The sequence below is a fragment of the Micromonospora sp. DT43 genome, assembly GCF_049841645.1.
In the GTDB taxonomy this organism is placed as follows: Bacteria; Actinomycetota; Actinomycetes; order Mycobacteriales; family Micromonosporaceae; genus Micromonospora.
The window spans coordinates 454,157-505,814 of record NZ_JBNCKR010000003.1; the positions used below are offsets into that span (position 1 = coordinate 454,157).

At 72.1% G+C, this 51,658-nt stretch carries 46 protein-coding genes and 1 tRNA gene (1 of these 47 only partly in view); 25 read left to right on the forward strand and 22 right to left on the reverse strand.

Going from position 1 to position 51,658, the window contains the following annotated elements:
* The 3 genes from ACLQ26_RS09855 to ACLQ26_RS09865 all read right to left on the reverse strand — a co-directional run.
* On the reverse strand, window positions 1-875 hold the 5' portion of the coding sequence (locus tag ACLQ26_RS09855) for a metallophosphoesterase (RefSeq protein ID WP_425744141.1). It extends 697 nt beyond the left edge of the window; the window shows 875 of its 1,572 coding nt (coding positions 1-875); it begins with the start codon at window positions 873-875; the stop codon falls past the left edge of the window.
* A gap of 61 nt (window positions 876-936) precedes the next feature.
* Window positions 937-2,109 carry a PQQ-dependent sugar dehydrogenase gene (locus ACLQ26_RS09860; protein ID WP_425744142.1) on the reverse strand — a complete coding sequence of 391 codons (1,173 nt, stop codon included), beginning with the start codon at window positions 2,107-2,109 and terminating at the stop codon, window positions 937-939.
* Window positions 2,110-2,180: 71 nt separating this feature from the next.
* Window positions 2,181-3,998 carry a SpoIIE family protein phosphatase gene (locus ACLQ26_RS09865; protein WP_425744143.1) on the reverse strand — a complete coding sequence of 606 codons (1,818 nt, stop codon included), beginning with the start codon at window positions 3,996-3,998 and terminating at the stop codon, window positions 2,181-2,183.
* Between the two features lie 187 nt (window positions 3,999-4,185).
* On the opposite strand from ACLQ26_RS09865, the gene ACLQ26_RS09870 reads away from it, so the two are divergent.
* Window positions 4,186-5,112: a 2-hydroxyacid dehydrogenase gene (locus ACLQ26_RS09870; protein WP_425744144.1), complete on the forward strand. Its 927-nt coding sequence runs from the start codon at window positions 4,186-4,188 to the stop codon at window positions 5,110-5,112.
* Here the strand turns inward: ACLQ26_RS09870 and ACLQ26_RS09875 are convergent.
* Window positions 5,106-5,498, reverse strand: a complete 393-nt coding sequence (locus tag ACLQ26_RS09875; protein WP_425744145.1) for a PH domain-containing protein — start codon at window positions 5,496-5,498, stop codon at window positions 5,106-5,108. The two genes, ACLQ26_RS09870 and ACLQ26_RS09875, sit on opposite strands and share 7 nt — an antisense overlap.
* A 214-nt stretch (window positions 5,499-5,712) precedes the next feature.
* On the opposite strand from ACLQ26_RS09875, the gene ACLQ26_RS09880 reads away from it, so the two are divergent.
* On the forward strand, window positions 5,713-8,157 hold the full coding sequence (locus ACLQ26_RS09880; RefSeq protein ID WP_425744146.1) for a putative bifunctional diguanylate cyclase/phosphodiesterase: 2,445 nt from the start codon (window positions 5,713-5,715) through the stop codon (window positions 8,155-8,157).
* 6 nt (window positions 8,158-8,163) lie between these two features.
* Here the strand turns inward: ACLQ26_RS09880 and ACLQ26_RS09885 are convergent, their stop codons facing one another.
* A complete protein-coding gene (locus ACLQ26_RS09885) occupies window positions 8,164-9,183 on the reverse strand; it encodes a LacI family DNA-binding transcriptional regulator (RefSeq protein WP_425744147.1) in 1,020 nt (339 codons plus the stop codon).
* Window positions 9,184-9,338: 155 nt separating this feature from the next.
* On the opposite strand from ACLQ26_RS09885, the gene ACLQ26_RS09890 reads away from it, so the two are divergent.
* Window positions 9,339-11,738, forward strand: a complete 2,400-nt coding sequence (locus ACLQ26_RS09890; protein ID WP_425744399.1) for a glycoside hydrolase family 2 protein — start codon at window positions 9,339-9,341, stop codon at window positions 11,736-11,738.
* A 342-nt stretch (window positions 11,739-12,080) separates the two neighbouring features.
* On the opposite strand, the gene ACLQ26_RS09895 is transcribed toward ACLQ26_RS09890, so the two are convergent.
* The 7 genes from ACLQ26_RS09895 to ACLQ26_RS09925 form a co-directional block, all read right to left on the reverse strand.
* Complete coding sequence (locus ACLQ26_RS09895; protein WP_425744148.1) at window positions 12,081-13,478, reverse strand: stress response protein; 1,398 nt, start codon at window positions 13,476-13,478, stop codon at window positions 12,081-12,083.
* A gap of 275 nt (window positions 13,479-13,753) precedes the next feature.
* Complete coding sequence (locus tag ACLQ26_RS09900) at window positions 13,754-14,044, reverse strand: hypothetical protein (protein WP_425744149.1); 291 nt, start codon at window positions 14,042-14,044, stop codon at window positions 13,754-13,756.
* 66 nt (window positions 14,045-14,110) lie between these two features.
* Complete coding sequence (locus ACLQ26_RS09905; RefSeq protein WP_425744150.1) at window positions 14,111-14,503, reverse strand: hypothetical protein; 393 nt, start codon at window positions 14,501-14,503, stop codon at window positions 14,111-14,113.
* Window positions 14,490-15,200: a hypothetical protein gene (locus ACLQ26_RS09910; RefSeq protein ID WP_425744151.1), complete on the reverse strand. Its 711-nt coding sequence runs from the start codon at window positions 15,198-15,200 to the stop codon at window positions 14,490-14,492. Before ACLQ26_RS09910 ends, ACLQ26_RS09905 begins: the two co-directional genes overlap by 14 nt.
* The gene (locus ACLQ26_RS09915) at window positions 15,197-15,457 is read right to left on the reverse strand and encodes a hypothetical protein (protein ID WP_425744152.1); all 261 of its coding nucleotides are present in this window, start codon (window positions 15,455-15,457) and stop codon (window positions 15,197-15,199) included. The genes ACLQ26_RS09910 and ACLQ26_RS09915 overlap by 4 nt, the downstream gene beginning before the upstream one ends.
* Window positions 15,458-15,543: 86 nt before the next feature.
* The gene (locus ACLQ26_RS09920) at window positions 15,544-15,738 is read right to left on the reverse strand and encodes a DUF397 domain-containing protein (protein ID WP_425744153.1); all 195 of its coding nucleotides are present in this window, start codon (window positions 15,736-15,738) and stop codon (window positions 15,544-15,546) included.
* Window positions 15,731-16,615 carry a helix-turn-helix domain-containing protein gene (locus tag ACLQ26_RS09925; protein ID WP_425744154.1) on the reverse strand — a complete coding sequence of 295 codons (885 nt, stop codon included), beginning with the start codon at window positions 16,613-16,615 and terminating at the stop codon, window positions 15,731-15,733. Before ACLQ26_RS09925 ends, ACLQ26_RS09920 begins: the two co-directional genes overlap by 8 nt.
* Window positions 16,616-16,857: 242 nt before the next feature.
* Between ACLQ26_RS09925 and ACLQ26_RS09930 the strand changes: the two genes are divergently transcribed.
* Complete coding sequence (locus tag ACLQ26_RS09930) at window positions 16,858-17,109, forward strand: hypothetical protein (RefSeq protein ID WP_425744155.1); 252 nt, start codon at window positions 16,858-16,860, stop codon at window positions 17,107-17,109.
* On the forward strand, window positions 17,100-19,133 hold the full coding sequence (locus tag ACLQ26_RS09935; protein ID WP_425744156.1) for a hypothetical protein: 2,034 nt from the start codon (window positions 17,100-17,102) through the stop codon (window positions 19,131-19,133). Before ACLQ26_RS09930 ends, ACLQ26_RS09935 begins: the two co-directional genes overlap by 10 nt.
* 117 nt (window positions 19,134-19,250) lie before the next feature.
* On the opposite strand, the gene ilvD is transcribed toward ACLQ26_RS09935, so the two are convergent.
* Window positions 19,251-21,098 carry a dihydroxy-acid dehydratase gene (gene ilvD, locus ACLQ26_RS09940; protein ID WP_425744157.1) on the reverse strand — a complete coding sequence of 616 codons (1,848 nt, stop codon included), beginning with the start codon at window positions 21,096-21,098 and terminating at the stop codon, window positions 19,251-19,253.
* 129 nt (window positions 21,099-21,227) lie between these two features.
* Between ilvD and ACLQ26_RS09945 the strand changes: the two genes are divergently transcribed.
* From ACLQ26_RS09945 to ilvC, 4 genes are all read left to right on the forward strand, one after another.
* Window positions 21,228-23,582: a putative bifunctional diguanylate cyclase/phosphodiesterase gene (locus ACLQ26_RS09945; protein ID WP_425744400.1), complete on the forward strand. Its 2,355-nt coding sequence runs from the start codon at window positions 21,228-21,230 to the stop codon at window positions 23,580-23,582.
* Window positions 23,583-23,770: 188 nt separating this feature from the next.
* Window positions 23,771-25,654 (forward strand): acetolactate synthase large subunit, encoded by a 1,884-nt coding sequence (locus tag ACLQ26_RS09950; protein ID WP_425744158.1) that lies wholly within the window; start codon window positions 23,771-23,773, stop codon window positions 25,652-25,654.
* A 58-nt stretch (window positions 25,655-25,712) separates the two neighbouring features.
* Entirely contained in the window at window positions 25,713-26,228 is a 516-nt protein-coding gene (gene ilvN / locus ACLQ26_RS09955) for an acetolactate synthase small subunit (RefSeq protein WP_007456364.1), read from the forward strand.
* 56 nt (window positions 26,229-26,284) lie between these two features.
* Window positions 26,285-27,298 carry a ketol-acid reductoisomerase gene (gene ilvC, locus ACLQ26_RS09960; protein ID WP_425744159.1) on the forward strand — a complete coding sequence of 338 codons (1,014 nt, stop codon included), beginning with the start codon at window positions 26,285-26,287 and terminating at the stop codon, window positions 27,296-27,298.
* 89 nt (window positions 27,299-27,387) lie between these two features.
* Here the strand turns inward: ilvC and ACLQ26_RS09965 are convergent, their stop codons facing one another.
* Window positions 27,388-28,377 carry a hypothetical protein gene (locus ACLQ26_RS09965; RefSeq protein ID WP_425744160.1) on the reverse strand — a complete coding sequence of 330 codons (990 nt, stop codon included), beginning with the start codon at window positions 28,375-28,377 and terminating at the stop codon, window positions 27,388-27,390.
* A 267-nt stretch (window positions 28,378-28,644) separates the two neighbouring features.
* On the opposite strand from ACLQ26_RS09965, the gene serA reads away from it, so the two are divergent.
* Window positions 28,645-30,243 (forward strand): phosphoglycerate dehydrogenase, encoded by a 1,599-nt coding sequence (serA, locus tag ACLQ26_RS09970; protein ID WP_425744161.1) that lies wholly within the window; start codon window positions 28,645-28,647, stop codon window positions 30,241-30,243.
* Window positions 30,244-30,364: 121 nt separating this feature from the next.
* On the opposite strand, the gene ACLQ26_RS09975 is transcribed toward serA, so the two are convergent.
* Window positions 30,365-30,721 (reverse strand): hypothetical protein, encoded by a 357-nt coding sequence (locus ACLQ26_RS09975; RefSeq protein ID WP_425744162.1) that lies wholly within the window; start codon window positions 30,719-30,721, stop codon window positions 30,365-30,367.
* 561 nt (window positions 30,722-31,282) lie between these two features.
* Here ACLQ26_RS09975 and ACLQ26_RS09980 point away from each other — a divergent pair.
* The gene (locus ACLQ26_RS09980; protein WP_425744163.1) at window positions 31,283-32,137 is read left to right on the forward strand and encodes a hypothetical protein; all 855 of its coding nucleotides are present in this window, start codon (window positions 31,283-31,285) and stop codon (window positions 32,135-32,137) included.
* 11 nt (window positions 32,138-32,148) lie between these two features.
* On the opposite strand, the gene ACLQ26_RS09985 is transcribed toward ACLQ26_RS09980, so the two are convergent.
* On the reverse strand, window positions 32,149-32,991 hold the full coding sequence (locus tag ACLQ26_RS09985) for an FAD:protein FMN transferase (RefSeq protein ID WP_425744164.1): 843 nt from the start codon (window positions 32,989-32,991) through the stop codon (window positions 32,149-32,151).
* A gap of 224 nt (window positions 32,992-33,215) precedes the next feature.
* On the opposite strand from ACLQ26_RS09985, the gene ACLQ26_RS09990 reads away from it, so the two are divergent.
* Together ACLQ26_RS09990 and ACLQ26_RS09995 are read left to right on the forward strand one after the other, a co-directional pair.
* Window positions 33,216-34,247, forward strand: coding sequence for a 3-isopropylmalate dehydrogenase (locus tag ACLQ26_RS09990; protein ID WP_363679309.1), 1,032 nt, complete (start codon window positions 33,216-33,218; stop codon window positions 34,245-34,247).
* Between the two features lie 162 nt (window positions 34,248-34,409).
* Entirely contained in the window at window positions 34,410-35,507 is a 1,098-nt protein-coding gene (locus ACLQ26_RS09995; protein ID WP_425744165.1) for a branched-chain amino acid aminotransferase, read from the forward strand.
* 46 nt (window positions 35,508-35,553) lie between these two features.
* On the opposite strand, the gene ACLQ26_RS10000 is transcribed toward ACLQ26_RS09995, so the two are convergent.
* The 3 genes from ACLQ26_RS10000 to ACLQ26_RS10010 form a co-directional block, all read right to left on the reverse strand.
* Window positions 35,554-36,336 carry a tyrosine-protein phosphatase gene (locus ACLQ26_RS10000; RefSeq protein ID WP_425744166.1) on the reverse strand — a complete coding sequence of 261 codons (783 nt, stop codon included), beginning with the start codon at window positions 36,334-36,336 and terminating at the stop codon, window positions 35,554-35,556.
* Window positions 36,337-36,357: 21 nt separating this feature from the next.
* Window positions 36,358-36,816: a PRC-barrel domain-containing protein gene (locus ACLQ26_RS10005; protein WP_425744167.1), complete on the reverse strand. Its 459-nt coding sequence runs from the start codon at window positions 36,814-36,816 to the stop codon at window positions 36,358-36,360.
* Window positions 36,817-36,951: 135 nt separating this feature from the next.
* Complete coding sequence (locus tag ACLQ26_RS10010) at window positions 36,952-37,482, reverse strand: carboxymuconolactone decarboxylase family protein (RefSeq protein WP_425744168.1); 531 nt, start codon at window positions 37,480-37,482, stop codon at window positions 36,952-36,954.
* A 232-nt stretch (window positions 37,483-37,714) separates the two neighbouring features.
* On the opposite strand from ACLQ26_RS10010, the gene cimA reads away from it, so the two are divergent.
* Window positions 37,715-39,313: a citramalate synthase gene (gene cimA / locus ACLQ26_RS10015; protein WP_425744169.1), complete on the forward strand. Its 1,599-nt coding sequence runs from the start codon at window positions 37,715-37,717 to the stop codon at window positions 39,311-39,313.
* A 46-nt stretch (window positions 39,314-39,359) separates the two neighbouring features.
* On the opposite strand, the gene ACLQ26_RS10020 is transcribed toward cimA, so the two are convergent.
* Entirely contained in the window at window positions 39,360-40,352 is a 993-nt protein-coding gene (locus tag ACLQ26_RS10020) for an endonuclease/exonuclease/phosphatase family protein (protein WP_425744170.1), read from the reverse strand.
* Between the two features lie 337 nt (window positions 40,353-40,689).
* Between ACLQ26_RS10020 and ACLQ26_RS10025 the strand changes: the two genes are divergently transcribed.
* From ACLQ26_RS10025 to ACLQ26_RS10065, 9 genes are all read left to right on the forward strand, one after another.
* Window positions 40,690-41,199, forward strand: a complete 510-nt coding sequence (locus tag ACLQ26_RS10025) for a hypothetical protein (protein WP_425744171.1) — start codon at window positions 40,690-40,692, stop codon at window positions 41,197-41,199.
* 212 nt (window positions 41,200-41,411) lie between these two features.
* A complete protein-coding gene (locus ACLQ26_RS10030; protein WP_425744172.1) occupies window positions 41,412-42,461 on the forward strand; it encodes an AAA family ATPase in 1,050 nt (349 codons plus the stop codon).
* A complete protein-coding gene (locus ACLQ26_RS10035) occupies window positions 42,458-43,489 on the forward strand; it encodes a DUF58 domain-containing protein (RefSeq protein WP_425744173.1) in 1,032 nt (343 codons plus the stop codon). The genes ACLQ26_RS10030 and ACLQ26_RS10035 overlap by 4 nt, the downstream gene beginning before the upstream one ends.
* The gene (locus tag ACLQ26_RS10040) at window positions 43,486-44,445 is read left to right on the forward strand and encodes a VWA domain-containing protein (protein WP_425744174.1); all 960 of its coding nucleotides are present in this window, start codon (window positions 43,486-43,488) and stop codon (window positions 44,443-44,445) included. Before ACLQ26_RS10035 ends, ACLQ26_RS10040 begins: the two co-directional genes overlap by 4 nt.
* A gap of 34 nt (window positions 44,446-44,479) precedes the next feature.
* Complete coding sequence (locus ACLQ26_RS10045) at window positions 44,480-45,340, forward strand: S1C family serine protease (protein ID WP_425744175.1); 861 nt, start codon at window positions 44,480-44,482, stop codon at window positions 45,338-45,340.
* Between the two features lie 99 nt (window positions 45,341-45,439).
* The gene (locus tag ACLQ26_RS10050) at window positions 45,440-45,736 is read left to right on the forward strand and encodes a hypothetical protein (RefSeq protein WP_425744176.1); all 297 of its coding nucleotides are present in this window, start codon (window positions 45,440-45,442) and stop codon (window positions 45,734-45,736) included.
* 34 nt (window positions 45,737-45,770) lie between these two features.
* Window positions 45,771-46,196: an alternative ribosome rescue aminoacyl-tRNA hydrolase ArfB gene (arfB, locus tag ACLQ26_RS10055; protein ID WP_425744177.1), complete on the forward strand. Its 426-nt coding sequence runs from the start codon at window positions 45,771-45,773 to the stop codon at window positions 46,194-46,196.
* A 114-nt stretch (window positions 46,197-46,310) separates the two neighbouring features.
* Window positions 46,311-47,309: an aldo/keto reductase gene (locus ACLQ26_RS10060; RefSeq protein ID WP_425744178.1), complete on the forward strand. Its 999-nt coding sequence runs from the start codon at window positions 46,311-46,313 to the stop codon at window positions 47,307-47,309.
* 73 nt (window positions 47,310-47,382) lie between these two features.
* Window positions 47,383-47,979: a TetR family transcriptional regulator gene (locus ACLQ26_RS10065; protein ID WP_425744179.1), complete on the forward strand. Its 597-nt coding sequence runs from the start codon at window positions 47,383-47,385 to the stop codon at window positions 47,977-47,979.
* A 17-nt stretch (window positions 47,980-47,996) separates the two neighbouring features.
* Here ACLQ26_RS10065 and ACLQ26_RS10070 read toward each other — a convergent pair whose 3' ends face one another.
* Both ACLQ26_RS10070 and ACLQ26_RS10075 read right to left on the reverse strand, forming a co-directional pair.
* Complete coding sequence (locus ACLQ26_RS10070) at window positions 47,997-48,863, reverse strand: 3-methyladenine DNA glycosylase (protein ID WP_425744180.1); 867 nt, start codon at window positions 48,861-48,863, stop codon at window positions 47,997-47,999.
* Between the two features lie 34 nt (window positions 48,864-48,897).
* Window positions 48,898-50,367, reverse strand: a complete 1,470-nt coding sequence (locus ACLQ26_RS10075) for a hypothetical protein (RefSeq protein ID WP_425744181.1) — start codon at window positions 50,365-50,367, stop codon at window positions 48,898-48,900.
* Window positions 50,368-50,541: 174 nt separating this feature from the next.
* On the opposite strand from ACLQ26_RS10075, the gene ACLQ26_RS10080 reads away from it, so the two are divergent.
* Together ACLQ26_RS10080 and ACLQ26_RS10085 are read left to right on the forward strand one after the other, a co-directional pair.
* On the forward strand, window positions 50,542-51,345 hold the full coding sequence (locus ACLQ26_RS10080; protein WP_234591312.1) for a fumarylacetoacetate hydrolase family protein: 804 nt from the start codon (window positions 50,542-50,544) through the stop codon (window positions 51,343-51,345).
* A gap of 108 nt (window positions 51,346-51,453) precedes the next feature.
* A tRNA-Gln gene (locus tag ACLQ26_RS10085) sits at window positions 51,454-51,525 on the forward strand.
* Window positions 51,526-51,658: the final 133 nt, after the last annotated feature.

A 51,658-nucleotide genomic window follows, 5' to 3' on the forward strand; every position in this document is an offset into this window, starting at 1 on the left:
ATGACGACGTCGATGCCGAACTGCTCGACCACCGTGCGGATCAGCTGCCAGCCGGTCGGGTTGAGGTGCATGTCGGAGACGTGCAGGACCCGGGTGGTGCCGGGCGCCGGCTCCAGCACCGGCAGCGCCGACACAGTCGTGTAGAGCTGGCTGACGTTGCCGACGATGCGTTGCAGCTGCTCGGCGTACTTGGTGTAGTCGTTGGCTATGCGGCGGGCGTCGCCGACGATGGCGGGCGCGTTGACAAGCAGACCCTCGTAGCGCGGCTCCTCGATCGCCTGCGGGCGCAGGGTGGCCGCGGCCGTGCCGAGGCTGCCGGCGGTGACCAGCAACGCCAGCCCGCCCGCCCAGGCGGTACGACGCACGTTGCGGAAGATCAATCCGGCCAGGATGAGGGTGACCAGGACCGCCGATCCGAGGGTGCGCAGGCCCAGTCGCATCACCCCGGAGCGGACGTCCTCCACGGCGCTCTGGCTGGCGCGGCTGATGCTCGCCGGGTCGTCGAGCAGCGCCTCGGTGCGTCCCTGGTCCAACGCGCCCAGCCGCACGGTGAGGTGGGTCGGCCCGCTGTGGCTGTCGAGCAGCAGCGCGCCGAGTGGCGGCACGTCGATCGTCGTCCCGCCCTCGCTGGCCGGAGAGAGGGTGAGGCTGGCCCGGAACGGCCCGATGTCGGTGTTCACCCGACCACCGGCCAGCACCCCGAGCACCGCCCCGGCCAGAGCCACCACGAGCACGGCGAGGACGACACCTGTGCGGCGCACCGGTCCACCGGGCCGGCCGATCCGCCGGCCTGCCGGGCGCGACGGCTCGCCGCCGGTCACCGGGTCGCCCCGGCCCTCGGCGTCGTCGTGCTGCTCGTCGCGTTGCCCGTCCATGCTGAGATTCTGACCTGCCCGTCGGAAGATCTTGGCAAACCTGCGCGGAAGGTGACGCCTGTCAGCTGCGACCGCCGTCGCCGCCGGCGAAGACCACCCGCAGGAGGCGGTCGTCGTCGGCCACCGGGTCACCCCGCCCGTCGTGGTTGGAGGTGCTCACCCAGAGCGACCCGTCCGGCGCGGCGGCCACCGCACGCAGCCGGCCGTAGCGGTTGGTGAGCAGCTCGCTGGGCTGCCCGAGCAGCGTCCCGGTGTCGGTCAGCTCCATCACCCAGAGCCGCTTGCCACGCAGGCACCCGGTCACCAGCAGCCGATCCGTCGCGGCCAGCCCGGAGCAGGACGCGTCCGAGGTCGCCCACTGCGTGATCGGGTCGGTGTACCGCTTGTCGCCGGCCCGCCCCTCGACCTCCGGCCAGCCGTAGTTGCCGCCCTTGGTGATCTGGTTGATCTCGTCCCAGGTGTTCTGGCCGAACTCCACGGCGTACATCCGCTTGGCGCCGTCCCAGGCGAAGCCCTGCACGTTGCGGTGACCCAGCGACCACACCGGGGAGCCCGGGTACGGATTGCCCGGCGCGGGCTTGCCGTCGGCGGTGATCCGCAGGATCTTGCCGCCGAGGCTCTTCGCGTTCTGCGCGTTGGGGCGCTCGCCCGCGTCGCCGGTGCTGACGTAGAGCTGCCCGTCCGGGCCGAAGCCCAACCCGCCGCCGTTGTGCACGTTCGCCTTCGGGATGCCGGTGAGGATCGCTGTGGGTTGCCCGCCGAGTTGCAGGCGGGCGACCCGGTTGTCCTGCTCGGCCGTGTAGTAGACGAAGACCGTCCGGTCCTGGGCGTAGCCGGGGGAGACGGCGATGCCGAGCAGCCCGCCCTCGCCCGCCGCCGCCACGTCGCTGATCGTCTGCACGACCCGGACCCGCAGCCCGTTCGGGCCGGACTCCGGGCCGACCTGGAGTATCCGACCGCTGTCCCGTTCGGTGACAAGCGCGCCGCCGTCGGGTAGGAACGCGATGGCCCACGGCACCCGCAGCCCCTTGGCCAGGACGGTCGCCACCGCCTGCTGGCCGGCACCGCCGGGGCTCGCCGACGCCGACGGGGTCGGCAGGTTCGGCGGCTCACCCGCCGGGTCGGGCTCCGGCTCGCCGAAACTGCAACCCGAGGCGAGCAGCAGCGCCGCGCAGGACGCCGCGAGGACCACCCGGAGGCGGCGGACGCGAGGGTACGGGAGACGGGCTCTCACCCGGCCCAGCGTAGCCCGCCGGACGGCCCGGCCGGGCCCGACAGATGGGCCACGGCTCGCGCCGGAACCGTTCAGCGGACCCGGACGGCCAGCAGCGCCGTGTCGTCCTCGCGGTGCTGGATCGAGGCGAGCAGCAGGTCACACAGGTCGTCGAGGGGCACCGTGTCGGTGCCGGTCAACCGGTGCACCAACTCGGCGAGCCCGTCGTCGATGGACCGGTCCCGGCGCTCGATCAGCCCGTCGGTGTAGAGCAGCAGCGTGTCGCCGGTGGCCAGGCTTGTCGACCGGCTGGTGCGTACCGACGGTCGGGCCAGGCCGAGCAGCGGCTCCGGCGTCGCCTCGAGGACCTCCACCGCACCGCCCGCCCGGACCACCAGGGCCGGCGGGTGCCCGGCGTTGCACCAGGTCACCTCGCGGACGCCGGAGCGTTCGCCACAGATGCGCACAAGTGTCGCGGTGGCCGCGATGGGCAGTCGCAGGCCACGGATGGCGCTGTCCAGGTGGGTCATCAGCGCCCCGACCGCGTCCGGCCGGCCGAACGCGTTGCCGCGTACCAGGTTGCGCAGCTGGCCCATGGTCGCCGCCGCCTCGATGTCGTGCCCGGCCACGTCCCCGATCGCCGCGATCAGGTCACCGTCGGGCTGCACGAAGGCGTCGTACCAGTCGCCGCCCACCTCCACCCGGTCGGCCGCCGGCTGGTAGCGGGCCGTCAGCTCCAGCTCCGGCACCAACGGCAGCCGCGGCAGCATGCTGTGTTGCAGGACCTCGGCGACGTGCCGCTGCTCCCCGTACATCGAGCTGTTGCCGACGGCCTGACCGGCCCGGCGGCCGATGTCCACGGCGGTGAGCAGGTCACGGTCGTCGAACTGCTGACGGTCGGAGGCGTTGACCAGGGTGATCGCGCCCAGCACGGTGCCCCCGACGGCCCGCACCGGCACGCTGAGATAGGAGGCGATGCCCAGCCGCTCGGCGATCGCCGACATCTCCGGATCGGTGGTACCCCGGGCCACGTCGGCCAACGACGCCACGCCACCGAGGCGCGGCTGGCCGGTCCGCAGCACCGCCCGGATGATCGACTCCTGACTCAGCCCGGTACGCAGCAGTTGGGCGAAGCGGTCGACGTCCGCCGTTCGGGTCGGGTCGCGGTGCACCGCGACCACCTCCCGGGGCTGCCCGGACGGCCCGACCAGGGTGAGCAGGCACCAGTCGGCGAGCAGCGGCACCATGGCGGCGGCGAGCCGGCGCAGCGACGTGCCGACGTCGAGCGTGCCGGCGAGCGTCTCGCTCACACCGGCCAGCAGCTCCAGCCGCTGGTGCGCGCGGACGATCCGACGACGCGCCTCCTGCGCGCCGTCCAGCGCGATCCGCAGTCGCAGCTCCGACGAGCAGGCGGCGGCGAGGTCGGCAAGCGTCCGTAGCTGCCCGGCGGTCCACGCCCGGGGTTTGTTGTCGATGGCGCACAGTGAGCCGAGCACCCGGCCGGAGAGGTCGGTCAACGGCATCCCGGCGTACGCGACGACGCCGAGGTCGTCGATGGCCAGGTTGTCGCGGACGCGGGGGTAGAGCCGGGCGTCCGGCAACACCATCGGCGCCTCGGTGTCCACCACGTGCTGGCAGAACGAGTGGCTCAGCGGAGTCTGCCGCCGCTGCGACCACGGCTCCGGCAGACCCACCGCCCCGGGAAAGAACTGCCGGTCGGCGGAGACCAGGGAGACCAGCGCGACCGGCACCTCCAGCAGGTCGCTGACCAGTCGGGCGAAGCGGTCGAACGCCTCGTCCGGGGTGGCGTCCAGACCCGTGTCGGCGAGCGCACGCAGTCGCGCCGCGTCACCGAGCGCCGGAGGTGGGGCGATCGAACGTCGCGCGCTGGCGGGGGAGCCGTCGGTCATCGAGCACCTGTCTGCCGGGTCGGAGGCCCGACCGGCCCTCCGACCCTTGGTTATACCTCGTCGTGGCCGGGACCGAACATCGGTGTGCCGAGTCTCGCCCGCCCCACTGCCGTCCGCCATCCCCCGTGACGCCGGTTCGCCGCCGTGCCCGCACCGGCCGTCGCGCGGACGGCTATCGTCGGCGGACGTGAAGGTATGGATTCCGCATCAGGCAGGCCTGAACCTCGTCGGCGAGCTGCCTCCGGGCGTGACTGTGGAGGTCGCCGAACACGCCGACCGGTTGCCGTCCGCCCCGGCTGACGTCCGCTTCTGGGTACCGCCGTTCCTGAGCGGGTCGGACGCGACCGCGTTGCTGGGCGAGCTGCCCGAGCTGGAGGTGGTGCAGCTGCTCTCCGCCGGTGCGGACGCCTGGGTCGGCCGGATGCCGGACGGGGTCACGCTCTGCGACGCCCGGGGCGTGCACGACCCGTCCACCGCCGAGTGGGTGGTCACCGCGATCCTGGCCCAGCTGCGCGCCTTCGGAGCCTTCGCCCGCGCGCAGGCCGAGCGGCGGTGGGCGTACGACGGCCACGCGCCCACCGACGAGCTGACCGGCAAGCGGGTGCTGATCGTCGGGGCCGGCTCGATCGGCACGGCGGTACGGGACCGGCTCGCCCCCTTCGAGGTGAGCTTCACCCTGGTCGCCCGGACGGCCCGAGCGGAGCAGGGGGTGCACGGGGTGGCGGAGCTGCCCCGGCTGCTGCCCGACGCCGACGTGGTGGTGGTGCTGGTGCCGCTCACCGACCAGACCCGTGGCCTGATCGACAAGGACTTCCTGGCCGCGATGCCCGACGGGGCGCTTCTCGTCAACGCGTCCCGTGGTCCGGTGGCCCGCACCGAGGCGCTCGTCGCCGAACTGGCCACCGGCCGGATCTCGGCCGCGTTGGACGTCACCGACCCGGAGCCGCTTCCCGCCGAATCACCGCTGTGGACGATGCCGAACGTGCTGCTCACCCCGCACGTGGCCGGGTCGGTGCGCGGGCTGCTGCCGCGGGCGTACCGGCTGGTGGGCGATCAGGTCAGGCGGTTCGCCTCCGGTCAGCCGCTGATCAACACGGTGGTCGACGGCTACTGACCGGGTGTCTCGGCGGCCTCGTCCGGCAGTGTCTGGCCGGTGGCCGAGACCAGTCGGGGCAGGTCGGTGCCGCGTACCGCCGGAAGGCCGACCTGTTGGCCGTCGTCGAGGCGGGCCACCGCCCGCCCGCGCGCGTCGGTGGCCAGCTCGGCGACCCGGTCCCAGCCGATCCGGCGTTGCCCGAACAGCGCCCGCAGGCGCAGCTCCCGGGAGTCGGCGTCGGTGCCGGCCCGCCAGGCCCACACCCCGACGGCGAGGGGGACGAGCAGCACCGGCAGCAGGTACGCCCGGGCGTTGGCCAGCGGCAGGGCGCCGATGAAGGCGATGACGGCGGCGGCCAGGATGGCTTGGTTGTACCGGAAGCGGACGGTGTCGGGCGTACTCACCAGGCGATGATCCCACCCCTGGTCGACGAGGGTCGCGGCGGGCGGCGCCACGGAGCCCCGACGCCGTACAGTGATACGGGTCACTGCTTCGTTTGGGTGACCGACGCGTAACCAATCTGGTCGCCGGTCGTTTTCTCCTGTTGGGCAGTGGACCAGCACCGTCCCCCGCCCGCACCGCCGCACCGCCCCGTGCCCCCTCACGAAGGCGACCGCCGTGCTCCTCGCGTACCCGTTCCGTGTTCTCATCCCCCGCCGGGCGGCCCCGGAGGTCGCCGTGTCCACGGCCGTGGCGCTGCTCGTCGTCGCCGGGGCCGCCGATCTGGCCCCGACGCCGGTGATCATCGCGTTGTCCGGCGGGGCGGGCGCCACCCTCGCCGGCGTACGACTCTCCCGACTGACCGGCCGCCGAGCCAGCGACCCGGCGTCGGACGACCCGTCGTGGCGGACGGCGGCCGTGCTGCTCGACGCGGCGGTGGTGGCGGCCGGCTGTGTGGCCGCCGCTCTGCCGCTCGTCGACGCCGGGCACCGCGCCGCCGCGCTGCTCGGTTCGTTGACAGTGGCGGTCCTGTCCGTGGCCGGGCTGCGTCGGCTCCCGATTCGGCCGCCTCGGACGGCACGACTGCGAGGGCTGGTCGAGGCGACCGGCCCCACTGTCGGTCTGGCCCTCGCCGGCTGGTTGCTGCTCCCGCCCGACGCCCTGCCTCCGTCGGCCCGGCTGGTCGCGGCGCTGGCGCTCGCAGGGCTGGGCATGGCCGCGCTCAGCGCGTTCACCGGGGCCGGGCGGCGCTCGGGCGACGCGATCTGCCGGGGCGGCGTGCTGCTCACACTTGTCGGGCTGGCGCTGCTGACGATCCTGCCGCCCGCGCCGACGGGCCGGGCGGCGCTGCTGGCGGTGCCGCCGCTGGTGCTCGGGATGCTGTTGACCGCACGGGGGGCGACGGCGGCGGTGACGACGGCCGGTGCGCAACCGGCTGCCGGCCCGCCCGCCGCGACCTGGCCACGGGTGGTGCTCCCGGCGTCGGTGCTGCTGCTCGCGGCGGGTCTGCACCTGGGAGCGGGCCGCACTCCGGACCGGACGAGCGTGCTGCTCGCCCTGGCGGCGGTGCCACCGCTGGTCCTGCGGGAGTTGCTGCGCGGCGGTGACGCGGGCGTACCGGAGCGGCACGCCGCGCACCGCCGACGCGCCGGCCGCGCGGTGCGGCGTCGACGCACGGCACAACCACCGCGGTCCGACGCGACCTCCGTGTCGCCCCCACCGGGCCTGAGCCCGGTCGTCGCGCCGTGGCCCCCCGACGCCTGCGGAACCGCCACCAGCGGCGTCGACGGTCTCTGGCCTCCGACCGGCGGCATCGGCGCCACGACCGCTGTCGACGCGGCCTGGCCCGACGCGGGCGTCGCCTGGTCGACTGTCGACCACCGCTCCGGTTCGGTAGGGGACCGGGCGGCGCTGCTGGACGCTCTCGCCGCCATCGGCGACGTCCCGGCGCCGGCCGGTTCGCTGCTGCTGGTGGAGCTGCACGGCGCGGACGGGCTGGGCCCGGTGGCGCGGGAGGACGTGCTGGCCGAGGCGGTCCTGCGGGTCCGCGCGGCCGTCGGGCCCCACGACCTGGTGACCGGCTGCACCGGCACCGGCTTCGCGGTGGTCACCAGCGCCGGGCCGGTGGTGGCGTACGCGTTGGGCACCCGGCTGCTGACCGCGCTCACTCCGCCGTACCAGCTGGCCGGGTCGGTGCTGCGCGTGCAGGTGAGCATCGGGCTCGCCGAGGTGAGTGGCGCCGGGCCCGCCGACGTGCTCCGTCAGGCCGAGCTGGCCCGGCGGCGGGCGGTGCAACTGGGCCGGGACCGGGTCGAGTGGTACGACGCGTTCCTGGAGGAGCAGTTGGTACGCCGCCTCGACCTGGAACGTGAGTTGCCCGGTGCGGTGGCGCGTGGCGAGCTGGACCTGGTCTACCAGCCGGTGCTCGACCTGACCGACAGGCAGCCGGTGGGCGTCGAGGCGCTGTTGCGCTGGCGCAGCCCCGTGCTCGGCACTGTGCTTCCGGCCGAGTTGCTGCCGGTCGCCGAGGATCTGGATCTGGTCGGCGAGTTGGAGTGGTGGGTACTGGACCGGGCCTGCCGGCAGTTGGCCGGCTGGTCGGAGGGCCCCCGTGAGCTGTGGATGGCGGTGAACGTCACCACCCGGGAGCTGACCACCCCCGACTTCGTGCAACGCACCGCGGCGGTGCTGGCCGCGTACGGGGTGTCGCCGGAGCGGCTGGTGGTGGAGGTGGCCGAGCCGAGGATCGCCGCCGACCTGTCGACAGTGGTGGCCCGGCTGGCGGGGCTCCGGTCGCTGGGTGTCCGCACCGCGCTTGACGACTTCCGGGCCGAGCACGCCTCGCTGGCCCAGCTCCGCCGCCTGCCGATCGACCTGCTGAAGGTGGGCCCCGAGCTGGTGGGGGCGCAGTCGGCGGGGCAGCCGCCGCTTATCGACGTGGTGGTAAACGTGGGCGAGCGGTTGGGTGTGGAGATCGTCGCCGAGGAGTTGGAGTCGGCGACCCAGGTCGAGGTGGCGCGTCGGGCCGGCTGCCGCTACGGGCAGGGCTTCGCGCTGGCCCGTCCGGCCACCGCCGAGCGGGTCGAGGCGTACTTCGAGGAGTTCCCCTCGGCGTCGCGCTGAACCGGTTCACTTCCCGCGCGGCGGTGCCGTGCTGCCGCGCGGGGTCAGCTGCGGGCTCTCGTCCTGCACCCGCGTCGCCGGCTGCCCGGCGATGACGGCGAGCAGGTGGCGGGCGGCGTGCGCGCCGTACGCGGGGATGTCGCGGCCCAGCGCCGTCAGGGGCGGGTGCACCAGCCGGCACAGCGGGGAGTCGTCCCAGGCCACGATGGACAGGTCGTCCGGCACGGTGAGGCCCATCTCCTGGGCGACCGAGAGCCCGGCGACGGCCATCACGTCGTTGTCGTAGATGACGGCGGTGGGCCTCGTGGCGGAGCTGAGCAGGCGGCGGGTGGCCCGCCCACCCTCCTCGCCGCTGTAGTCGGAGAAGACGGTCACCGCGTCGGCCAGGCCGAGTCGCCGGCACAGCCCCGCGAAGGCGTCGGTACGGATCTCGGTGTGCAGCAGGTCCGGCAGGCCGCCGACCCGGGCGATGCGGCGGTGGCCCAGCGCCACCAGGTACTCCACAGCCTCGGTCAGCGCCGCCGCGTCGTCGGACCAGAGGCTGGCCAGCTCGCCGGTGCCGCCCGGTCCGCCGATCACCACGGCCGGCAGTTGGAGCTGGTGCAGGGCGGGGATGCGGCTGTCGTCGGTGCGCAGGTCGCAGACGAGCACCCCGTCGACCCGGCGCTCGCCCCACCAGCGCCGGTACACAGCGATCTCGGCGTCGTGGTCGGCCACCACCTGGAGGGTCAGCGCGTACGAGCGGGCCGAGAGTTCGGCCTCCACGCCGCTGATCAGCGCCATGAAGAACGGCTCGACGCCAAGTGTCCGGGCGGGCCGGCACAGGGCCAGACCGACCGCGCCGGCCGTGGCGGCGGAGAGCGCCCGTGCGGCGCTGCTCGGGCTGAACCCGATCTCGGTGGCGATGGCGAGGATGCGCTCCCTGGTGGCCGCCGAGACGCCGGGCTGCCCGTTCAGCGCGTACGACACGGCGCCCTTGGACACGCCCGCGCGACGCGCGACGTCCGCGATTGTCGGCCGCTTCACCGGCGTGCTCCTCGGTCTCTGGTGCCGTTGACAGTCCCGAAATCCGAACCGTACGGTGGCTCAGCTTATCCGGTTCAGTAGGCATCTTTCGATGCAGAAGGTGCGGTGACATCGTGAGCCGACAGGGACTCTACGACGGCTGGACCGTGCGGGCGATGCCCGCAGCGCAGGTGCCGGCGGAGGTCGCCGGTCGGTCCGTGCCGGCGACCGTGCCCGGCTGCGTACACACCGACCTGCTCGACGCCGGGCTGATCCCCGATCCGTACCTCGACGACAACGAGCTGTCCCTGGCCTGGATCGGGCGCACCGACTGGCACTACCGAACGACGTTCCCCGCCCCGGCCGGTGACCACGACCGGGTCGACCTGGTCTGCGCCGGCCTGGACACCGTCGCCACCATCAGCGTCAACGGGGTCGAGGTCGGCCGTACCGAGAACATGCACCGCTCCTACCGGTTCGACGTCGGGGCGCTGCTGCGCGACGGCGACAACGACCTGGCCGTAGCGTTCGACTCCGCCTACCGCTATGCCGAGGCACAGCAGGAGCGGCTGGGCGACCGGCCGAACGCCTACCCGGAGCCGTTCCACTTCATCCGCAAGATGGCCTGCAACTTCGGCTGGGACTGGGGGCCCACGCTCGTCACCGCCGGCATCTGGCAGGACATCGCCCTGCACGCCTGGTCCACGGCCCGGCTGGCAGACGTCCGCCCGCTTGTCACAGTGGACGGTCGCGACGGCCGGGTCGAGGTGCACGTCGAGGTCGAGCGAGTCGCGGACGTCCCGCTTACCGTGCGCGCCACAGTCGCCGACGCCCACGCCGAGGTCGTCGTCCCGGCCGGGCAGCGCACGGCCGTGCTGACACTCACCGTCCGCGAGCCCGCGCTCTGGTGGCCCCGGGGGTACGGCGAGCAGGCGCTCCATCCGCTGGACGTGACCCTGCACGCCCCGGACGACGACACCCTGGACACCTGGTCGCGGCGGGTCGGCTTCCGCTCGGTACGGCTGGACACCACACCCGACGAGCACGGCACCCCCTTCGTGCTGTCGGTAAACGACGTTCCGGTCTTCGTACGGGGCGTCAACTGGATCCCCGACGACGTGTTCCCCACCCGGATCACCAGGGACCGGCTCGCCGGCCGGTTCGACCAGGCGATCGGGGCCAACGTCAACCTGCTGCGCGTCTGGGGCGGCGGCCGGTACGAGTCGGAGGACTTCTACGACCTCGCCGACGAACGAGGGCTGCTCGTCCAGCAGGACTTCCTCTTCGCCTGCGCCGCGTACCCGGAGGAGGAGCCGTTCGCCAGCGAGGTCGCCGCCGAGGCCGCCGAACAGGTCACCCGGCTGACGCCCCACCCGTCCCTGGTGCTGTGGACCGGCAACAACGAGAACATCTGGGGTTGGCACGACTGGGACTGGCAGGAACCCCTCGCGGGGCGCACCTGGGGGCGCGGCTACTACCTGGACGTCCTGCCCCGCATCGTCGGCGAGCTGGACCCGACCCGCCCGTACTGGCCGGGCAGCCCCTGGTCGGGCACCGAGACGATCCACCCCAACGACCCGGCGCACGGCACCACCCACATCTGGGACGTGTGGAACACCGACGACTACACCAAGTACCGGGAGTACGTGCCGCGCTTCGTCGCCGAGTTCGGCTACCAGGCCCCACCGACGTACGCGACCCTGCGCCGCTCGATCTCCGACGAGCCGCTGGCGCACGACTCACCCGGGATGGCGCACCACCAGAAGGCCGCCGGCGGCGACGCCAAACTCCAGCGCGGCCTGGACGCGCACCTGCCCGCCCCGGCCGACTTCGACGACTGGCACTACCTGACGCAACTCAACCAGGCGCGGGCCATCCAACTCGGCGTCGAGCACTTCCGCTCGCACCGGGACGTCTGCGCCGGCACCATCGTGTGGCAGCTCAACGACTGCTGGCCGGTGACCTCCTGGTCGGCAGTCGACGGCGACGGCCGCCGCAAACCCCTGTGGTACGCGCTGCGCCACGCGTACGCCGACAGGCTGTTGACCGTGCAGCCCCGCGACGGATGCCTCGCCCTCGTCGCGGTCAACGAGACCGGCGAGCCGTGGCGGGCGTCGGCCTCGGTGACTCGGCTGACCCTCGACGGGGAGCCCCGGACGAAGAACTCCCTCGAACTCGACGTGCCGGCGTACTCCTCGGTGACGCTGGCCCTGCCGGCGGAGCTGGCCCGGCCGGACGACGCTCGGCGGGAACTGCTCGTGGCCGAGGCGGGCGTCGATCGGGCGCTGTGGTTCTTCGCCGAGGACCGGGACTTCGCCTGGCCGGCGGCGGCCTGGGAGGCGACTGTCGAACCTTGTGACGGCGGTCAGCGGGTCCGGGTCACGGCCCGCACGGTGCTGCGCGACCTGACCCTCTTCCCGGACCGACTGGACGACTCCGCCACAGTGGACAGGGCTTTGATCACCCTGCTGCCGGACGAGTCGACAACGTTCACGGTGCGCGCGGCCGGACCGCTGGACGAGGCGGCGCTGATCACCCGCCCGGTGCTGCGCTGCGTCAACGACCTGACGACTTGATCCACACGACTTCGCTGATATCGCGGTAACCGAGCCGACCGGATACCGCCATATCACTGATCTCGTGTGGATTACCTCGGCGCCCCACCTCCTCGCTGATGGAGGGGCTGGATGGCGCGGCCCTGACCCGTCGCCCGGTGCCTCGCTGCGTCCACGACCCCAGCGCAACTAGTTGCTGCCGGCGACCACGTCCGAGGGTTGGCACTACGGCGAGCCGTATACCTCAGAGTCATAGTTATGACTCTGAGGTATAGCGCGCCTTGCCGTCCGTTGGTGCGAAGTCTCAGCCAAGCGCGCATCGAAGTCGGTCGTGCACTCCAGGAGGCGGCCCGAGGACGGTGGTCACTCCTCGGAGTCGGAGCCAATCGCAGAGTTGGCAACCCTCGTCGGCGGGGTGTCGAAGTCCGGGCTGTCCTGAGAGGAGATGGCGGTGGAGACGAGACTGGCGGCGACTGGCTGCACGGGCGTGACGTCGTCCGGCGTGCGCAGACGTGGCGGTGCCGGCATCCATGGCTTCAGGTTCTGGATGATCTGCTCGTAGAAGTCGTCGATCGCGTGCAGCACGGAGTCGATGAATGCGCCCCGTCCGCTGCCCCGCTTGGTCCCCGCTGCCGTGGTCTGGGCGACTCGGAAGGCCCGTAGCTCGCGCGCGGGGTCGGCGATCAGCGTCGTGGGCTCGGTCCGGACCTGGCGCAGGAGGTCGGTCGCTCCACCGCCCCGGGCGTGCATGGCGAACGCTTCGATCCGGACACTCTCCGGCGCATCTTTCAGCTGGCGGATCAGCCAGTTCACTCTCGTGGTCGGGCGGCCGGTACGTGGGGCGTCCACGTCGACATGGCAGGAGATCTGTCCGGCCCGCAGATCGGCCGTGACCTGAAGGTGGCCGACGGCGCCAGGAATTCTGATGCTGCCGGTCAGTGTCCCGGTCGTGACGAGCTGGTTGACCAGCGTCTGGGTGCGTGCGGCCGGATCGGTGAGGTCGCGGCGGCTCAGCGCGGGGGTGACATCAGTACCCAACTGCCTGCCGAGCCGCAGGCAGGCGTAGCGGATCAAGGCGTCGAATCGGCCGGCCACGTCGGCCGCGCCGCTGTCGCCGGCTCGCAATGTTCCGGCCGACACTCCATCGCGTACCTGCACCCAGGCCGGCCCCATGTCGCTGAACTCCAGTGCGCCAGAGCGGGGATGCTCGAGATACCTGATCAGCTCGCCCAAGATCCACGCCTGGTCCGGGTCTGCAACGCCGCGGTATTCCTTCTGAATCACCGCCTGGGTCAGGATCTCCGTCCAGGGAAGGTGGTACAGGGCGACCTTGCGCAGCTTCCGGCGATCAATCGCGGTCGGATGCTGACCCGGAATGGGGGCGATCTCGTTGGAGATCGTGATGAGGGCGTCGAAGCCCTGCTCCCGTGCGATGTCCAGGTATGCCTCCAACTGCTCGGTCTTCAGCGCGTTGCCGCCGGTCTTCACCTCGACCAGCGCGGTCCACTGCCGCTGCCCTCGTGTAACGCGGATCAGGCCGTCCGGGAAAAGCTGCTGGTTGCCAAGCTTGAACGGGACCTCGATGAAGGTCTGCACCGTTCCGGCCGGAGCACCGAGGGACTGGGTCAGGACACGCCCGAACTCCCGGACCGCGCTCATTACCGCGAGCAGGGCGGAGGTGGCCCGACGTTCTTGTTCCTCTGCTCCGTTGATGCCCGACGTGGGGATCAGGCGGGCAGCGAGCCAGGTCTCCTCAGACATACAAGTGACTCCTCGTAAAGGCGGTGGTACGAGAAGCTACTCCCGATAGGGGCCGGAAATCGGCGTGACCGTCGGCGCGTACGAATGGAAAGAGGTGCCCGGTCGCCTGTCGGGCGATCCGCCCGGCCGACTCCGTTTGCCGGTCGGAGACCTCGGTCTCATCGGTTCGGTCCCTGTTGGCAATTCTGTCCGGTAACTGACTGCGGGTCTGGCTACTCCGAGGGCTTACTCGCGGCCCTCATCGGAGTCGCGCGCTTCGACAAGAGCGATGCCTTTCAGCCGAGGACGCTGATGTAGCGGCGTGCCGCCTCCGAGCTGCCCTGAACGAGAGCCATCGCTTCGGCCAGGCGTTGCTTGCTCTGTTCGCCCCGGGCGATAGCTTCGGTGATCGTCGGATGACCCGTGCCGGCGGAGATGGCGCGTAGTCGGGCCAGCATCTGTTCGGTGTTCTCGGCGGCGGCCCGGATCTGGTTGATGGTGGCGTTGCCCTGTTCGGCGGCCTGCATCAGCGCCGCCTTGACTTCCTCGATGCTGGCCATGTCGCCCTCCGCCTGACGATCGCGCATTGAGTTCACGTTTGCGTGGTCGGACGGACACTATCGGAGATGAATGGGGCCACGCAGCCCCGCTGACTACAGGTATTCGGCTGCCGTGCGTTCCACGTCGGCGACGAACTCTTCAAGCTGCGTCTCGGTGAGATCGCGGTCCTGGAGCAGCTTGCCGAGGAACACGATTTGCATCTGGAGGGCAGTCTCAGGGCTGAGATTGTGGATCAGTCCGACCTCACCGAGGGCCGCGCGGACCAGGCCTTCCATCTCCAGGGCGGGCAGCGACTCCGCGCCTGGGAACTGGGTGCGCGTCTCGGCGACGAAGCGTGCGACGTCGGTGGGAGAGTGGGTGGCGGCGAAGCGGTCGTTGACCGCGATGGCGAAGGCAGCGCCGATCACCTGGTTCCCGCCGCGCCAGCCGGAGGACTCCAACCCATCCAGGAGTTGGTCCACCGTGCCCCAGTCACGTCGTGCCATCGCGCGGATCAGGTCGCTGAACTCGGTCCGTACGCTCACGATCTCGTAACCTCGCTATTCCCTTGCGGATCGATAAGACAGAGCGGTGGACGGCAATGCCCGCCACCAGCCCTACCACGACGAGGTGTCCCGCCGCATCCGGTGCTTCGTTGAGGAGACGTTGCCCTACCGTAGGGCCGGCCGTCGGGGTTGTGGTGCCGGGTTGTTGGGCCCCTGACGGGCCATGTGGACCTCGGATAATCGTGAACGCTTCCCGGGCCGCCGCCACCGACTTCTGGGTGTTGTCCTGGACGTCCTCGACCTTCCTGGTCATCGTACTCAGGAAGGAGGCGACGTTCTTCCGTGCGGACTCGCGCTCGGCCGTCTCGGCGAGCAAATCCTCACCGGACGGCGTGGCCGCGTCAGATGGCTCTGTGGTCGGTGCAGAGCCGGGGGCGATCGCCTTGGAGTAGGCGCCGATGCTGTCGGCCGCCTCGCTGATCAGGCGGGCAAGTTTGCCAGCCTTCTCGCTGGCGGTCCTGCTCTCTGCCACAGTGCCGACGAGTTCGGGGTGACTGCTGCCCTGCGCTGCCTGGGTGTAGTGCGCGTTGGCCTCTTCCGCGTCAGCCTGGGCGCGTCGCGCGACAACTGCGGCGCTGTGCAGAGCGTCGATGGCGCTTCGTAGCTGGGCGACGACGTCGCCGAGGCTTCCGCTCATCCGATGATGGCGAGGTAGGCGGCAGCGTGATCCTTAGCCGCCTTGATTCGGCGAAGCACCAACTCAACTTCGTTCGCAGCTTCGCGGAGAGCTTTGCGGGACTCCTGCGCCTCGCCGCGTTCACTGTCATGCAGGGTGGCGATTGCCAGTGCAGACGCGTCGGCGAGTCTGGCGTTGGCCTTCTCGACGCTCATCCGAGCGTTGTCGAGCGCTTGATCGCCCTTCCGGATCGTCACCTTGACATCGCCGATGGTCACCGTCGCACGTTAGCTGAGCCCGGTCGTCGAGCGCAGCCCCGGCGACGGGTGGGCGCCCCAGGTCGCCTGAAGCCCCCACCGTGGGCTCAGCGGGAGGTGCGGGTCTCTCGCACGAAGGTGGCCCAGGCGATAGGGGCGAAGGTCAGGGCCGGGCCGTGCGGATCCTTGCTGTCACGGACGGCGACGATGCCGGGCAGGTTGTCGGCAACCTCGACACACTCGCCGCCGTTGCCCGCGCTGCGGGTGCTCTTGCGCCAAGATGCGCCCGTTAGGTCAACCACGGTGGACCTCCCCGATGATCTTGTTGATTAGTTGGAACGATTGTCCCTCATCGAGGGCCAGTGACAGCAGGCTCGACCAGACCTTTTCATAGGCCGCGAACTCGTTGGGGCGGTCGAGATAGAGCGCGCCGGTAATCGCCTCGCTGTAGACCACCGGTGGCTCGGGCGTGGTCCGGTTCCCAGGCGGAAAGTCAAGGAGCACGAACTCTCCAGCGACGGTCCCCTGGTGCGGTCCAGCGATGAGGGGCAGCACGCGAATCGACACGTTCGGCAGCCGGGTCATAGTCAGCAGGTGGCTCAGTTGTCCCGCCATGGTGCCGGAATCGCTTACCGGCCGAAGGAGCACCGACTCGCAGAGCACCACTTGCATCTGCGGTGCTCGGGGCAGGCGGCGGGTCAGCAGGGACTGCCGTTGCAGGCGAAGCTCGACGGCGCGCTCCCGGTCGTCCTCGCTCATGTCGGGCTGATCGATGCGGTAGATGCCCCGGGCGTAGTCGCGGCTCTGCAGAATGCCCGGCACGAGGCTGTTCTTGTAGAACCGGAGTCTCGACGCTGCGGATTCGAGGCCGACGTACAGCTCGAACCATTCGGGGACGGCGTCGCCGTACGCGTGCCACCAGCCCTTCGCCCTGGTCTCGCCGGCCAGGGAGGTCAGCGCACGGGTCAGCTCGCCCGTCGCCCCGTACAGCTCACACATCGCTCGGACGTCGACCCCGCGCACCGAGCCGAGCCCGCTCTCGATCCGCCACACCTTCTGTCGGCTGCACTCCAGCGCCTCGGCGACCGCGTCCAGGGTCGCCCCCGCCTCGGTGCGCAGGTCACGTAGCGCCCGGCCGAGTTGCCGTCGGGGCACCGTCGAGCCCATGTCGTCGGCCACGCGGCTCTCCTTCCTGTTGGATTTTGCAACATCCCGACGGCCGTTCTGCAACAGGGGAATGTTGCCCACAATTAACGGAACAGGGTGAGTCGACATTCATTGCGATAGCGCCCCTGACCTTACAAGATAGGTCCGACAAAGGCGATGACGCGCAATTCCCGTCGGCCGCCGATTGTTAAACCAATCCGCCAGTGAGGAGAAGGCATGCGCGCGTTTCTTCGAACCGAGCCGACGGCCGTCCGATGAGCCCTCGCTGGGTGGCGCACCTGCCGTTCACCGCCGCCGACCTGCCGGCCGCCCAGCACTTCGCCGGCACTCTGGCCCGCTCTCTGACCTTCCTGTCCGAGGTGGACGCGGGCGAGACCACCGTGTCCGCCGAGGACGCTCAGGGCGTACGCCATCGGGTCTTCTGCGACCTGCCGCTCGACGGCGGCCGGCGGTGCGTGCGGCGCGTCGAGCACGACGGCGAATGCACTGCCCGGCGGTGTCGGTGACCGCCGCGCCCGTCGTCACCTGCCCCGACTGCGACGGGATGACCTTCACGCTGGACCCGTGCCGGTGCACCACCTACGGCGACCGGTTCCTCGCCGACGCCGACGTCCCCGCGCTGCCTCGGGAGGCGTACCGGGAGTGCGAGCAGTGTCGGGGCGCGGGCAGTGTCGCGTACCCCTGTTATCGCTGCGCGCGGCGCGGCCGGCGGCGGGCGCAGCTCGTGGTCACCGTCGCCAACCTGGACACCGGCGCGGTCGCGTCCCACCAGGTCGTGCCCGGCGGCCTCGACCCCCATCCCGACCCGGCGGGCCACTGGGTGGTCGACCTTGCTCCCCGGGTACGCGAACTCGCCGCCACCGTCGGCGCGGTCATGGACGACGCCGACGTGCCGTCGCTGTGGCTGGACCGGCAGTGGCGACCCGATCTGCCCGTCGCGCAGCGGCATGAACTGGAGGCCCACGCGATCCTGCGCGCCGATCACGCTCCCTGGCGGCTGGTGCTGGGACGGTCGAGCGCCGCGCCCGCCGTCGACCCGGCCGCCCGGCTGGCCCGGCTCTGTGCGCTGGCCGACCTGCTGCTGCTCGACCTGGTCGTCGAGGTCCGCCGGCAGGGCGCGGGGTTCGGGTGGGCCGTCCGCTACGAGGTGCCCGGCTCGTCGGTGCCACCCGGCTCGCCCGGCCCCTGGCAGGACCTGCCGGAAGCGCTGACGTGCACCGACGTTGGCGACGCGCTCACCGGTCTTGCCGAGCGTGGCTTGGCCGCCCCCGCCCGGCTGTTGCGCCCCGGCTCGCCGCGCCCACCCGTCGCGCCGACTGTGGACGTCGACCAGCTCGAACGCCGCATCCTCGCGGACTGCGTCGACGCGACAGACGGCGACGAACTGCCCGGCGCGCAAGCCCTCGGGCGTGACGGCCGCTGGTGGCACACCACGCTGCGCCCCGGTGAGCCGGTCGAGATTCTCGCGGAGCAGCCCACCGGGCAGGTGGTCCGCAGTGTGCGAGTGCCGCTGAGCCGCGGCTACGAACCACCCGACCCGTCCTGGCTGGGTGAACCCGTCGACTGGTGGCCCTGCCCGGACTGTCGACTGCACGACCGGCTACGGACCTGTGAGTGTCGGCTCGGCGATCGGCCTGCCGAATCCGACTGCCCGCACTGCTGGGGGGCCGGCCTGCGGCCCTCGGCCCTGCGCTGTTTCACCTGCGGCGGCACCAACCGCCTGCACCAAACCCTGCTGGTCACCGTCACCGACCTGCGGCACCGGGCGATGCACCTGACCTGGCGGGCCGGCACACCCGAGGTCGCGCCGCTGGTCGCCACCCAGCCCAACGGCCGGCCCGTCGTGCAGCTACCCGACCGCTACCGTCTCGGCTCCTGGTCGGCAGTCCTCGGCGCGCGGCCCGAGGACCTCCGCGACGCCGACGGCGGGCTCGACGTCGACCGGGACCTGCGCGACGGGTACGTCACCCTGCCCCGGGCCGGGGCCGACCCGGTCGGCGAGCACGTGCGCGGTGCCGGGCGCGGCACTGCCGCCGGCCGCTTGATCGTGGTGGCGGCGCCTCCCGACGCGCCGCCGCTGGTCGAGCTGCTGCGGCTCGCACTGGGCCTCGACCTGGCCCTCGTGGTGGCCGTGCGCGACCTGCGGCACCACAGTGGTGACCCGTTGCTGGCCGACGGCCTGCACTGGTCGGTCGAGGTGCAGCCGCGTGACGCTCCCGTGCGCCCCGACGGCCTGCCCTACCGGCCAAGCCTGGCTGCCGCTCTGGCCTGGTGCCGGGAATGCCTGACCGACGCCGTCGCCGGGGCCGCCCCGACCGACCCGGCGGTCCCGATCCCGGTGCCCTGGTCGGGGCCACGCGACCTTGTCGCCGACCCCGAGCCGGACCTGCTCCGGCTCGCCGCCCGGCACGCCGGGCAGGCGGTCACCGTGCGCTTCACCCGCGCCGGCTGCGCCGTGCACCGACACGACGACGACGGCGTACGCCTCCTCGCCGCAGGACCCAACCTGCGCGATCTCCGATTGGCCTGAAGGCCTGTCCGGCGCGTTGATCGACACGAGATCGCTGATATCGGGGTTTCCGGCCCGAGGGGACACCCCGATATCGGCGACGTCGTGTTGATCATGGGGCTGCCGCGGCCCCGGTGGTTACTCCGGGACGCGGCGGTAGGCGCCGTCGCTGGCCGAGGTGGCCATCGAGGCGTACGCGCGCAGCGCCGCCGACACCGGCCGCTGCCGGTCGGTAGGGGTGTACGGCTTGTCGCGCTTCTCCTCGGCGACGCGTCGCGCCTCCAGCTCGTCCTCCGCCACGTTGAGGGAGATCGACCGGCCCGGAATGTCGATGACGATCTCGTCGCCCTCGCGGACCAGGGCGATCAACCCGCCGGAGGCGGCCTCGGGGGAGGCGTGCCCGATGGAGAGGCCGGACGTGCCGCCGGAGAAGCGGCCGTCGGTGAGCAGCGCGCAGGAGCGGCCCAGCCCGCGACCCTTGAGGAACGAGGTGGGGTAGAGCATCTCCTGCATGCCGGGGCCGCCCTTCGGCCCCTCGTAGCGGATCACCACGACGTCGCCGGCGACGACCTGCTTGGCGAGGATCGCGGTCACCGCGTCGTCCTGCGACTCGTACACCTTGGCCGGGCCGCGGAAGGTCAGGCAGTCGTCCGGCACGCCGGCGGTCTTCACCACACAGCCTTCCGGGGCCAGGTTGCCGTGCAGGATGGCGAGACCGCCGTCGGCGGAGTATGCGTGCTCGCGGTCGCGGATGCAGCCCTCGGCCGCGTCGGTGTCCAGCGACGACCAGCGGTTTGTGGTGGAGAACGGTTCGACGGTGCGCACCCCGCCGGGTGCCGCGTGGAACAGCTCGACCGCTGTCGGCGTCGGTGAGCCGCCCCGCACGTCCCAGTCGGTGAGCCACTGGGCCAGCGAGGGGGAGTGCACGGCGTGCACGTCGCGGTTGAGCTGCCCGGCCCGGTCCAGTTCGCCGAGGATCGCCGGGATGCCACCGGCCCGGTGCACGTCCTCCATGTGGTACTTCGGGGAGTTCGGGGCGACCTTGGCGAGGCACGGCACCCGCCGGGAGATGGCGTCGATGTCGGCGACACCGAAGTCCAGTTCCGCCTCGCGGGCGGCGGCGAGCAGGTGCAGCACCGTGTTGGTGGAGCCGCCCATCGCCACGTCCAGGGCGACCGCGTTCTCGAAGGCGGCCTTGGAGGCGACGGTGCGGGGAAGCACCGAGTCGTCGTCGCCGTCGTACCACCGCTTGGAGATCTCGACGACGGTGCGGCCGGCCTCGACGAAGAGCGACCGGCGCGCGGCGTGGGTGGCGAGCGTCGAACCGTTGCCGGGCAGCGCGAGCCCGATCGCCTCGGTGAGGCAGTTCATCGAGTTGGCAGTGAACATCCCGGAGCAGGAGCCGCAGGTGGGGCAGGCGGAGCGTTCGATCTCGCCGAGCTGCTCGTCGGTGACCGCCTCGTTCGAGGAGGCGATCATCGCGTCGATCAGGTCGATCTTGCTGTGCACGACGCCCTCGATCGCCGTCGTCTTGCCGGCCTCCATGGGGCCGCCGGAGACGAAGACGGTAGGGATGTTGAGGCGCAGCGCGGCCAGCAACATGCCCGGGGTGATCTTGTCGCAGTTCGAGATGCAGACCAGGGCGTCGGCGCAGTGCGCGTTGACCATGTACTCCACCGCGTCGGCGATCAACTCCCGACTGGGCAGGGAGTAGAGCATGCCGCCGTGGCCCATGGCGATGCCGTCGTCGACAGCGATCGTGTTGAACTCCCGGCCGACGCCGCCGGCCTCGGCCACCGCGTCGGCGACCAGACCGCCCATGTCCTTCAGGTGGACGTGACCCGGCACGAACTGGGTGAAACTGTTGGCGATGGCGACGATCGGCTTGCCGAAATCGTCGTCGGTCATCCCGGTGGCCCGCCAGAGGGCCCGGGCGCCGGCCATCGTCCGACCGTGTGTGGAAGTCCTCGATCGCAGCTCAGGCATGCGTACCAGCATGACACCGCCGGCGCGTCGGGCATCCGGAGTATCCGCCGTGTCCCAACAGATGCACATCCGGTCTCCCACGGCGTGCGCTCATCCGGCACTCTTGATGGCGTGCATCTCCCCCCGGGCATGGTCGCCGTCGCGGCGCTGAGCGGCGTGGTCGCCGCCGCGGCGACCGTGCTGCTGACCATGGTCGCCCGGCGACGCAGCGGGCCGCGCCGGCCGGCGCACCTGCTGCTCGCGGCGGCCGCGGGGACGTCCCTGGCCAGTCTGCTGGTCGGGCTGGTGGCAGTGCTCTCGACGAGCGACCACTGGGTCCACGAGCAGGGGCAGCGCACCGGCTGGGCCACCGTGGCGGCGATCGGCACGGCGGTGAGCGGGCTGGCCTTCGCGGCCGGGCTGCTCCGGCTGCCGGGGGTCGCCGCCACCGCCGCGGGGACCGCCCGACTCGCCCTGGACGGTCTGACCATGGCGGCGGCGCTCTGGTTCGTCGGCTGGGTGTTCTTCTCGGAGCCGACCCGGCTGCTCGGCGCCGCCACCCCGATGGCCTGCCCGGCGATCCTGGTGGCGACGGTGAGCGCGGCGCTCGGTGCCGGCCTCGCCGTGATCGTCGTCTTCCGGGCCGCCGCCCCGCGCCAGCGGCTGGCCGTGCTCGCGGCCGGGATCAGCGCGGTGAGCTGCGGCGGGCTGGGCCTCAGCGCGGGGCTCTGCCAGGCGGGGCCGACCATGGCGCTCGCCGGCGCCGCGGTGCTGGCCGCCGGCCTGCTGACCGTCGGGCTCGCCGTCTACCAGGCCGACCGGCCCGGGCACGTCGAACTGGACCTGATCGGTCGCGACGGCGAGTACGCCATCGCCCCGATGCTGGCCATGGCGGCCTCGGCGATGTACCACCTGCTCCAGGACGGGCGGTTCACGGCCCCCGCCATCGTCGCCGGCAGCGTGGAGGGCTTCGCCCTGGTGGCCCGGCAGTACCTCACCCTCAAGGACGTCCGGGACTACGCCGGTCGGCTGGCCGAGCGGGAGGCGCACTTCCGCGAGCTGGCGCACACCGACCCGCTGACGTCGCTGGCCAACCGGCGAGGGCTGCTGCGGGCGCTGCACGACGGCGCCGCGGCCGGCACCCCGTGCGTCCTGCTCGGTCTGGACCTGGACGGCTTCAAGAACGTCAACGACATGCGGGGCCACGACGTGGGCGACGCCGTGCTGGCCGAGGTGGGCCGCCGGCTGCGCGGGAACCTGCGCCCGGGTGACGTGGCGGCGCGGCTCGGCGGCGACGAGTTCGCCGTGCTCATGCCGGCCCGGCCGGCCGAGGCGGACCGGGTGGCCGAGCGGCTGCTCGGCGTGCTCAACCGGCCGTACGACCAGCCCGAGGGCCCGGTCTTCCTGTCCGTGAGCATCGGCGTGGCCGGGTGGGCCGGCGAACCGGACGTGGAGCTGCTGCTGCGCCACGCCGACCTGGCGCTGCGCTACGCCAAGCAACGCGGCAAGAACCGGATCGAGCGTTACGACGCCGCGTACGACCAGTTGCTTCGTCGCCGCACCACGCTGGAGCACGAGTTGCGGGGTGCGATCGAGCGCGACGAGCTGCGGCTGGCCTTCCAGCCGGTGGCGTCGCTGCCGTCGGTGCGGCCGGTCGGCGCGGAGGCGCTGCTGCGCTGGCGCCACCCCGAGCTGGGCAACATCCGCCCGGACGAGTTCATCCCGCTCGCCGAGGAGTGCGGGATGATCGCCACCCTGGGGGCGTGGGTGCTGCACCAGGCCTGCTACCAGCTCTCCCGGTGGCTTGCCGACGGGCACGACGTCTGGGTCTCGGTGAACGTCTCGCCGCGCGAGCTGCACGCCCCGGAGTACGTGGTCCAGGTCGCCGAGGCGCTGCGCGCCCACCACGTGCCGCCGCAGCGGCTGGTGCTGGAGGTCACCGAGCACGCGGTCGCCACCGACCTGGACGAGCTGATCCGGCGGTTGACCGCGCTGCGGCTGACCGGCGTACGGATCGCGCTCGACGACTTCGGCGCCGGCTACTCGTCCCTGGGGCAGCTGCGCCGCCTGCCGATCGACATCCTGAAGATCGACCACAGCCTGGTCGCCGAGCACGAGCCGGTCCGCCCGGTGGGCCAGGACGGTCCGGCGTTCGCGCCGATGGTCGACATCGTCATGCGGCTGGGCCACCAGTTGGGCCTGGAGGTCATCGCCGAGGGGGTCACCACCCCTACCGAGTTGGCCGCTGTGGTGGCCGCGGGCTGCCGGTTCGGGCAGGGCGCGCTGTTCGGCTGGGGGGTGCCTGCCGAGCACCTGGAGGCGATGCTGGAGGCGGCCACCTCGCCCGGCGCGCGGCCCGCCCCACTGCCCGCTCCGCGCCGGGTTTCCGGCGGGTCCGGGCAGGTCATGCCGCCCGGTGACGGCGCGGCGCCGGCCGACTCGCCGCCCTCCGTCAACCAACATGTGGGATCAGTTGACTCATCGCGTGAGATGCGTCAGGCTTAGCCGCATGTCGTCGTACCGGTCGCTGCGAGTACTTACCTGAGCGCACTCTCCCTCATCGAGAGTGCGCTGGCCCCGTGCATCTGCACGAGGGCCGTTTTTATTGCCGTCGGAACCTGTCGCGACGGGCCCACGCCCGCCTCGCATCGCTGAACAAGCCCCAGCCACTCCAGCCGAAGGCCAGAACCGCCATGACGAGACCCACGCCCGAGACCCTCGCCCACACCGCCCGGCGGGCCCGCGCGACCGCCGACCCGGCCGGCGCCGTCGACCCCGCCGCCACGCGCCCCGCGGCCACCCCGGCCGCCCCGGCCGTACGGACAGCCGCCCCGGCCCAGGTCTCCGGCGCCGGCTCGCTGGTGCGGTCCCTTGAGGCGCTCGGCGTCGACGTCGTCTTCGGCATCCCGGGCGGTGCGATCCTGCCGGCGTACGACCCGCTCTACGACTCCACAGTCCGGCACATCCTGGTCCGCCACGAACAGGGCGCCGGGCACGCGGCGACCGGGTACGCGCAGGCCACCGGCAAGGTCGGCGTCTGCATCGCCACCTCCGGCCCGGGTGCGACAAACCTGGTCACGCCGATCGCCGACGCGTACATGGACTCGGTGGCGATGGTGGCGATCACCGGCCAGGTGGCCCGCCCCTCGATCGGCACGGACGCCTTCCAGGAGGCGGACATCCAGGGCATCACGCTGCCGATCACCAAGCACAACTTCCTCGTGCAGACCCCCGAGGAGATCCCGCAGGTGCTGGCCGAGGCGTTCCACCTGGCCAGCACCGGCCGGCCGGGCCCGGTGCTCGTCGACATCCCCAAGGACGTGCTCCAGGCGCCGACCACCTTCGCCTGGCCGCCCACGCTGGACCTGCCGGGCTACCGGCCCACCCTGCACCCGCACGGCAAGCAGATCCGCGAGGCGGCCCGACTGATGGCCGGCGCCCGCCGGCCGGTGCTCTACGTGGGTGGTGGGGTGCTCAAGGCCGGCGCCACCGAGGGGCTGCGCAAGCTCGCCGAACTGACAGGCATCCCGGTGACCACCACGCTGATGGCGCTCGGGGCGTTCCCCGACTCGCACCGGCAGCACCTGGGGATGCCCGGCATGCACGGCACCGTCGCGGCAAACTACGCCCTGCAGAAGGCCGATCTGATCGTCGCGTTGGGCGCACGGTTCGACGACCGGGTCACCGGCAAGCTCGACTCCTTCGCCCCGGACGCGGCAATCGTCCACGCCGACATCGACCCCGCCGAGATCGGCAAGAACCGGCACGCGGACGTCCCGATCGTCGGTGACGCCCGGCACGTCATCGACGAGCTGATCGCCGCTGTGGGCGTCGAGCGGTCGGCGGGACGCGGCACCGACCTGGGCGACTGGTGGACCCAGCTGGACGACCTGCGCACCCGCTACCCGCTGGGCTACGAGGAGCCGTCCGACGGCACCCTCTCCCCGCACTACGTGATCAAGCGGCTGGGTGAGATCGTCGGCTCGGACGCGATCTTCGTGGCGGGGGTGGGGCAGCACCAGATGTGGGCGTCCCAGTTCATCTCCTACGAGAAGCCGTACACCTGGTTGAACTCCGGCGGTCTCGGCACGATGGGTTACGCGGTGCCGGCGGCCATGGGCGCGAAGGTCGGCAAGCCGGACACTGTGGTCTGGGCGATCGACGGCGACGGCTGCTTCCAGATGACCAATCAGGAGTTGGCTACCTGCGCGTTGGAGGGCATCCCGGTCAAGATCGCCGTGATCAACAACGGCAATCTCGGCATGGTCCGGCAGTGGCAGACGCTGTTCTACAACGAGCGCTACTCCAACACCGAACTGGGCACCCACAAGCACCGCATCCCGGACTTCGTCAAGCTCGCCGAGGCGCTGGGCTGCGTCGGGCTGCGGTGCGAGACCGCCGACGACGTGGACAAGACCATCGCCGCCGCCATGGAGATCAACGACGCCCCCGTGGTGATCGACTTCGTGGTCGGCAAGGACGCCATGGTCTGGCCGATGGTCCCCGCCGGCACCAGCAACGACGAGATCATGTTCGCCCGCGGCGTCCGCCCGGTCTTCGACGAGGACGACATCTAGTCATGACCGAACTTTCCGAGCGCAGCGAGCGTCATGAGGGCATGACCGAGGAGACGCAGTGACGATGCACACCCTGTCCGTGCTGGTGGAGAACAAGCCGGGCGTGCTCGCCCGGGTCTCCGGTCTGTTCTCCCGGCGCGGGTTCAACATCGACAGCCTCGCCGTGGGCGAGACCGAGAACCCGGACGTCTCCCGCATCACCATCGTGGTCAACGCGGAGTCGTCCCCGCTGGAGCAGGTCACCAAGCAGCTCAACAAGCTTGTCAACGTGCTCAAGATCGTTGAACTGGATCCGCAGGTCTCGGTCGCCCGGGAGTTGCTGCTGGTGAAGGTCCGCGCCGACCGGGCCGCCCGGTCCCAGGTGCTGGAGACCGTCAACCTGTTCCGCGCCCGGGTGGTCGACGTCGCACCGGACACGCTGACCATCGAGGCCACCGGCACTCCCGACAAGCTCGACGCGCTGCTGCGCGACCTCGAGCCGTTCGGCATCAAGGAAATGGTCCAGTCCGGGTTGGTGGCGATCGGGCGCGGCTCGCGTTCGATCACCGCCGGTCCCGCGCTGCGGGCCGCCTGACCCATCCGCACAGACCACGACGGGCCACCGAGGCCGTCGTACGAAAGGGAAGTCTCATGAGCGTTGAGGTGTACTACGACGACGATGCCGACCTCGGCCTGATCCAGGCCAAGAAGGTCGCGGTGATCGGCTACGGCAGCCAGGGCCACGCCCACGCGCTGTCGCTGCGCGACTCCGGCGTCGACGTGGTGATCGGCCTGCCGGAGGGCTCGAAGAGCCGCCCCAAGGCCGAGGAGCAGGGCCTGCGGGTCGTCACGCCGGCGCAGGCCGCCGCCGAGGCCGATGTGATCATGGTGCTCGCGCCGGACACCGCCCAGCGCAGCCTGTACGCCGAGTCGATCGCCCCGAACCTCGCCCCGGGCAAGGCCATCTTCTTCGGCCACGGCTTCAACATCCGGTTCGGGCTCATCAAGCCGCCGGCCGAGGTGGACGTGGCGATGGTCGCGCCGAAGGGCCCCGGCCACCTGGTCCGCCGCCAGTACGTCGACGGCAAGGGTGTGCCCTGCCTGGTCGCCGTCGAGCAGGACGCCAGCGGCAACGCGCTCGCGCTGGCCCTCGCGTACGCCAAGGGGATCGGCGGCACCCGTGCCGGCGCGATCCGGACCACCTTCACCGAGGAGACCGAGACCGACCTCTTCGGCGAGCAGGCGGTGCTCTGCGGCGGCGCGGCGGCCCTGGTGCAGACCGGCTTCGAGGTGCTCACCGAGGCGGGTTACGCCCCCGAGGTGGCCTACTTCGAGTGCCTGCACGAGCTGAAGCTCATCGTCGACCTCATGTACGAGGGCGGCATCGCGAAGATGCGGTACAGCATCTCCGACACCGCCGAGTACGGCGACCTGTCCCGTGGTCCGCGCATCATCGACTCCCGCGTCAAGGACGAGATGCGCAAGATCCTCGGTGAGATCCAGTCCGGCGAGTTCGCCCGCGAGTGGGTCGCCGAGGACGAGGCGGGCCGGCCGAACTTCAAGAAGTGGCAGGCCGAGGGTGCGGCCCACCCGATCGAGGAGACCGGCAAGAAGCTGCGCGGCATGATGAGCTGGGTCGACCGCCCGATCACCGAGACCGCCTGACCGTCCGCACCAGAACGGTCCACCGACGGCCGGTGACCCAGCGCTCTCCCCAGCGCGGGTCGTCGGCCGTCGGCCGTAGCGCCCCCGCGTCAGCGGTCTTCGATCGCCTCGGCCTCACCGGCCGCCCAGGCGGCCCTCTCGTACCGGCCGAGGTCCTTGAGGATGCCGGCGTACGTGCGCAGCGCGACGACCAACCGACGCTGGTATCGAGCGGGGTCCTGCTCGGCCAGCCAGCGATAGTGCCCGACCGCCTCCTCGGCGGCCGTCACGGCTGCCTCCGACTCGCCGAGCCCCGCATGGCATCTGGCGATCACGAACAGGAGGGTGCCGAGCGCGGGTCGGAATCGCAGTGGTTCCCAACGGCTCGTGAAGGTCAGATCCTCGCGGGCACCACTGGTGAGCGCCAGCGCTTCGGCCCACCGACGATGGGCGGCGAGGGAGTCCGCCAGCCCGGTCACCGCATCGAGTCGGGCGGGTAGATACTTCAGCCGGGTCCAGCCGGGAAGCTGCCGAAACAGCTCGACCGCCTCCTCCCGTACGACGAGGGCCTCGGCCGGCTCGCCCAGCACCGCCTGGCAGTGACCCAGCACGATGAGGGACCGGGCCAGCGCCGTCCGCTCACCGGCATCGAGCGGCGCGCACCGGAGCAAGGTCTCCCTGGCCTGCTCGGCCAGCGGCAGCGCATCGTGTGGAGCGTCGGCGTAGAGCTGTCTGGCCATCATCAGCTGAGCCGAGGCCAGGACGACGAGGCCGTTCCGGTCGGTCGTGTTCTCGACGTACCCGATCGCCTCCCGGCCCTGCGCGAGCGCGGAGGCGACGGTCCGGTCGTCGGGGACCGATCCCTGCGCGACGAGCGCCCGCGCGAGCCCCACCTCGTGCCGGCCCGGTCGGGTCTGGACGAGCCGCCGGTAGAGCGCGACCGCCTCGTCCGCGGCGGCGGTGCGCCGGGGGACGAAGCTGCGTCGGATTTTCACCTGTTGGGACCGGGTGACCAACGCCTCGGCAAGCTTCGGGCCGAACCGCGCGGGATCGACGCGGGTCAGCTGTCGGAGCAGCGTGCTGCGCACGGCGAGCAACAAGAGCGGTTCCTCCCGAAGGGGCTGTGCCTCCCGTTCTAGCGGAGGCGAGCAACCGTTTCGGCGGGGTGAACGGCTGATGTCCGTCGCTCGACCGGGCGTGTGAGGGCCCTCACCCCGCAGACCAGAACACGCCAGCCAGCGCGGCCCCTACGATCGCCTGTAGGTGCGCTGAGCCGGCACCTGACGGCCACGGCACGGATCAGCGCGGGGCGCAGTGCGGCGCCCCGCCGCCCGGGCCGATCGCAAACACGACCTCTACGAGGACCGATGAATCCTGTCGTACTGATCGCCGAAGAACTCGCCCCCGCCGCCATCGAGGTGCTCGCTCACGACTTCGACGTTCGTCACGTCGACGGCACCGACCGCCCGGCCCTGCTCTCGGCGCTCTCCGAGGCCGACGCCGTCATCGTGCGCAGCGCGACCCAGATCGACGCCGAGGCGGTCGCCGCCGCGCCGCGACTCAAGGTGGTCGCCCGCGCGGGCGTCGGACTCGACAACGTCGAGGTGCCGGCGGCCACCGCGCGGGGCGTGATGGTCGTCAACGCACCCACCTCGAACATCGTCTCCGCCGCCGAGCAGGCCGTCGCACTGCTGCTCGCCGTGGCCCGCAACACCGCGAGCGCCAGCGCCGCCCTCAAGGCGGGGGAGTGGAAGCGGTCCAAGTACACGGGCGTCGAGGTGCAGGGCAAGACCGTCGGCGTGGTCGGTCTCGGCCGCATCGGGGTGCTCTTCGCGCAACGCATCGCCGCGTTCGGCACCCGGCTGATCGCGTACGACCCGTACATCCAGCCGGCCCGTGCGGCGCAGCTCGGGGTCCGCCTGGTGGGGCTGGAGGAGCTGCTGCGCGAGAGCGACTTCATCTCCATCCACCTGCCGAAGACCCCGGAGACGGTGGGCCTGATCGGTGAGAAGGAGCTGGCGATCGTCAAGCCCGGCGTCCGCATCGTGAACGCCGCCCGCGGTGGTCTGGTGGACGAGCAGGCGCTCGCGAACGCCATCGCCGAGGGCCGGGTCGCCGGCGCCGGCGTCGACGTCTACTCGAAGGAGCCCTGCACCTCCTCGCCGCTGTTCGCCTTCGACAACGTGGTGGCCACCCCGCACCTGGGCGCCTCCACCCACGAGGCGCAGGACAAGGCCGGCCTGGCCGTGGCCAAGAGCGTGAAGCTGGCGTTGCAGGGCGAGTTCGTCCCGGACGCGGTGAACGTGCAGGCCGGCGGCGTGGTCGCCGAGGACGTCCGGCCGCTGCTTCCGTTGGCCGAGAAGCTGGGCCGGGCCTTCACCGCCGTCGCCGGTGGGGTGGCCGCCAGCGTCGCCGTGGAGGTGCGTGGCGCGATCGTGGGCCACGACGTGTCGGTGCTCAAGCTCGCCGCGACGAAGGGCCTGTTCAGCTCGGTGGTGGAGGAGCAGGTCACCTACGTGAACGCTCCGCACCTGGCCGCCGAGCGCGGCGTGGAGGTCACGCTTGACAGCCTGGCCGAGACGGCGGACCAGCCCACCCTGGTCACGGTGCGCGGCGCTCTGCCGGACGGCCGGACCGTGAGCGTCTCCGGGACGGTCACCCACTCCGGCGCCCGCGACGTCCCCCGCCTGACCGAGGTGGACGGGTTCGACGTGGAGATCGCCGCGGAGGGGATCCTGCTCTTCCTGCGCTACGCCGACCGGCCGGGCGTCGTCGGCACCGTCGGCACGCTGCTCGGCGAGTCGGGCATCAACATCGCCGCGATGCAGGTGGCCCGGCGTGAGGCGGGCGGCGAGACCCTGATGACGCTCACCGTCGACCAGGCGCTCGGCGCCGACCTGCTCACCTCGGCGGCCGACTCGATCGGCGCGACCGCCGCCAGCGCGGCGGACCTGCGCGACGAGTAGGCGGCGGTAGCGCCACCGACCGAGGTGGCGCGGACGGCACCACCACGGGGGGCCCGGCGACACGCCGGGCCCCTCTGTCGTACGCCGCCAGGGCCGTGGATGCCGGCCCAGCCGCCTCGGGTCAGTGGGGCAGCCGGGCGGGGGGCGGGTAGACCGAGCCGTCCTGCGGGTCGAAGAGCATCAGCCCGTGCTCCCCGGCCAGTCGCTCGATGTCCAGCAGCACCTGGTCCGCGCAGGTCGGGTGCAGGTTCAGCTCGACGTGGTCGTGCGCGGCGTGCAGCGGCGCCACGGCCCACGGGCTGTCCGGGCCGGGGTGTCGGTCCGGATAGGACGCGGTGATCGCCCGGTAGAAGCCGACAACGCGCGGGTCCGGGTAACGGTCCACGTGCCGCCCCTGCCGGCAACCGTCGACCGCTGCCCGCACGTCCTCGGGCGTCGCCCTGTCCTCCAGGGCCCACACACTCAGATCGAAACTCACGGCGGACAGCGTGCCATCCGTCGTTCACCATGTCGAAACTGCCTCGCCGCAGGCCAATCGCCGACCTTTCACGCTTCGGTCGGGAGGGTCCGCTGTGGAGACTCTTGCGTCGAGTTGCGTCGATTCGCTAGCGTACGACTGCGGTTACTGGCCGCAGGTCGCGGCGCCGGCCCGTCTTCGGGTGGCGCGGCCGACGTCCGGCCCGACCGGTCCCGCACCCCTCGATTGTGCGAGCCACGCGCACTCGTCGCTGACCGGCCCCCACGGCCGTTGCCGAGGCCGTGGGGGCCGATCGCAATCCGGCTGGTGCGACGCGTTGGACGGATCTCACGTGCGACTACGTGGCCGGCCGTCCGGCTATGATCTGCGGCCGTGACGAGCGCTCGGTTCTCGGACGGCGATACCCGTCAGAGCGGTCGATGGGTTGCCGAACTGCGGCGACAGGCGATGCCTCGACGGACGGTGGGACCGATGAGGCTCCTCGCGACCGTGGTGGCGGTGCTCGTGTTGGCGGGCTGTTCGACTGATCCAACCGGCCCACCTGCTTCGCCGGACTCGTCGGTGTCCACGGGAACCGTCGAGCCGCGATCCACGAGCGGGCTGGGTCCGGCTGGTGGCCGGCAGCCCGGTACGCCGGGCCCGGTAAGCGACGACGAGGCGCAACGCCGACGCCTCGCGGCGACGGCGGCCCTCCTCAAGAGCAAACCGGGAGTCCTCGGAATCCTGGTACGGGACCGGCGTACCGGCGAGCTCTGGAGGGCGGGAACCACCGACCATCCGGTCTGGACGGCCTCCACCATCAAGCTCGCGATGGCCGTCGGGCTGCTGGAGCGCTCCCGTGCGGGTGAGATCACGCTCGACGCCACCGCGCGTCGACAGATCGCCGACATGCTGAGGGTCTCCTCCGACGACGCGGCTACCGCTCTGTGGAACCGCTACGGCCGCGACAAACAGCTCGAACGCTTCCAGCGGCGCTACGGCATGACGGGGCTACGCACCGTCGCCGGGTACACGCGCTTCTGGGGCCACCTCAAGTGCACGGCAGATGATCTACAGCGGCTGATGTCGTACGTGCTGGATGACCTCAACCCGACCGACCGTGCCTATCTCGTCGGCGCGATGCGCTCGGTCGGCTCGATCCAACATTGGGGTGTCTGGGCGGCCGGCGCCGACAAGCGACCCGGCACCAAGGACGGCTGGTCGATCGAGCCGGATCCGGGTGGCGAGCACTGGGTCACCAACACGGTGGGCTTCGCCGGCGACGACCAACGCTACGTCGTCGCCGTGATGTACCAACTTCCACCCGGCAAGGGGATCGACGTAGGGGTACACGCGGTGAGCGATCTGGTCGCCACCGTCTTCGGGGCGCGGACCCCGGCGCGGGTCACCGTGCCGGATCCCAGCACCGGGCGCTAGCGGGACAGCGTTCAGCGCCGGTGGGCGAAGAGCGCGCGATAGTCGGAGCCACCACGGAACCAGGCCAGGCCGGTGGGCCCGGCGGCGTAGAGCGCGGTGGCGTACGCGTCGGCGACCGTCAGGTCCGGGCCGACGACTGTCGCGGCGATGAGTTGGTTGGCCGGCTCGCCGGTGTGCGGGTCGACCACGTGCCCCTGCCGCCCGGTCACCCCGGAGGTGCCGACGGCTCCGGCGGTCATCTCCAGCACCAGTGGTGCGCGCTCGGGTGCCGTCGGGTGGTGCACCGCCACCCGCCACGGCCCGCCGTGCGGGGCGCGGCCGCGGACCACCAGGTCGGCACCGGCGAGTACGGCGTAGTCGTGGATGCCCGCGGCGCGCAGCCGGGCGGCGGCACGTTCCACGGCCCAGCCGCCCAGCAGGCCACCCGGGTCGAAGCCGCCGGGCACCGCCCAGGCGTCGAACCAGCCGTCGGTGGCGGCGCGCATGGCCGTGCAGCGGTCCACCAGGTCGGCCAGCGGAGGGTACGACTCGGGGCTGATCTCTCCCCGCCGCAGCATGGAGACCAGGCTCTCCGGGCGGTTCGGGCCGTAGGTCAGGTCCACGGCGCGCAGCTCGGCGACGCTGTCCCGCAGGGCCTCGCCGACGCCCCGGCGGCCGAGCCGATCGGGAGCGTTGAGCAGCAGGGTGTATTCGGCGGTCGCGGTGCGTACGGTGTGCTGCACGGCGATCCGGCCGTCGGTGGCGGCGGTCGGGTCGATCCGGTGCCGTCGGCTGCCGAGTCGCAGGTCGGGCCGGCGGCTCCGGAACGCCGAAGGGTCGGGCCAGCGGGTCCGCGGCTGCTCGTCGATGCGCATGGCACCTGCCCCCTCGCAGTTGACGTCGCGTCCTCACGACCACCGTTCGCGGGCCCCCTGACCCGCTGCCCCCACCGTAGGCAGCGCAGATGATCGCCCCATGAATCCCAGCTGAGAGGGTGCTGTGTATTCTCCTGTCCCAAATGCTGGAAGCATCGTACCGGGTTGCGGGACACCGACGTACCGTGGGCGGGACGGGGCAGTCGAGCGTGGGGAGTACGGGCGTGGCGCGGATCGCGGTGGTGGCCGGAGACGGCATCGGGCCCGAGGTGGTCGCGCAGGCTCGCAAGGTCCTCGATGCGGTGCTCCCCGGCGTGCAGGCCACCGAATACGATCTCGGCGCCGCCCGCTGGCATCGTACCGGCGAGGTGCTTCCGGACTCGGTGCTGACCGAGCTGGCCGGACACGACGCGATCCTGCTCGGCGCGGTGGGCGACCCCACGGTGCCGCCGGGCGTCCTGGAGCGCGGCCTGCTGCTCAAGCTCCGGTTCGCCTTCGACCAGTACGTCAACCTGCGCCCCTCGCGGCTCTGGCCCGGCGTCGCCGGTCCGCTGGGCAACGTGAAGCCCGGCGAGGTCGACCTGGTGGTGGTGCGCGAGGGCACCGAGGGCCTCTACGCCGGCGCCGGCGGCTCCCTGCACCGGGACACCCCCGCCGAGGTCGCCACCGAGGAGAGCCTCAACACCCGCCACGGCGTGGAGCGGGTCATCCGCGACGCGTTCGCCCGCGCGGACCGCCGGGAGCGGCGCAAGGTCACCCTCGTGCACAAGACAAACGTGCTGACCCACGCCGGGTCGCTGTGGGCGCGCGCCTTCGCGGCGGTCGCCGCCGAGCACCCGGACGTCACGACGGAATACCAGCACGTCGACGCGGCCGCGATGTTCCTGGTGACCCAGCCGCAGCGCTACGACGTGGTGGTCACCGACAACCTGTTCGGGGACATCCTCACCGACATCGCCGCCGCGGTCACCGGCGGGATCGGGCTGGCCGCCAGCGGGTGCATCAACCCCGAGGGCGCGTACCCCTCGATGTTCGAGCCGGTGCACGGCTCGGCGCCGGACATCGCCGGGCAGGGCGTCGCCGACCCGGTGGCCGCGGTGCTCTCCGTCGCACTGCTGCTGGAGCAGCTCGGGCACGCCGACGCGGCGGCCCGGGTCAACGCGGCGGTCGCCGCCGAACTGGCCGGCCGCACCCCGGGCGCGGCGCTGCGCACCGACGAGGTCGGCGACCGGCTCGCCGCCCACTCCGTAGCCTGACCGCTTTCGACCCTCAGGGGCCGGAGCGGCATCCGCCTGTCCGGGCAGTCCACCCGGTCCCGAGCGGCGCTACCTTCTGAACGACCGTTCGGGGTAAGTTTCTGGCACAACCACGTCGGTGTGCGATCCCGCATGCCGTTGTCCCCCAGGGAGGTCAGCGCGATGAGCGGTGGTGACAAGCTCGACTTCGAGATCCGTCCGAATCCCGCGCCGGTATCCGTCGCCGACCGGGCCGCCCTGCTGGCCAACCCGGGTTTCGGCCGCGTCTTCACCGACCACATGGTCACCATCCGGTACGCCGACGGCAAGGGCTGGTACGACGCCCGGGTGGAGGCGCGTGCGCCGATCCCGATGGACCCGGCCAGCGCGGTGCTGCACTACGCGCAGGAGATCTTCGAGGGGTTGAAGGCGTACCGGACCGCCGACGGCGGCGTGACGATGTTCCGGCCGGACGCCAACGCCGCCCGGTTCGTCGACTCGGCGCAGCGGATGGCGATGCCGGCGCTGCCGCCGGAGGTGTTCGTCGACTCGCTGCACAAGCTGATCGAGATCGACCGGGAGTGGATCCCGGCCGGCGAGGACGGCAGCCTCTACCTGCGGCCGTTCATGTTCGCCAGCGAGGTCTTCCTCGGCGTCCGCCCGGCCAGCGAATACCTCTACATGGTGATCGCCTCGCCGGTCGGCGCGTACTTCAGCGGCGGGGTCAAGCCGGTCACGGTCTGGGTCTCTCCGGACTACACCCGGGCGGCGCCCGGTGGCACCGGCGCGGCCAAGTGCGGCGGCAACTACGCGACGTCGCTGGCGGCCCAGGCGGAGGCCATCGACGCCGGCTGCGACCAGGTGGTCTTCCTCGACGCGGTGGAGCGCCGCTTCGTCGACGAACTGGGCGGCATGAACGTCTTCTTCGTCTACGACGACGACACGGTGGTCACCCCGCCGCTGACCGGCACGATCCTGCCCGGCATCACCCGGGACGCGATCATCACGCTGGCCGGCAAGGCCGGGCTCCGGGTCGAGGAGCGGCCGGTCAGCTTCGCCGACTGGCAGGCCGACGCGGCAAGCGGCAGGCTGCGCGAGGTCTTCGCCTGCGGCACCGCCGCGGTGATCACCCCGATCGGTGGGGTGCGCTTCCCCGACGGCGAGTTCCTGGTCGGCGGCGGCGAGCCCGGCCGGGTCACCATGTCGCTGCGCCAGCAGCTCGTCGACATCCAGCGGGGCAAGGCGGCCGACCCGCACGGTTGGGTGCACCAGGTTCTGTGAGGTCCGCGTGCTGACCGGCCCGTCCGCACGGGCCGGTCAGCACTGCTCAGCCTTCGGCGAGCAGGTGGTCGCGCAGGGCCGCGAGCTGCTCGTCGGTCACCCCGGCGTGGCGCAGGTACGCCTCGATCGAGCCGTGCCCCGCGCGCAACTCGTCCAGGAACATCTGCATGGCCTCGGCGGGTGAGGCCAGGAACGGCGCGGGCACCTCGGCCGCGTCCGGCATGGTCTCGGCCAGCCAGGCGCTGAACCGGGCCGACGCCTCCGTGCTGAGCGCGTAGTCGGCGGTGATGTCGGCGTCGTCGACGCCCAGGACGGCGAGGGTGAGGGCGCAGACGATGCCGGTGCGGTCCTTGCCGGCCACGCAGTGCACCACGACCGGGGCGTTCGCGGAGTCCGCGATCAGCCCGATCGCCTCGGCCAGCCCGCCGGTGCCGGTCTGGGCCAGGTCGGCGTACCTGTCGGCGAGGTAGCGGGCCAGGTCGGTGCCCTCCTCGTGCGGCGTGCCCGACCAGTCCTCGTGCTCCGGGTGGATGTGCCGGTAGGTCAGCCCCTGGTACGCCGGCACCCGACCGTCGCGTTCGACCTCGGTGGGGCGGCGCAGGTCGATGACGGTGCGAACGCCGATCGCGGCGAACGCGTCCCGGTCCTGCTCGTCCAGGCGGTGCAGGGAGTCGGAGCGGAAGAGGCGGCCCCGGCGCACGGTGCGGCCGTCGTGGCCGAGGTAGCCACCGACGTCGCGGAAGTTGAAGGTCGCGGGCAGCGGGATGTGTCGGTTCTCGTCGATGGCGTCCACGTTGACACCGTAACGGCCGGTGCGGCGTTGCCCCACCGGCCGTCGGTGTGCGATCGGTTACCGCGCCGTCCCGGGCGGGAGCGCGCCGTACGTCTCGTCGTAGTAGCCGCCCAGCTGGTCCCGGTACGCCGGGTCGCTGTGGCTGGTCTCGTCGTACTCCGGGGCGGCCTTGATCTGGTCCCGGGTGCGGTCGACGGAGACGGTGCGCTGGTCGTGGTCGACCTGGTTGACCGTGCCGGCGGGCAGCATCACCTTCTTGCCGAAGATCCACGGCCCGGTGTCCACGACCAGGTAGCTGCCGCCGACCTCGTGGCTGGCGTCGTCGATCTTGCCGACTCCGCCGTCGGTGGCCTCGACCTTGTAGCCGACCAGGTCGGCGTCTGCCACTCCGGCCGCGTCCCGGTAGCGCCACGGGTCGAAGGTGCCACTCGGCGCGCCGCCCGCCACGGTGCCCTGGTCACCGCCGTGCAGCGGGTCGGGCCCGGCGTGGGCGGCGTGCGGGTCGATCCTGTCCATGCCGTTCACTCCTGACTGTCGCCGATCGTCTCGGCGGCGCTGGGTGCGTCCCCGCAGGAGCTACCCGGCGGTCGGGGGCCGGAAACGGCGACGGGCCGACGCCACGTCGTGGCACGGCGGCGGGGCGTGCCTGGCTCAGGCCAGTGCCGCCTCGGCGTCCAGGGTGACGGCCGCGGCGTGCACCACGGCGGAGATGCGCAGGGCCTCGTGCACCTGCTCCGGGGTGAAGCCTCTGCCGCGCAACGCCTTCTCGTGCGCCTCCAGGCAGACCCCGCAGCCGGTGATCGCGGAGATGGCGAGGCACCACAGCTTGAAGTCGCCCTTGTCGACCCCCGGCCGGGCGACGATCTGCATCCGCAGCCGGGCCGGCATCGAGGCGTACTGCTCGTCGCCGATCAGGTGCTTGGCCCGGTAGTAGATGTTGTTCATCGCCATGATGGCCGCGGCGCCCTTGGCCGCCTCGACGCCCTCGGCCCCGAGGTGCTTGACCGCCTCGGCGGCGATCTCCCGCAGCACCAGCGGGTTGCGGGCGGTGACCGCGCAGGCCAGCGCCGTGCCCCACGCCTGGGTCGGGGTCAGCGTCGACGCGCCGACGGTGGAGCCCAGGTTGAGCTTGATGTCCCTGGCGTACTCGGGCAGGGCCGCCTCGATCGCATCCAGGCCCACGGTGTCCTCCTTGAGAGCGGCACGAGAGCCATCAACGGGAGCGGCGCGGGCCGCCGTCACCATCTCGCGATGTGGATAGTTTCTCCCAAACCGGGGGAGCGGTGGCAGAGTGAACGCCGTGACCAGCACCACCCTGATTATTGCGACCTAGCGCGCCGGCTCTCCCTCCGCCGAGCGCGCAGACCTCCCGCATCCGCGGGAGGTCTTTTTGTTGCTCCGAGAAAGGATCCTGATGACGTTCCAGGTCTTCGACACGACACTGCGCGACGGCGCCCAGCGCGAGGGGCTCACCTACTCGGTGGTCGACAAGCTCGCGGTGGCCCGGCTGCTCGACGAGTTCGGTGTCGGCTTCATCGAGGGTGGCTGGCCGGGCGCGGTGCCCAAGGACACCGAGTTCTTCCGCCGGGCGCGCGCCGAACTGACCCTGCGGCACGCGGTGCTCGTCGCGTTCGGCGCCACCCGCAAGGCCGGCGTCGCGGTCGCCGACGACCCCCAGGTGCGCGCTCTGCTGGACGCGCAGACCCCGGCCGTCGCGCTTGTCGCCAAGGCCGACATCCGCCACGTCGAGCGCGCGTTGCGCACCACGGGCGCGGAGAACCTGGCGATGATCCACGACACCGTCAGCCACCTGGTCGCCGAGGGGCGCCGCGTGTTCGTCGACGGCGAGCACTTCTTCGACGGCTACCGCCACGACCCGGCGTACGGCGCGGCAGTGGTGCAGACCGCGCTCGCCGCGGGCGCCGAGCGGATGGTCCTGTGCGACACCAACGGCGGCATGCTGCCGTCGCAGGTGACCGCCGCGATCGTCGACCTGACCAACCGACTCGGCGTCGACCCGGCGCTGTTCGGCATGCACGCCCAGAACGACACCGCGTGCGCGGTGGCCAACACGATCGCCGCCGTCGAGGCGGGCGTCCGCCACGTGCAGGGCACCGCCAACGGGTACGGCGAACGCCCCGGCAACGCCGACATCTTCGCGGTCGTCGCCAACCTCCAGCTCAAGCTCGGCATGCCCGTCCTACCGGAGGGCTGCCTGGCGCAGATGGTGCGGGTCTCGCACGCCATCGCCGAGATCGCCAACATCGCCCCCGACACCCACCAGGCGTACGCCGGGGCTGCCGCCTTCGCCCACAAGGCCGGGCTGCACGCGAGCGCGATCAAGGTCGACCCGTTGCTCTACAACCACGTGGACCCGTCGGTGGTGGGCAACGACATGCGGATCCTGATCACCGAGATGGCCGGCCGAGCCAGCGTCGAGCTCAAGAGCCGTGAACTCGGCCTGGACCTGGCCGATCGCCCGGAGACGCTGACCCGGGTCACCAATCGGGTCAAGGAGTTGGAGGCCGGTGGCTGGTCCTTCGAGGCGGCGGACGCCTCCTTCGAGCTGCTGGTCCGCTCCGAGCTGCCCGAGGGCGGTCCGGCCCGGCCGTTCACCCTGGAGTCGTACCGGGTGCAGGTCGAGCACCGGGAGGACGGCGCTGTCGTCTCCGAGGCGACCGTCAAGATCCGGGTACGCGGCGAGCGCGTGATCGCCACCGCGGAGGGCAACGGCCCGGTCAACGCGCTGGACGAGGCGCTGCGGGTGGGCCTGGCCCGGCACTATCCGCAGCTGCGGGAGTTCGAGCTGGCCGACTACAAGGTGCGGATCCTGGAGGGCAGCCACGGCACCGGCGCCGTCACCCGGGTCCTGTTGGAGACCTCCGACGGCGCCGGCCGCGACTGGACCACCGTGGGCGTCCACCCGAACGTCGTCGAGGCCAGCTGGCACGCCCTGGTCGACGCCCTCACCTACGGCCTGGCCCCCGCCCCGGTCTCGACACCAACCCCCTGACCTCTGCCAACTCGCACCGGGCCGGCAGGCGCGCGACCGCGAGGGGTCAGGCCGCGGGTAGGCGCAGGGTGGCCAGGACGGATCGGTGGTCGCTGCCGGGCAGGTCGAACACCGCCACGTCGTCGGCTGCGATGCGGCGGTCGACGAGCACGTGGTCGATCGTGACCGGGGGGATGAGGTCACCGTCGTACGGGCCCCACGTGCCGGTCAGCCCCGTGCCGGTGGCGTCGGCGGCGTCGACGTAACCGGTGCGCAGCAGCGCCCGCAGCGGCCCGTGGTCCAGGGTGGAGTTGAAGTCCCCGGCGAGGATCCGCAGGCCGCCGTCCGGGGTGGCCGGTGGCTGGGCGACCAGGTCGGCGCGCCACGCGCCGACCTGGTCCAGCGCGTACGGCGCCGCGGGGTGGGCCGACTCGACCCGGACCGGGGGCCCGCCGGGGACGGCAAGCGTGCCGTACGCCTGGCTGAACCCCCAGCCACCGCGGTTGTCGCGAATGCCGACCTCGCCGATCGGCCAGCGCGAGTAGAGCCCGGAGCCGGGCGTGCCGTCCTGCGCGTTGAGCTGCCGGTAGGGCAGCAGCCGGTCCAGGCCGGCCCGGTCCAGGCCAGCCTGCGCGTCCGGCGTGAACTCCTGCACGGTGAGCACGTCGACCTTGTGCGCGCGGACCAGTTCGACGAGCGTCGACGCGTCGGCGGCGCCGGCGAGCAGGTTGGCCGTGAGCAGACGGATCGTCGGGCCGGTCACCGTCGGCTGTGGCTGGGCCAGCGCCCGGGGCACGACCACACCGAGCAGCGCCACCGCGGCCAGGGCCGCGACCGCCGCCGGCCACCAGCGCCGCAGGGCGAGCGTGAGGGCGAGGGCCAGCACGCTCCAGCCGGCGACGTACGGGGTGAAGGCGAGCGCCTGCACGAGCGGCCCCCGGTCCAGCCCGACCAGCCGCACGGTGGCCCAGGCGGCGGTCGGCCCCACGGCCACCCAGCAGAGCGCCGTGCCGATCGGGACTCGACGGCGGGCCGGTGCGGGCGGGGCTTCGACGATCATGGCGTCAGCCTAGCCGGAAACGGCGCAGCCTATTTTCATGAATGGTAAGGCGCTCACCTTTCACAATTACCTGACGCCTGTGCGACAGGCCGGTAATGCGAGATCAACTATTGACCTGCGGCTTTTTGCGGTGCTACGTTCCACGTGTTAAAACGACGCAACGCTGAGTAGTAACAGCAGCTCAGACCGGATGCAGATCAACGAGAAATCACTTTCCCGACTGCGGGTGAGGGAGCTTCAACCGGTTCTCGTGTCGTCGTCGATCCCATTATTGGTAGTCATCCGTCCCGCCCCGCGGGTCGGCCGAATTCGCACGGTCACACAAGGGGGACCTGTCATGAGTACATCCTTCCGACGTAAGGCGACAGCGGTCACGTTCGCTGTCCTGGCGCTCACCCTGGCCGGTGGGGGGATCGCCATCGCCCAGCCGTCGGCGAAGGCGCCGCAGGCGGCCAACCAGCCGACGGCGCGCGGCACGGACACCCAGCCGCCGGTCACGGCCGAGTCGGCCCGTATGGCGAAGGCCGCGCTGAAGTCGGGCGCCGCCACCACGCTGGTGGCCACGACCGCCTTCACCGTCGTCAACTCCAACGGCACCAAGGCCCGCGGCACGGGCACGGTGCTCAAGTACGGCCCCGGAGAGTACGAGGTGCAGTTCGGCTACACCGTCTCCGCCGGCGCCTTCCTGGCCACCATCTCCCGGTCCGACTCCTGCTGCATCCCACCTGCCGGCGAGATCTCGGTCGCCCCGCGGCTGAGCACGCCCAACGCGGTCTTCATCCAGACCCGCAACTCGGCCGGAACGCCTTCCGACCGAGGATTCACCCTGCTCACCCACACCCCCTGACCGAACCGACCGGAACGGCCCCCGTGCCTCGTGCGCGGGGGCCGTGCCCGTGCCCGTCGGCTTCTGCCGTCAGCGCGGCGGTCGTCCCTGCTTCGACCCACTCGTACCGGTGACACCCTTCCGGGCGACTCATCCCCGTCCGGTGCGCAACCGACCCGTCCGGCGCTCACAATCCGACGTTTGCCGAGGCCCCGCCCCGGGAAGCAAGCACCGTGACGGACATCTCGGACACCCTGGCCAGCCTGCCCACCTCGGTCGATCCCGAGCCGAGCGGCGTCGAGCTGGAACAGACCCTCTTCGAGGTCAAACGCGTGATCGTCGGGCAGGATCGGCTCGTCGAACGTCTGCTCACCGCACTGATCGCCAACGGGCACTGCCTGTTGGAGGGCGTGCCCGGCGTGGCCAAGACCCTGGCGGCGCAGACCCTCGCCACAGTGGTCGGCGGCACCTTCTCCCGGATCCAGTTCACCCCGGACCTGGTACCCAGCGACATCGTCGGCACCCGGATCTACCGGGCCTCCAAGGAGACCTTCGACATCGAGCTGGGCCCGATCATGGCCAACCTCGTGCTCGCCGACGAGATCAACCGGGCACCGGCCAAGGTCCAGTCGGCGCTGCTGGAGGCGATGGCCGAACGGCAGGTCTCCATCGGCGGGCGCAGCTGGCCGGTACCGACGCCGTTCCTGGTGCTTGCCACCCAGAACCCCATCGAGTCCGAGGGGGTCTACCAGCTCCCCGAGGCGCAGCGCGACCGGTTCCTCATGAAGGTGGTCGTCGACTATCCCAGCGACGCCGACGAGCTGGCCATCCTCTACCGGATGAGCACCGACCGGCCCAGCGCGCGCCAGGTGCTCGACCCACAACGGCTGCGACACCTGCAGCTACACGCCGAGCGGATCTTCGTCCACCACGCACTGGCCGAATACGTGGTCCGGCTCATCCTCGCCACCCGGGACCCGGGCCGGTTCGGGCTGGCCGAGATCGCGCCGCTGCTGGCGTACGGCGCGAGCCCGCGGGCGACCCTCGGCCTGGTCGCCGCCGCCCGCGCGCAGGCGCTGCTGCGGGGACGGGAGTACGTGCTGCCCGAGGACGTCCGGGAGCTGGCGGTGGACGTCCTCTCCCACCGGTTGGTGCTCTCCTTCGACGCCGTTGCCGACGGGGTGTCGGCCGAGAGCCTGGTCCGGCGGCTCGTGGAGGCGGTGCCGCCACCCCGGGTGGCCACCGGGCACCTTCAGCACACCCCCGACCTGGCGGCGGCGTGAGACGCGCCGGCCGTACCTCGGTGGCCACGCCGCCCGACCCGGGCCTGGCCGAGCTGACAGCCGACCAGCGCCTGCGCCGACTGGAACTGACAGTCACCAGGCGACTCAACGGTCTGCTGCACGGCCAGTACCGTGGCCTGCTGCCCGGGCCGGGAAGCGAACCCGCCGGCAGCCGCGAGTACCGGCCGGGGGAGGACGAGGTCCGCCGGATGGACTGGGCAGTGACCGCCCGGACCGCCGTGCCACACGTCCGACAGGTCGACGCCGACCGGGAACTGACCACCTGGGTGCTCGTCGACTCCAGCGCCAGCATGGACTTCGGCACCGCAGAGCTGGACAAGCGGGAGCTGGCGGTGGCCGCGGTGGCGGCGGTGGGCTTCCTGACCGCAGGCATCGGCAACCGGTTGGGCGCCCAGGTGCTGCGCGCCGACGGGGTACGGCGCTTTCCCGCCCGTAGCGGGCGTACCCATCTGCTCGGTCTGCTCCGCGCGCTGCTGACCGCGCCGCGCGCGACCGAGCCCGACGACCGGTCGCGGCCGGCGACCGGGCAGGCGGTCGCGGCGGCCGAGTTGGCGGACGGGCTCGACGCGGTGCACCGGGTCGCCAACCAGCGCGGACTGGTCGTCGTGGTCTCCGACTTCCTCGACGGCCTGCCCGACGACCCCGACGAGCCGCCCCCGTGGGAGCGGACCCTGCGCCGGCTGTCGGCCCGCCACCAGGTGTTGGCGATCGAGGTGACCGACCCGCGTGAGCTGGAGCTGCCCGACGTCGGTCTGATCACGCTCGTCGACCCGGAGACCGGCCGCCGCCGCGAGGTGTGCACATCGGACCGCCGCCTGCGGGAGCGCTACGCCGCGGCCGCCGCCGTCCAGCGTGACCAGGTCCGCCAGGCGTTGCGCCGGAGCGCGGCGACACACCTGGCGTTGCGCACCGACCGCGACTTCAGCGCCGACATCGTCCGACACGTGCACGCCCAGCGACGGCTGGCCGCCGCGCCGGCCGGAGCCGTCCGGGGAGGTGCCGCGTGAGCTGGGAGTCCCCGTTGCGGCTCTGGCTGCTGATCGGCGTGCTCGCGCTTGTCGGCGCGTACCTGGTGCTCCAGCGCCGCCGCAGCCGGTACGCCGTCCGCTTCACGAACCTGCGGCTGCTGGACCGGGTCGCACCCGTTCGCCCGGCCTGGCGCCGGCACGTCCCGGCCGGGCTGTTCCTGGCCATGCTGGCGCTGCTCGTGGTCGGCTTCGCCCGGCCCACCGCCGAGGTCCGGGTTCCCCGGGAGCGCGCCACAGTGATGGTGGCCGTCGACGTGTCCACCTCCATGCTCGCCACCGACGTGGAGCCGGACCGGCTGGCGGCCGCCAAGCAGGCGGCCCGACGTTTCGTCGAGGGCCTACCGGACGAGTTCAACGTGGGGCTTGTCGCGTTCGCCGGCAGTGCCGCCGTCCTGGTGCCGCCCGGCACCGACCGGGACGCTCTGGACGAGGGCATCGGTCGCCTCGCCGAAGGGGTGACCGGGGTGCAGGGCACCGCGATCGGTGAGGCCATCAACACCTCGCTCGGCGCGGTCAAGAGCCTGGACAGCGCGGCCGCCAAGGAGCCACCGCCGGCTCGGATCATCCTGCTCTCCGACGGGGCCAACACGTCGGGGATGGACCCGATGGAGGCGGCGGCCGAGGCGGTCGCGGTGAAGGTGCCGGTGCACGCGATCTCCTTCGGTACGCCGTCAGGGTTCGTGGACCGGGGCGGACGGCCGATCCAGGTGCCCGTCGACGGGCAGACCCTCAAGGCCGTCGCCGACGAGACCGGCGGCATGTTCCACGAGGCCAGCACCACCGACGAGTTGCGCGCCGTCTACGACGACATCGGCAGCTCGGTCGGCTACCGCACCGAACGGCAGGACGTCTCGGCCCGGTTCATCGGCCTCGGACTGGTGTTCGCGATGGGTGCCGCCGCCGGCTCGATGCGCTGGTTCTCCCGACTGCCCTGACCCAGAGCGCCGACGTCGACAGTGAGGAGTACGTATGGCAGTGCAGACCGGACTGGGCGAACCGCGCGGTCCCTGGTTCATCTCGCCGGAACTCGATCCGGACGGGCGCGGGTGGTGGGACGCGCCCGGCTCGGGCCGGGATCCCGGCGGGCGACGCCCCGGGCGGCTGCTGGCCGCCTTGGCGGTCGTGGCGGTCTCGGCCGTCTCGGGCGCCCTGGCCGGCGGCGTGGTGGCCAGCAGGGACGGCGGGGCCGGCCCGGCCGCGGCGTCGGCCGCACCGGTGCCGGCGGAGTTGGTCACCGCCGCCGAACGGACCGTGCCCGGTGTGGTGTCGGTGCTCGCCGGCGGCGCGAACGGCGCATCAGCCACCGGCTCCGGATTCGCCATCGACGACCAGCAGCACCTGGTCACCAACGACCACATTCTCGCCAAGGGCGGTGGCGGGCCGGTCACGGTGGAGCTGCCCGACGGCCGCCGGTACGAGGCCGAGGTGGTCGGCCGGGAACCACGTAGCGACCTTGCCGTGCTGAAGGTGCCACCGTCGGCCGGTCTCGCCCCGCTGCCGCTGGCCAAGCCGGGCGCCACCCGGGTCGGTGAGCCGGTGCTGGCGGTGGGCTCACCGTTGGGGCTGTCCGGGACGGTCACCGCGGGCATCGTCAGCGCGCTGGACCGCCAGGTGCGGTTGGGCAACAACAGGCACCGCGCGGTGCAGACGGATGCGTCGATCAACCCCGGCAACTCGGGTGGGCCGCTTGTCAACGCCCGAGGTGAGGTGGTCGGGGTGAACACGGCGATCGCCACCATCGACGGCAACGGGTCGATAGGCATCGGCTTCGCCATTCCCATCGACCAGGTGCAGCAGACCGCCGACACCATCATCGGAAAGGGTGGCTGAGCTGCCCGGACGGCCCTTCGGGCCGCCTGCACTGTCGGATATCCGGCCACACGCCGTCGAACCATGGAATTATTACGCTCGATATGAATACTGGCGGAGGTGGAGCGTCCTCTTCTCACGGTCCTCCTGCTGGTGGGCCTGGTCATCGGAATTGCGGTGGGGTCGGCGTACGCCCGGGCGCGACGCGGGTGGACCGACTACCAGACCGCGAAGAAGTCGGTGCCCGGCGCTCGCCGCGGCGCGTGGTTGCTGATCCGTGGGGTCGCGTTGAAGGCCGCGGTGATCGGGTTGCTGCTGTTCGGCGCCGTGGCGTACGCCGCCGTGGGCGGGGACGACAAGACCGCCGGGCCGACGCCCACCCCGTCGGTGACCGAGAGTGAGCCTCCGCGCCGGTGACCCTGGACAGGTCGTGGCGGGCTAGCCTCGGGGCGTGGACGACGGACTGCGGGTGACCGATCGGTGGGTCGTCCCCGCCGGGGAGCTGCGGGAGCGTTTCTCCCGCTCGTCCGGCCCGGGTGGGCAGGGCGTGAACACGGCCGACTCCCGGGTCGAGCTGAGCTACGACCTGGCCAACTCGCCGACCGTGCCCGAGTCGCTGCGGGCGCGGGCGCTGGCACGCCTCGCCAACCGCCTGGTGGACGGTGTGCTGACGATCGCCGCCAGCGAGCACCGGGCGCAGCTCGCCAACCGGGAGGCGGCCCGTGAACGGATGGTCGCGCTGTTGCGCGAGGCGGCCGCCCCGCCTCCGCCGCCGCGTCGGGCGACCAGGCCGTCCCGGGGCGCGAAGGAGCGCCGGCTGGCCGAGAAGAAGCGCCAGTCGCAGCGCAAACGCGACCGCCGCGTCGACGGCGAGTAGTCCTCTTCCCCGAGCCGTGTCGGTGACCTCTGCGACTGTCGAGTGACAGAATCTGGAATCTGTCAGTCGATCGGTGTACGGTCGATGGGAACCCCAGGTGAGAGGAAAGACCCCATGAACACCCGCACCCTCGGCACCACCGGCCCCACCGTCTCCGCGCTCGGGCTCGGCCTGATGGGCATGTCGGACCTCTACGGCCCCGCCGACGAGGCCGAGAGCATCGCCACCATCCACGCCGCGCTGGACGCCGGCATCACCCTGCTCGACACGGGCGACTTCTACGGTATGGGTCACAACGAGATGCTGCTGCGCGACGCGCTGCGCGGCCGCAACCGGGACAACGCCGTGATCAGCGTGAAGTTCGGCGCGCTGCGCGACGTCGACGGCGGTTGGAACGGCAACGACGTCCGACCCGTCGCGATCAAGAACTTCCTGGCGTACACGCTGCGCCGGCTCGGCACCGACCACGTCGACGTCTACCGCCCCGCCCGGCTCGCGCCGGACGTGCCGGTGGAGGAGGTCGTCGGCACCCTGGCCGAGCTGGTCAAGGCGGGCCACGTCCGGCACATCGGCCTCTCCGAGGTGAGCGCCGAGACGCTGCGCCGGGCACACGCGGTGCATCCCATCAGCGACCTCCAGATCGAGTACTCGCTGATCTCCCGCGCCCCCGAGGCCGAGATCCTGCCGACGGCCCGTGAGCTGGGCGTCGGGATCACCGCGTACGGGGTGCTCTCCCGAGGGCTGATCAGCGGCCACTGGACGGCCGGGCGGGAGACCACAGGCACCGACTTCCGCAGCCACCTGCCACGCTTCGCCGGTGCGAACCTGGACCGCAACCTCGCCCTGGTCGACGCGCTGCGCGCCATCGCCGAGGCGCGCGGCGTCACCGTGGCGCAGATCGCCATCGCCTGGGTGCTCGCCCGGGGCGAGACCGTCGTACCCCTGATCGGCGCCCGCCGCCGGGACCGGCTCACCGAGGCCCTCGGTGCCGCCGCGGTCACGCTTACCGAGACGGACCTGGCCGCCATCGAGGCCGCGGTCCCGGCCGACGCGGTGGCCGGCAGCCGGTACGACGAGGCGCAGATGGCGTTCCTGGACAGCGAGCGGTCATGACGACCCGGTCGTGGCGCGACAGTCGACCGGGGGTCGCGCCACGACCGGCGGCGCGGTCAGGGAGGCTGGGACGATGAGCGACGCCACCGCCCTGACCGCCGACCGCATCCTCGACAGCGCCGAGGAGGTGCTACGCCGGTACGGCCCGGCGAAGGCCACCGTGCTGGACGTCGCCCGCGCGTTGGGCGTCAGCCACGGCAGCGTCTACCGGCACTTCGCCAGCAAGGCCGCCCTGCGCGAGGCGGTCGCCGAACGCTGGCTGGCCCGCGTCTCCACCCCGCTGATCGACGTCGCCAACGGCACCGACCCCGCCCCGCAGCGGCTGCGCCGATGGCTGGCCGAGTTGAGCGGCACCAAGCGGCGGATGGCCCGGGAGGACCCGGAGCTGTTCGACAACTTCCACCAGCTCGCCACGCTCTCCGAGGGGGCGGTCGCCAACCACCTGGAGGTCCTCGCCGGTCAGCTCAGCCTGATCGTCGCGGACGGGGTGGCCGCCGGCGAGTTCACAGTGCCCGACCCTGCGGTCGCCGGCCGCGCGCTGTTGCAGGCCACCGCGCGGTTCCACCACCCGTCGCACCGGACGGAGTGGAGCGAGCCCGGTCTGGACGACGATCTGGAAGCGGTGGTCGCGTTGCTCCTCGACGGCCTGCGCGCCCGTCCCACCGGCTGAAACCGGGCCGTCCCGGGTCAGGCGGGGACGGCGGCGAGCAGCCGGTCGCGGAGCACTGCCGCACGGTCGGCGAACCCGCGCTGCGCCGCGGCGTACTCCGCGCGACCCTCCGCGGTCTCCACACGCACCGGCGGGTAACCGAGAGCCGCGAGGTCGTACGGGCTGGCCCGCATGTCCAACGCGCGGATGTCGCGGGCCAGCTCGAAACAGTCCGCGACCAGCTCGGACGGCACCAGCGGCGACAGCTTGTACGCCCACTTGTAGAGATCCATGTTGGCGTGCAGGCAGCCCGGCTGCTCGTTCGCGTGCTGCGTCTCCCGCGTCAGCGTGAGCAGGTTCAACGGACGGGCCGGCGGCGTGAAGAACCGGAACGCGTCGAAGTGGCTGCACCGCACCCCGCGCTCCTCGACGACGGCAGCGGTCCGCTCCGGGTCCAGCCGCAACGGCCAGGCGTTGTGCCGAAGCTCCTCGCGGGTCTGCCGGTACACCATCGCCCACTCGTGCATCCCGAAGCAGCCGAAGTGCGCCGGCCGCCCCGCCGTGGCCGTCAACAGCGAACGGATCCACTCGATCGACTCGCCGCGTCGCCCGCGTACCGCCTCGGTGTCGACTGTGACCCCGGCGGTCGTGGCGCGGTAGTCCCGGCCGAACTCGGCCGGGTCCGCGTCGCGCAGCTCGACAGCCGCGCCCGGGTGCCAGCGGCGTAGCTGCGCCGGCCGGTGCGAGTAGTAGGTGAAGAGGAAGTCGGCCACCGGGTGCCGCTCGCCCCGGCGTCGTCGGGCCAGGTGCGGCGTCAGCCAGACATCCACCCGCTCCTCGTGGGCCCGGCGACGCTCCCGCCAGGCGGCCACGTCGAGCACTGCGGGAGCGAGGGCGGCGGTCACGGACCCCAGGGTACGACCGCCGCCCCGTCGCCGGTCAGGGCATCTGCACCCGGACGCCGGCGGAGAACACCCCGCTGCGCAGCTCCAGCTGCCGGGGCGGGTCCCGCCCGTCGACCGTGAACACCAGCGGGAGCACCGCCCGGCTGCCGGCTGCCACCGGGTTGGCGAAGACGTCCCGGCCCAGGTTGGCCGCCCGGGTGGCGGGCTCGTCAGTGCTCACCCACCGGCCACCCGGCAGGTAGGCGCGTTGCAACTGGCCGTGCCACGGCTGCTCGGCCCCGGTGACGTTGCGCACACCCACGGTGGCCTGACAGCGCCGACCCCCGGCCGGTGCCGCGCCGGACCCGCCTGCCGCACCCGCGGCGCACGACATCCGGTAGACGGTGAACTCGAACGCGGACTCCCGCAGCGGCACGCCCACCGGCCCGGAGACCCCGGTGCCCATCCACGCGCCGCTTGTCGGCTGCTTCTGGGTGTCGATCGACGACACCTGCCGGGTCGCCGTCCAGCCGGCCGTGCCGATCACGCCCGCCAGCACCACCACCGCCGCACCGACAAGCAGCCAGACGGGAGGCGTGCGCCGCCGTCGGCTCGGGCTCGGACTCGCCGCACGCGGGTAGATCGTTCCGCGTCCACCGTCAGGCGTTGCGCTGCTGGACAGGGCGGCGGCCGTCACCCGTCGTCCGCGCCGTCGCCGCCACACCCACGCCACGAGGGCGCTGAGCAGCACCAGGATGCCCAACCCGGCCAGCAGCACCGGATACCGCCGCCAGGGTGGCGCCTCGGTGATCTCGGCCGCCGGGGCGCCGCCCGCCTGCCAGGTGGCGCTGGCGCAGTCGTACGGCCGGGTGCCGTCACTTGTGAACGCGCAGGCCGGCGCGGTCAGCGGCTGGCCCGGCGCGGCCGCGGTCAGCGCGGTGCCCACCGTGGTGGTGCTGTGCGCGGGCAGCCGCAACCGCCAGGTCACCTCGGCCGTGGACCCGCCGGAGCTGCTGGATCGCCCGCCCCCGCTGATCGCGGTGGGCGACGACCCAGACGGCAACTCCTGGCGCACGGTGGTGTCGAGCGGTGAGTTACCCACGTTGCGGACGTGGATCCGGTACCGCGGCGCTGGACTGCTCTCCGTCGCGACCGCCACCGTGACGGGCGGTGGGGGCACGGACGCCGGTACCCGCGACGGCGGCGCCACCGCCGGTGGCGCCGAGGGCGGGGTGGGTTCCGCGCTCGCCGCGACGGGCGCCCGGGCGGCCACCGCCACCGCCGGCGGCGTGACCGCCGTCGGTCTGGGCGTGACCGCCGTCGGACTGGGCGTCGGCGCAGCTGGTGGTGGCGTGACGGCCACCGGTCGTGGCGCGGTCGCGGCTGGTTGTGGCGTGACGGCCGCCGGTCGTGGCGCGGTCGCCGCCTCCGGAGCCACCGCGGGCAGGGCCGGCGCGGCGGCGAGGATGCCGAGGCAGTGTACGAACACCGCGAGGGCTCTGTGGTGTCGTGTCGATGCAGGCATACGAACGAACCTCCGGAGCCGACGCTAGGGGCGTCCGCCCTCCGTGCGGGTACGAAGTCGGGAAGCCCGCCCCCGCCGACCCGAGCTGCGCTAGGGTGCCGCGACGTGACGGGTTGCGCACACTCGGCGGCCGGTTGTGGCCGGTGGCGGTGCCGGCGGGGCTAGATTGGCCCGGTGCGTATCGCTCGTTTCGCTCATGCCAAGGGAATGTCGTTCGGAGCCGTCGAGGGCGAACCGGAGGCCGGGCCGCAGGGCCTGACCATCGCCGAGATCGAGGGTCATCCGTTCGGCCAGCTCTCCTTCAGTGGGGCCCGCTGGGCCCTCTCCGACGTCCGGCTGCTCTCGCCGATCCTGCCCAGCAAGGTGGTCTGCGTGGGCCGCAACTACGCCGACCACGCCGCCGAGCTGGGCAACGAGGTGCCCAAGGAGCCGTTGCTCTTCCTCAAGCCGTCCACCTCGGTGATCGGTCCCCGCGACGCCATCCGGTTGCCGATCTTCTCCAAGCAGGTCGAGCACGAGGCGGAGCTGGCGGTGGTGATCGGCGCGCCGGGCGCGCGCCGGGCCGACCGGGCCGCCGCCGAGCGCGCCATCTTCGGCTACACCTGCGCCAACGACGTGACCGCCCGGGACCTCCAGCGCTCGGACGGGCAGTGGACCCGCGCCAAGGGCTTCGACTCGTTCTGCCCGATCGGCCCGTGGATCACCACCGGGCTGGACGTCTCCGACCTGGAGATCCGCTGTGAGGTGGGTCGCAACCCCGACGAGATGGAGGTACGCCAGCTCGGCCGGACGAAGGACATGGTCTTCGACGTGGCCGGCCTGGTGTCGTACATCTCGCACGTGATGACCCTGCTGCCCGGCGACGTGGTGCTCACCGGCACTCCGGCGGGGGTTAGCCCTCTCGTCGAGGGGGATACGGTCACCGTGCGGATCGAGGGCATCGGCGAGCTCAGCAACCCGGTGGTCCCCGTCGCCTGATCCGTCGGATGCCCCTGTTTCCGCAGCTCACGAGCGGTTCGGGGGGATCGGATTTGGCCTGTCGGCACCGGGAGGGTAATGTTCCTTCCCGGCGCCGCAAGGGGCCGATGGGGTATGGGGTAATTGGCAGCCCGACTGATTCTGGTTCAGTTAGTCTAGGTTCGAGTCCTGGTACCCCAGCGCAGCTGGAATTCGCGAGAGTTCCAGACGCTGGATTCTGACGGAGTTCGACTCCGCCCCTGAAGGGGGCGGAGAGTGGTCTCTGGTAGAGTGCAGCTCCTCCGCCTGTGAAGGTGGGGGAGCGAAAGTGGTT

Excerpts from the sequence above, each read along its gene's own strand:
- ACLQ26_RS09905 (WP_425744150.1), bottom strand. The coding sequence starts at position 14,503 with ATGGCACGACGTGACTGGGGCACGGTGGACCAACTCCTGGATGGGTTG.
- ACLQ26_RS09895 (WP_425744148.1), bottom strand. The coding sequence starts at position 13,478 with ATGTCTGAGGAGACCTGGCTCGCTGCCCGCCTGATCCCCACGTCGGGC.
- ACLQ26_RS09900 (WP_425744149.1), bottom strand. The coding sequence starts at position 14,044 with ATGCGCGATCGTCAGGCGGAGGGCGACATGGCCAGCATCGAGGAAGTC.
- ACLQ26_RS09930 (WP_425744155.1), top strand. The coding sequence starts at position 16,858 with ATGAGCCCTCGCTGGGTGGCGCACCTGCCGTTCACCGCCGCCGACCTG.
- cimA (WP_425744169.1), top strand. The coding sequence starts at position 37,715 with ATGACGTTCCAGGTCTTCGACACGACACTGCGCGACGGCGCCCAGCGC.
- ACLQ26_RS10060 (WP_425744178.1), top strand. The coding sequence starts at position 46,311 with ATGAACACCCGCACCCTCGGCACCACCGGCCCCACCGTCTCCGCGCTC.
- ACLQ26_RS10020 (WP_425744170.1), bottom strand. The coding sequence starts at position 40,352 with ATGATCGTCGAAGCCCCGCCCGCACCGGCCCGCCGTCGAGTCCCGATC.
- ACLQ26_RS10045 (WP_425744175.1), top strand. The coding sequence starts at position 44,480 with ATGGCAGTGCAGACCGGACTGGGCGAACCGCGCGGTCCCTGGTTCATC.
- ACLQ26_RS10075 (WP_425744181.1), bottom strand. The coding sequence starts at position 50,367 with ATGCCTGCATCGACACGACACCACAGAGCCCTCGCGGTGTTCGTACAC.
- ACLQ26_RS10065 (WP_425744179.1), top strand. The coding sequence starts at position 47,383 with ATGAGCGACGCCACCGCCCTGACCGCCGACCGCATCCTCGACAGCGCC.
- ACLQ26_RS09945 (WP_425744400.1), top strand. The coding sequence starts at position 21,228 with ATGGTCGCCGTCGCGGCGCTGAGCGGCGTGGTCGCCGCCGCGGCGACC.
- ACLQ26_RS09865 (WP_425744143.1), bottom strand. The coding sequence starts at position 3,998 with ATGACCGACGGCTCCCCCGCCAGCGCGCGACGTTCGATCGCCCCACCT.
- ACLQ26_RS09910 (WP_425744151.1), bottom strand. The coding sequence starts at position 15,200 with ATGAGCGGAAGCCTCGGCGACGTCGTCGCCCAGCTACGAAGCGCCATC.
- ACLQ26_RS10005 (WP_425744167.1), bottom strand. The coding sequence starts at position 36,816 with ATGGACAGGATCGACCCGCACGCCGCCCACGCCGGGCCCGACCCGCTG.
- ACLQ26_RS09890 (WP_425744399.1), top strand. The coding sequence starts at position 9,339 with ATGCCCGCAGCGCAGGTGCCGGCGGAGGTCGCCGGTCGGTCCGTGCCG.
- ACLQ26_RS10025 (WP_425744171.1), top strand. The coding sequence starts at position 40,690 with ATGAGTACATCCTTCCGACGTAAGGCGACAGCGGTCACGTTCGCTGTC.
- serA (WP_425744161.1), top strand. The coding sequence starts at position 28,645 with ATGAATCCTGTCGTACTGATCGCCGAAGAACTCGCCCCCGCCGCCATC.
- ilvD (WP_425744157.1), bottom strand. The coding sequence starts at position 21,098 with ATGCCTGAGCTGCGATCGAGGACTTCCACACACGGTCGGACGATGGCC.
- ilvC (WP_425744159.1), top strand. The coding sequence starts at position 26,285 with ATGAGCGTTGAGGTGTACTACGACGACGATGCCGACCTCGGCCTGATC.
- ACLQ26_RS09995 (WP_425744165.1), top strand. The coding sequence starts at position 34,410 with ATGAGCGGTGGTGACAAGCTCGACTTCGAGATCCGTCCGAATCCCGCG.
- ACLQ26_RS09950 (WP_425744158.1), top strand. The coding sequence starts at position 23,771 with ATGACGAGACCCACGCCCGAGACCCTCGCCCACACCGCCCGGCGGGCC.
- ACLQ26_RS09985 (WP_425744164.1), bottom strand. The coding sequence starts at position 32,991 with ATGCGCATCGACGAGCAGCCGCGGACCCGCTGGCCCGACCCTTCGGCG.